The sequence below is a fragment of the Malikia sp. genome, from assembly GCF_028687635.1.
Classification (GTDB): domain Bacteria; phylum Pseudomonadota; class Gammaproteobacteria; order Burkholderiales; family Burkholderiaceae_C; genus Malikia.
On sequence record NZ_JAQTZS010000017.1, the window covers coordinates 1 to 53076 of the forward strand.

Sequence of the window (53076 nt, forward strand, 5' to 3'; positions counted from 1 at the left end):
ACCGCATCAGCGCCTTCGACGTCATCATGGGCGAGCCGATTCCCGGCAAGGGCGAGCTGCTGACCCGCCTGAGCCTGTTCTGGTTCGACCTGCTGGGCCCGAACGGCCAGAACATCTGCCCGATCCACCTGACCGGCCAGGACCCGACCAGCGTGGTCAGCGACGAGGAAAAGCCCCTGGTCGCCGGCCGCTCGATGCTGGTCAAGCGCCTGAAGCCGATCCCGGTCGAGGCGGTGGTGCGCGGCTACCTGGCCGGCAGCGGCTGGAAGGAATACCAGGAAAGCCGCTCGGTCTGCGGCGTGGCCCTGCCCGAAGGCCTGCGCAACGCGTCCAAGCTGCCCGAGCCGATCTACACCCCGGCCGCCAAGGCCGAGGTCGGCGAGCATGACGAGAACATCACCTTCGAGAAGACGGTCGAGATGATCGGCCCCGAGCTGGCCGGCAAGATCCGCGAGATCTCGATCCGGCTCTACCAGGCCGCGCGCGACTTCGCCGCCACCAAGGGCATCATCATCGCCGACACCAAGTTCGAGTTCGGCCTCGACACCGACGGCACCCTGGTGCTGATGGACGAGGTGCTGACCCCGGACAGCTCGCGCTACTGGCCAGCCGACAGCTATGTCGAAGGCAGCAACCCGCCGAGCTTCGACAAGCAGTTCCTGCGCGACTGGCTGGAGACCGCGACCGTCAACGGCCAGCCCTGGAACAAGACCGCCCCGGCGCCGCGCCTGCCACGGGAAGTCATCAGCCAGACCGCCGCCAAGTACCAGGAAGCGCTGGAGCGGGTGCTGGGCTGATCATCCTGGGCTGAGCGTTCAGCCCAGCAACTGGCCGATCCGCTCCAGGTAGGCCAGGGCCGGTACCTGCCCGATCGGCTCGCCGTGGTTGTAGCCGTAGGTCACCAGCGCGACCGGGCAGCCGGCCGCGTGCGCGGCCTCGGCGTCATTGCGCGAGTCGCCGACCATCAGCGTGCGCGCCGGCGGGGTGCCAAGCGCGCGGCAGGTCTCCAGCAGCGGCAGCGGATCGGGCTTCTTGCGCGCGAACGAATCACCGCCAAAGACGAACTCGAAATAGCCATCCAGCCCCTTGGCCGCCAACAGCGGCCGCGCGAAGGCCAGCGGCTTGTTGGTCAGACAGGCCAGCCGCAAACCGGCATCACGCAGCGCCTGCAGGCCCTCGGTCACACCCTCGTAAAGCTCGGATGCGCTGCCGTTGATGGCCAGGTAATGGCGCTGGTAGGCCTCCCAGGCCGCCTGGTACAGGGCGGGATCGCCGCCGACCTCGGCCAGCGTCTGGCGCAGCAGATGTTCGCTGCCCTTGCCCACGGTGCGCGCGACGAATTCGCGCTCCACGCGCCGCAGGCCCAGTCCGTCCAGCGTCAGGCCCAGCGCCACGACAAAGTCACCCTGGGTATCGACCAGGGTGCCATCGAGATCGATGATGGCGGCGTCGAGACGGGAATGGAGCAGCAGCATGAAATGGGGTCAGAAAAGAGGGAACAAGCTGCGCCATTGTCCCATTGCGACACCCGCCACGACGGCCATGACCAAACTTTGAAAGCAGGATGGCCCTACCCGTATGATGTGGACCTGCTGTGCATTGTTCAATTTATTTTCAGAAGAATAGGCCATTATGAGACTTTCTGATTTCAGGGTCGCGACGCGCCTCGGGACTGGCTTCGCGCTGGTGCTGGCGCTCCTGCTCACGATCGCGCTGACCGCGGGCATCCTGATCAAGCGCGTCAATGACAACGGGCGTTACTATTTCGAGAACATCCAGCCTTCGCTGGACGTCGTGTCGGCGGTCCGTGGCGATCTGGAAAACATCCGTCGCGCCGAAGCCAACCATATCCTGGCCAACTCGGAAGAGGAAATGACCGCCTTCGAGCAGCGCATCGCCAGCAAGCGCGAGCAACTCAACAGCGCCCTGGCGTCCTACGAGAAATTGGTGGCGGACAACGAGGACAGGCAGCGCTGGCTCCAGGCCCAGTCCAGGGTGGCGGCTTATCTGGTGATCTGGGACAAGCTCCAGCCGCTGTCGCGTCAGACGGCGACCGACCCGACCGCGATGGAGAAGGCCAGGAGCCTGTTCGCGACCGACGGGCTCAAGGCTTTCGATGCCGCCTTGCGCAGTCTGGAGGCGATGTGGGACCACAACGAAACGGTGGGCCAGGCCAAGGTCCAGGACGCGGACGCGGCCTACGACACCGCCAAGTTCACCCTGACAGGATTGGGGGCCTTGGCGCTGGCGCTGGGCGGCCTCTCGGCGCTGCTGATCGCCCGTTCGGTGACGCGGCCACTGACCCAGGCGCAGGTCGCCGTGGAGCGACTGGCCGAGGGTGACCTGACGATCACGCTGCACGCCGAGGGCAGCGACGAGATCGCGCAGCTGGTCCAGGCCGTGTCCCATATGAAGGACAACCTGGCGCGCACCGTCACTCACATGCGCCAGAACGCCGAAACCGTGGCCAGCGTCAGCGAGCAGATTGCCCACGGCAACCTCGACATGAGCCAGCGCACCGAGGAGCAGGCCAGCGCGCTGGAGGAAACCTCCGCCTCGATGGAGGAGCTGGGCAGCACCGCGCGCCAGAACGCCGACAACGTCAAGCAGGCCACTCAGCTGGCGCTGGGGGCATCGAGCGTGGCGACCCAGGGTGGCGTGGTGGTCGACCAGGTGGTCGACACGATGAAGAGCATCAACGAGGCCTCGAAACGGATCGCCGACATCATCAACGTGATCGACGGCATCGCGTTCCAGACCAACATCCTCGCGCTCAACGCGGCGGTCGAGGCCGCGCGCGCGGGCGAGCAGGGACGTGGCTTCGCCGTGGTCGCGAGCGAGGTGCGCAGCCTCGCGCAGCGCAGCGCCGATGCGGCCAAGGAAATCAAGACCCTGATCACGACCAGCGTCGAGCGTGTCGGGCGCGGCACGGTGCTGGTCGATCAGGCGGGCACCACGATGAGCGAGGTCGTCACCTCGATCAAGCGCGTGACCGACCTGATGAACGAGATCAATGTCGCCAGCAACGAGCAAAGCAGCAACGTCGCCCAGGTCAGCAACGCCGTGACCCAGATGGACCGCGTGACCCAGCAGAACGCCGCGCTGGTCGAGGAAAGCGCGGCCGCCGCCGAAAGCCTCAAGCAGCAGGCCCACGACCTGGTGCAAGCCGTCGCGGTGTTCAAGTTGGCGCCTGGCAGCTCGGGAGCCGGTGGCGCAGCGGTCATCCGCCCCTCGACGGTGTACCGACCACCCGTTTCGCGGCCGGCACCCCGGCCCGCGGCCAGCCCGCCGGCCCGAGTGACCGAGTCACCATCGGCTCCGGCGCTTGGGTCGGGAGCAGCCAAGGTGCCTGATGATGATGACGACTGGACCACGTTCTGATCCCGATGAAAACCTCACAGCCCAAGGATCCGATGGCCAGCCGACCCGCCGTGGACCCGCTGTTCCTGGCGACCGCTGGCATCACCACCTATGACGGCAGCCGGGCGCTGACCAACGCCAGCGGCTTCTTCTTCCAGCGCGAGGATCGGCTCTACCTGGTGACCAGCCGCCATGTCCTGGTCGACAAGGCCAGCCATCACTACCCGGACCGGATCGAGATCGTGCTGCACCTGGACGCCAGGGACCTCACCCGCTACACCAGCTGCTCGATCCCGCTCTATGAGAAGGGGACCGCCGTCTGGCACCAGGGGCAGGACAGTGGCGGCGACATCGATGTCGCGGTGCTGCAGGTCGATCGCCAGGCCCTGCCGGAAGGCGCCATCGTGATTGCCTTCACGCCCGAACATCTGCCGCCGTCCTTTGATGCGGTGCCGGCCGATGCGGCGCTGTGCATCGCGGGTTTTCCGCTGGGTTTCCGGGACACGGTGCACCAGCTGCCGGTGCTGCGCCATGCCGTCATCGCGTCGCCGTTCGGCATCCGTTTTCAGGGGCGCGGCTTCTTCCTGACCGACGCGCGCACCCATCGCGGCACCAGTGGCGCGCCAGTCGTGATGCGTAATCCCTCACCCGGACCGGCCAGCCGCGAGCTGCCCTGGCGCCTGCTGGGGGTGCATTCGTCCCGCATGGACATGGGCAACCGCGACCGGGAGCTGGACGAATCACTGGGCCTGAACTGCGCCTGGTACGCCGACATCCTGCTCACGCTGACCCAGAAAAAGCCGTAAAGCGGCAGACGAAAAAAGCCGCCCGCAGGCGGCTCGGCGCTCGGCGCGGTGAGGTTCAGATCACGCCCTGGGCCAGCATGGCATCGGCCACCTTGACGAAGCCGGCAATGTTGGCGCCGTCGATATAGCTCACGCTGCCATCGTCGCGCTGGCCGTATTTCAGGCAGGCGGCATGGATGTTCTTCATGATGTCGAGCAGGTGTCCATCCACCTCTTCACGGCTCCACGACATGCGCAGGGCGTTCTGGCTCATCTCCAGGCCCGAGGTGGCCACGCCACCGGCGTTCGAGGCCTTGCCCGGGGCGTACAGCACGCCAGCGGCCTCGAAGGCCTTGGCCGCGCCGATGGTGGAGGGCATGTTGGCGCCTTCGGCCACGCAGAACACGCCGTTGGCGATCAGCGTCCTGGCGTCGCTTTCGTCCAGTTCGTTCTGGGTGGCACAGGGCAGCGCCACGTCGACCGGCACATGCCAGGGGCGCAGGCCAGCCTCGAATTTGGCACCAACCAGGCGGGCGTAGTCGCTCACGCGGCCGTAGTCCTGGTTCTTGACCTTCATCAGGAGGGTCAGCTTCTCGGGGGTGAAGCCGTCTTCGTCCACCACGGTGCCGCTGGAGTCGGACACGGTGACGACCTTGGCATCCAGCGCCATGGCTTTCGCGACCGCGTACTGGGCCACGTTGCCCGAACCCGACACCGAAACGCGCAGTCCTTCAAAGGACTTGCCGCGGGTCTTGAGCATTTCATCGGCGAAATAGACGGTGCCGTAGCCGGTGGCTTCGGGGCGGATCAGCGAACCACCAAAGCTCAGGCCCTTGCCGGTGAACACGCTGGCCGCGTTGTTGGCCAGCTTCTTGTACATGCCGGCCATGAAGCCGACCTCGCGGCCACCGACGCCGATGTCGCCCGCCGGCACGTCGGTGTCGGGGCCGACATGGCGGAACAGCTCGGACGCGAAGGCCTGGCAGAAACGCATGATCTCGCCGCTGCTCTTGCCCTTGGGGTCGAAGTCGGAGCCGCCCTTGCCGCCGCCCATGGGCAGCGTGGTCAAGGCGTTCTTGAAGGTCTGCTCGAATGCCAGGAACTTGAGCACCGACAGGTTGACCGACGGGTGAAAGCGCAGACCGCCCTTGTAGGGGCCGATCGACATGCTGTGCTGGATGCGGTAGCCCTTGTTGACCTGCACCCGGCCCTGGTCATCGACCCAGGAGACACGGAACATCACCACGCGCTCGGGCTCGACCAGGCGCTCCAGCAGGGCCTGCTCGGCATACTGGGGATGCTTCTCGATGAAGGGCCAGAGGCTTTCCATGACCTCGGTGACCGCCTGCATGAATTCGGGCTGGCCGGGGTTGCGGTCGTTGACCGTGGCGAGAAACTGGGCGAGGCTGGCGGTCGTCATGAGTGATCCGTGGGGTGCGCTAGTTGAACCAGCTGGTGATTTTCCCACACCTGATTCGCCAGAACGGCTCAAAACAGGAGCTGATGCACATGATTGGTGCAAAAAAGCAGTCTTGCTTGATTTTGGTGCACAAGGCCGGCGTGATCAGCCTGGCTCGCTCATGCGCGGACACGGGCTTTGTAAACGCATGAATGAAATTTGTTAACCGAATTTGATTGTCGGATTGAGGCTACCCGGACAGAATGATCCATCATGAAAAATTCAAGCATCAAGTCGCTGCTGGTCGCCAACCGAGGCGAGATCGCCATCCGCGTGATGCGGGCCGCCACCGAGATGGGGCTGCGCACGGTGGCGGTCTACTCGCACGAGGACCGCTTCGCGCTGCACCGCACCAAGGCCGACGAGACCTATCTGGTGGGCGCCGGCCAGAAGCCGATCGCGGCCTATCTCGACATCGCCGAGATCATCCGCGTGGCCAGGGAAGCCAAGGTGGACGCGATCCACCCCGGCTACGGCTTCCTGTCCGAGAACCCCGACTTCGCCGACGCCTGCGCGGCCGCCGGCATCGCCTTCATCGGCCCCCAGGGCGACGTCATGCGCACCCTGGGCAACAAGGTGGCCGCGCGCAACCTGGCGCAGTCGGTCGGGGTGCCGGTGATGCCGGCGACGCCGCCGCTGTCCCACGATCCCGACGAGGCGCTGGCCGCCGCCGCCGAGGTCGGCTACCCCGTCATGCTCAAGGCCAGCTGGGGCGGCGGCGGACGCGGCATGCGCATCATCCAGAACGAGCAGGAGCTCCTCACCCAGATGCCGGTGGCGCGCCGGGAAGCGCAGACGGCCTTCGGCAACGACGAGATCTACCTCGAAAAGCTGGTGCAGCGCGCGCGCCATGTCGAGGTCCAGCTGCTGGGTGACCGCCACGGCCACCTGCTGCACCTGTTCGAGCGCGACTGCACGGTGCAGCGGCGCAACCAGAAGGTGGTCGAGCGGGCACCGGCGCCCTACCTGGACCCCGCCACCCGCCAGGCGCTGTGCGAGGCCGCGCTCAAGATCGGTCGCGCGGTCAACTACACCCACGCCGGCACGGTCGAGTTCCTGATGGACGCCGACAGCGGCGCCTTCTACTTCATCGAGGTCAACCCGCGCATCCAGGTCGAGCACACCGTGACCGAGGCGATCACCGGCATCGACCTGGTCAAGGCGCAGATCGCGATCAGCCAGGGCGCCGAGATCGGCGTGGCCGGCGCCGTCGTGCCGGCCCAGGACGAGATCCGCCTCAATGGCCACGCGCTGCAATGCCGCGTCACCACCGAGGACCCCGAGAAAGGCTTCGCGCCCGACCATGGGCAGCTGTCGACCTACCGCTCGCCCGGCGGCTTCGGCGTGCGCCTCGACGGCGGCACGGCCTATTCGGGCGCCGTCATCACGCCGCACTACGACAGCCTGCTGGTCAAGGTCACGACCTGGGGTTCGAGCGCCGACAACGCGACCGCGCGCATGGACCGCGCGCTGCGCGAATTCCGCATCCGTGGCGTGGCGACCAACCTGGCCTTCCTAGAGAACCTGATCGCGCATCCGCTGTTCAAGAGCGGGGCCTGCACGACACGCTTCATCGACCAGACGCCCGAGCTGCTCAAGGTAAAGCCGCGGCACGACCGCGCGACCAAGCTGCTCAAGTACCTGGGCGAGGTCAGCGTCAACGGCCACTCCGAGATGAAGGGCCGCAGCCTGCCGAGCCTGCCGCTGCCCGCGCCCATCAAGCCGGCCTGCGACCTGACGCGGCCGCCGCCGCAGGGCATGCGCGACCGGCTCAAGAGCCTGGGTCCGGTGGGCTTCGCCCAGTGGATCAAGGCCCAGCAGCGCGTGCTGCTGACCGACACCACCATGCGCGACGCGCACCAGTCCTTGCTGGCCACCCGCATGCGCACCCACGACATGCTGGAGATCGCGCCGCACTACGCGCGCCTGGCACCCGAGCTGTTCTCGCTCGAATGCTGGGGCGGCGCCACCTTCGACGTGGCGATGCGCTTCCTGGGCGAGGACCCCTGGCAGCGTCTGGCGCAGATCCGCGCCGCCGCGCCCAACATGCTGCTGCAGATGCTGCTGCGCGCCTCCAACGCGGTCGGCTACACCAACTACCCCGACAACGTGGTCAAGTTCTTCGTGCAGCAGGCGGCCCAGGGCGGCATCGATGTCTTCCGCGTCTTCGACTCGCTCAATTCGGTCGACAACATGCGGGTGGCGATGGACGCGGTCAACGAGACCGGCAGCCTGTGCGAGGCCGCGATCTGCTACACCGGCGACCTGTTCGACCAGAACCGCTCGAAGTACGACCTGGCCTACTACGTCCGGATGGCCAAGGCGCTGGAGAAGGCCGGCGCCCATGTGCTGGCGATCAAGGACATGGCCGGCGTCTGCCGCCCACGCGCGGCCTCCGCCCTGGTCAAGGCCCTGAAGGAAGAGACCGGCCTGCCGATCCACTTCCACACCCACGACACCAGCGGGCTGGCCGGCGCCAGCGTGCTGGCGGCGATCGAGGCCGGCTGTGACATCGTCGATGGCGCGCTCGACGCCATGAGCGGCCTGACCTCGCAGCCGAACCTGGGCAGCATCGTCGCGGCGCTGGAAGGCTCGGCGCGCGACACCCAGCTCGACCCCAGCGCGCTGCGCGGCCTGTCGCACTACTGGGAAGGGGTGCGGCGCTACTACGCGCCGTTCGAGAGCGAGATCCGCTGTGGCACCTCGGACGTGTATCGCCACGAGATGCCCGGCGGCCAGTACACCAACCTGCGCGAGCAGGCCCGCTCGATGGGGCTGGAGCCGCGCTGGCCGGATATCGCCGAGGCCTATGCCCAGGTCAACCTGCTGTTCGGCGACATCGTCAAGGTCACGCCGACTTCCAAGGTGGTGGGCGACCTGGCGCTGTTCATGGTCGCCAACGACCTGACGCCCGAGGACGTGCTCAACCCCGAGCGCGAGATCGCCTTCCCCGAGTCGGTGGTGCAGCTGATGCGCGGCGAGCTCGGCTTCCCCGCAGACGGCTTCCCCGAGGCGCTGCAGCGCAAGGTGCTCAGGGGCCACGCGCCGCTGACCGGCCGCCCCGGCGAGCACCTGCCCGCCGTGGACCTGGAGGCCGCGCGCGAGCAGGCGCAGAAACTCGTCGGCCACGCCGTCAACGACCAGGAGCTGGCCTCCTACCTGATGTACCCCAAGGTCTACCAGACCTACAGCCGCCAGCGCGGCCAGTATGGCGATGTCAGCTTGATCCCGACGCCGGCCTATTTCTACGGCCTGCAGGACCACGAGGAGATCGCGGTCACGATCGAGAAGGGCAAGACGCTGCACCTGCGCATCGAGGGCCGCACGCCGGCCGACGACGAGGGCAGGTGCCGGCTGTTCTTCGAGCTCAACGGCCAGCCGCGCATGGTGCGGGTGGCGCTGCTGGGCGCGGCGGTCAGCACCAAGTCGCTGCCCCAGGCCGAGGAGGACAACCCGGCCCATGTGCCGTCACCGATGCCGGGCACGGTCGCGCGGCTGGCAGTCAAGGAAGGCCAGCGCGTGCTCAAGGGCGATATGCTGGTCAGCATCGAGGCGATGAAGATGGAGAGCCTGGTGGTGGCCGAGCGCGAGGCGACGGTCAAGACCATCCATGTCAAGCCTGGCGATGCCGTGCCGGCCAAGGCGCTGCTGCTGGAACTGGAAGCTTGAAAACCAAAAGCCCGCAGTCGCGAATGCAACTGCGGGCTTTTTATCTGGTGGCCTGGGACGGAATCGAACCATCGACACGCGGATTTTCAATCCGCTGCTCTACCAACTGAGCTACCGGGCCAAGTCTTCGATTATGACACAAGCCGGAGCGGTTCAGCCGGCCTTGCCGCGCGCCTCGTACGGACAATGGTTCGGTCGCGGTCCCACCTGCGGGTGCAGGCGGCAGGTGCCGGGGCGCTTGTCGTAGACGGTGCAGCGGCGCGTCCTGGCGTCGAGGAACTGGCAATCCCCGCTGGCCCGGCGCGCCAGCGTGAAAATGCTGTTGCGGAAGTTGAAGTGGTCGATCAGCCCGGCCTTGCTCAGGCGCTTGGCGATCTGCTTGGGTTCCTCGTGCTCGGCCTCGAAGGGGTCGACCAGCTCCAGCCGTACCAGGTCGGGCAACCTGACCTCGACCGGCATGGTGCAGCAGTTGGCGACGCAGTTGTCGCACAGGCCGCCGCGGTAGCGGGTCCAGGTATCGAGCCGGTCGACGTCGACGTAACGCAGGGTTCTCACCGGATGGGTGCGATCAGTTCAGCGCCATGCTGAGCTTGCGGCGGTAGCGCGCCACCAGCTCGGCCTGCGGGTCCTGCTGCTGCACGACCGGAGCCGCGATCTCGATGCCGCCGGCGCCCTTGCCCGCCGCACCGGGATCGGCCTTCGGCTTCGGGGGCGTCAGCAGCTCCAGCAGCGCGACATAGGTCTTGCGCGGCGCCTCGTCGGCCCATTTCTTGTCGCGCATGATGATTTCGAGCAGCTCCTCCATCGCGGCCTGCCAGTCGTCCTGGGCGATCAGCAGCCGGCTCTTGGCGAAGCGGCTGTCGAAGTCGCGCTTGTTGGCCGCGATCGCCTCGTCGAACTGCTCCAGCCGCCACTGGCCGCGCGGGTCGTTGCTGACGAATTCGAGCGCGTTGAGCCATTGCTGCAGCGCCTCGAAGCGCAGCTGCAGCGGGATCTGGCCCATCGCGGGCGCCAGCGCGGCGGCGGCCTCGGCCAGCTGGCCGTGACTGATCAGCCGCTTGACGTAGTCGAAGCGCAGGTCGTCATTGCCGGGGTTCTGCGCCAGCGCGTCGGCCATCTGCTCCTGCACCGAGCGGCCATCGGCCGCCTGGGCCGGTTCCGCATCGAGCCGGACTTCGGCTTCTTCCTCGACCTCCGCCTGCTGCTCGGCGGCGGGCAGGTGCTTGGCCAGGAAGGTGCGCAACTGCTCCGGCGGCAAGGCACCCACGAAGCCATCGACCGGCTGGCCGTCCTTGAACAGCACGCAGAACGGGATGCTGCGCACGCCGAACATCTCCGACAGCTGACCGGCGATTTCGGGCGTCTTGTCGGCGTCGAGCTTGGCCAGCACGAAGCGGCCGCCTTGCTCGGTCTCCAGCTGTTCGAGCCGCGGACCCAGCTGCTTGCAGGGGCCACACCATTCGGCCCAGATGTCCAGCAGCACTGGCACCCGGAACGAGGCATTGATGACTTCGGCTTCGAAATTGACAAGGTTGACGTCGATCATGGAATGGCGCGTTGAGGTCGAAGGTAAAAGCCGGCGGCGGGTCAGCCAGGCCGATTGCAAGGATTTTGCCCCTTATCTGGGGGCCAAAAGTAAAATCGCAACTTTTGGAGTGGCTTGTGAGCGAAGCAATCAAGGTGGGCGTGGTGATGGGTTCCAACAGTGATTGGGACACCATGAAGCACGCGGTAGAGATTTTCCAACAGTTCGGCATCGCCTGCGAGGCCAAGGTCGTGTCGGCGCATCGCATGCCCGACGACATGTTCGCCTACGCCGAAGCCGCGGTCGGCCGTGGCCTCAAGGCCATCGTCGCCGGTGCCGGCGGTGCGGCCCATCTGCCGGGCATGCTGGCGGCCAAGACCGTGGTGCCGGTGCTCGGCGTGCCGGTGCAGTCCAAGGCGCTGTCGGGCGTGGATTCGCTGCACAGCATCGTGCAGATGCCCAAGGGTATTCCGGTCGCGACCTTCGCCATCGGTGCCGCCGGTGCCGCCAACGCGGCGCTGTTCGCGGTCGCCATGCTGGCCAACGAGGACGCAGCGCTGCGCGACAAGCTCGAAGCCTTCCGCGCCGCCCAGACCGAGGCCGCGCGCGCCATGACCCTGCCGCCGGTGGGCCAGGCATGAGCGCCGTCAAGACCCTGCTGCCCGGCTCGGTCAACGCCGAAGGCCGGATCGCGACCCTGGGCGTGATGGGCGGCGGCCAGCTCGGCCGCATGTTCGTGCAGGCCGCGCAGGAGATGGGCTACTACACCGCCGTGCTCGACGCCGACCCGGTCAGCCCGGCCGGACTGGTCAGCCATTTCCACATCCAGACCGGCTACGAAGACCCGGCCGGACTGGCCGAACTCGCCGAGCACTGCGACGCGATCACGACCGAGTTCGAGAACGTGCCCGCCCCCGCGCTGCAGACCCTGGCCGCGACACGCCCGGTCGCACCGGCCGCCAGCGCGGTGGCGGTGGCGCAGGACCGCATCGCCGAGAAGGCGCATTTCGTCGCCTGCGCGCAGTCCGGCGGCGTCGGCCCCGCGCCCCATGCCGCGATCGAGACCGAGGCCGACCTGGCCGCCGTCGGCGATGACCTGCTGCCCGGCATCCTCAAGACCGCCCGCCTGGGCTACGACGGCAAGGGCCAGGCCCGCGTGAAGGACCGCGCCGAGCTCGCCGCCGCCTGGGACGGCATGGGCCGCGTCGCCTGCGTGCTGGAAAAGATGCTGCCGCTGAAGGCCGAGCTGTCGGTCATCGTCGCGCGCGGTGCCGACGACCAGGTGGTCAACTTCCCGATCCAGCGCAACCTGCACCGCGACGGCATCCTGGCCGTGACCGAGGTGTTCGACGGCAACGTGCCGGCCGAGCTGGCCGAGCGCGCCATCGCCACCACCGCCACGGTCGCGCGCCAGCTCGGCTATGTCGGCGTGCTGTGCGTCGAATACTTCGTGATCGACGACGGCAGCGAGCATGGCGACCTGATCGTCAACGAGATGGCGCCGCGCCCGCACAACAGCGGCCACTACACCATCAACGCCTGCGACTGCTCGCAGTTCGAGCTGCAGGTGCGCGCGATGGCCGGCCTGCCGCTGGTGCAGCCGCGCCTGCACAGCCCGACCGTGATGCTGAACCTGCTGGGCGACCTCTGGTTCCAGCACGGCCAGCCGGTCGAGCCGCCCTGGGCGCAGATCCTGGCGCTGCCGGGCGCGCACCTGCACCTGTACGGCAAGCTCCAGGCCCGTGCGGGCCGCAAGATGGGCCACCTCAACCTGACCGGCGCCAGCGTCGAGCAGGTGCAGGCCACCGCGCTGCGCTGCGCCGAGCTGCTGGGCATGGCGCCATGGCGCTGACGCTGGACGCGCGCGCGCTGCTGCAACCGGCGCAGGCCGACGCAGCCGCGCTCGCTCAAGCACAGCAGGCGGTCGAGCAGGCCGCGCGGGCCTTGAAAGCTGGCGCCCTGGTCGGCCTGCCGACCGAGACCGTCTACGGCCTGGCGGCGGATGCCGACCAGGCCGGGGCGGTGGGACGCATCTTCGACGCCAAGGGCCGACCGAAGAACCACCCGCTGATCGTGCATCTGGCTGGCGCCAGTGCGGCGCAATGGCAGGCCGGCGTCGACCATTACGCGCGCGAGCTGCCCGACTTCGCGTCCAAGCTGATGCAGGCCTTCTGGCCCGGTCCGCTGACGCTGATACTGCCGCGCAAGCCTGGGGTGGGCGCGGCATCGGCCGGTGGCCAGGACTCGATCGGCCTGCGCTGTCCGGCGCATCCGGTCGCGCAGGCGCTGCTGCAGGCCTGCGCTGCCATCGGCATCCACGGCATCGCGGCACCGAGCGCCAACCGCTTCGGGCGTGTCAGCCCGACCTCGGCCGAGCATGTGCGCGACGAGTTCGACGCCCTGCTGTCGGATGACGAGCTGCTGATTCTCGATGGCGGCCCCTGCCCGGTCGGCATCGAGTCGACCATCGTCGACTGCAGCCGTGGCCGCCCGGTGCTGCTGCGCCCCGGCATGATCGGCATCGAGGCGCTGGAAGCCGCCATCGGCCAGCCGGTCGCGCTGCGCGACCAGGCCGCGCCCAAGGCATCCGGTACGCTGGAATCGCATTACGCGCCGACCGCGCGCGTGCGACTGATGCCGCTGGCCGAGATGCAGGCCGCGCTCGACCTGCTCGGCGCCGACGCCAGCGGAATCGCGATCTACACCCGGCAGCCAGTCGGCAGCGCGAGCCGCCATCTGCTGCTGCGCTACATGCCCACCCGCGCCGACGCCTGCGCGCAGGAACTGTTCGCGGTGCTGCGCGAGCTCGACCTGCCCGACACCCGGCTGATCTGGGTCGAGACCCCGCCCGCCGATGCCGCCTGGGATGGCGTGCGCGACCGGCTGCAGCGCGCGGCGGCCTGAACCGGCTCAGAGCCGCCAGGCGTCCAGCGTCTCGTCGATCAGGCGCAGCGCGTCGGCCCAGGCCACCAGGCCCAGGATCTGGCGCGCGCCGTTGGCCACCTCGGGCCGGGTCTGGCAGGCCTGCCAGACCAGGGTCAGGCGCTCGGCCGGTCCGCTAGCCTGTGCCAGCAGTGGCTGCAAAACGCCGCCCTGCAGCAGGATCTGCAGCATCTGCTGGATCAGGCGCGCGGCCTCGTCGCGCTTGGGCTCAAGCGCCGCCTGGGCCTCGTGCAACAGGCCCTGCGCCTGTCCCAGCAGCAGCGCGCAGGCGCCGGCGGTCTGCTTGCGCGCCTGCAGTCGGCGCGCCGCCGGATCGGCCCCCTCGTGCACACCGGCAACCGCTGCCAGCGCCCGGGCACGCAGCGCCGACAAGGGCGCGAGCTGACTGCGGCGGTGCTGCCTGAGCGTTGCCTCGGCCCGGCGCAGCCAGCCGATCAGCCGCTGCGGAAAGTCAGGGTGCTTGTCCTGGTAGAGATCAACCAGCCGGATCGATTCCTCGACCAGCGCCTGCGACTCGTCCAGAAAGGCTGTCACGACGATCTGCATGCCGGCTTACTCCGGTACCAGGCGGCTGAGCGCGGGCGGCTTGTCCTGGCCGGGCGTGGGGTCCTCGAACAGCATGTCCAGCCCCTCCTCGGTCACGTTGAGCCTGAGGTTGAGGCAGAAGCTGCCGCCCTGATTGGTCTCCTTGACCTGCTGGGTGCGCGCATCGACGCTGATGCCGATCGGCCGCTGCGGCAGCGCGTCCAGCGTGCGGTTGACCTGGGTGCGGATGATGGCGGCGATCTCCTTGAAGCGCTCGGCACTCTGGCTCGCCTGCACGGCCTCGTCATTGCCGGCCGCCGCCGCCTTGGCGACCTGGCGCTCGACCAGCCGGCGCGTGTGGTCGTGCAACTGCTCGGTCAGCAAGTTGGTCAACTGGTCGCTGACCAGGCCCTGGCTCAGATTGGCGTCGGCGCGCACGATCTTGCGGATCTCGGTCGCGCTGACATGGATGGACTGGGCCTTGAGCGCCTCCTTGAGGTTGGCGGACAAGGCCGACACCAGCATGTCGGGCGCCACCTTGGCGACATAGCCCTCCGGAATGTGCGAGACCACCACCGGCAGCGTCAGCTCAAGCTGGGGCATGCGCATGCGCGGAACCGGAAAATGGCGCAGCAAGCCCCCGTCGTCCTCGGCGTACTGCCTGGCGATCCGGACCGACTCGCGGTCGGCCGCCATGCGGGCACGGGTGATCTCGCACAGGAGATGTCCTAGGGTTTCGCTGAGCTCGCTCATTTTCCGGTCCTGGATTGAAGTGATGGATTCAACTCATCCATCCTACTTCACTTCGCCGACCGGAGTGGAGCGCATGGCGCCCTCGAGCACGCCGAGCAGCTTCTCCATGCCGGCCGGCATCTCGTCCTGCGAGGCCTTGACGAAGATGTGCATCGAGTAGGTGCGCTCGACGTTGCTGCCGCTGGCGGTCGTCTTCTTGTACGAACAGGACACGTTGAGCTTGGCCGAGCCACCGGGCCAGCGCTGCTTGACTTCCAGGTTGCCGCCAATGGCCAGGTCGCTGCTCTCGCTCTGGGTCTCGATCGAGTTGATCTTGGCGTTGAAGTCGATGGTCGCCTCTTCCACCCGGATGAAGGGGATCGGCAGCATGGTCAGCAGCGGCACCTCGATCTTCATGTCCTGGAACTTGGCGTCCACGGCGTCCTTGCGCGTGGCGAACCCCACGGTCGCCGTCGCCTGGGTGCCGCCAGTACTGGTCGGCGCGCTCAGCGTGACGGTCGGCGCCGAGCTGTAGCTGCCGCCGTCGGTCAGCTCGATGCGCACCACCTTGCCATCCTCGACCACGGCCCGGCCCTGGGCGGCGGTCTCGCCGCTGCCGGCCGAGAAGGTGACGGTCGGGGCGCTCTCGTAGCCCGTGCCCTGGCTGGTGACGGTGACCGAGGCGACATGGGCCTCGACCGCGGGCTGGTAGGGCGCGACTTCCTTGGGGTACTTGAACTCGACGTAGACCGGCTTGTTGTCCTGGTCGAAGCCCACCGTCTTGATGAAGTCGGCCGTGGCGCGCGCGGCCTGGGTCTGCGCCTCGATGACCGCGCACAGCGGCCCCCCGATCATGTTGCCGAAATTGAGACTCGACAGTTCGGTTCCTGGATTGGCTGCCATTTTCCTACCCCCTGAGTTTTGATGAAAACCGCAGCACAGCCAGCCGGCCATGCTGCGGCCTCATTCTAGTTTCGGGAAGTAAAATATGACAATCGCATTCTTGTCATGGGACAACTCAGCGCCGATCGCGTGGCTCGCCATCCTCCGGCCGCCTGCGGTCCATGCGCCGGCCTTCCTCGCCACCCCTGCGCTGAGGAGTGGCTTCGGCCGGCCTGGGCGGTGGCTCGGGGCGCACGACCGCCGGCGCCATGCGCTGGGCCTCGCTCAGGACACGGTGCGGCGGCACTTCAGCCCTGCGCCGCGGCTCGGGCGGCGACTCCGGGCGCCACTCCTGTCGATGCCAGGGTTCGGGTGGACGCTGGAGCGGCTGGGGCTGCGGCTGGAATTCGCGACGGGGCCAGACGGAGGGTGGCGGGGGACGGCGGTCTTCACGGTGCTGTTGCCAATGACCGCCGTGGGAATGCCAGCGCTCGCCGTCGCGCTGCCAGACGCGCGGCACCCAGACCTGGCCCGGTGGCGGGTTCTGCCAGCGGCCCGGCACCCAGGTGTAGCGGGCGCCACCCCAATTCCAGTAGCCATCGAGCCAGACATAGCCCCACGCGGGCGGCAGGCTGCGGTATTCGACCAGGGGAGCCGGGGGTGCCGCATGGACGGTGACGGCGGGCGCAGGATCGTAGCGCGGGCCGTAGTCATACGCCGGCACCACCGCGCACCCCCCCAGAGCGGCGGCAGCGAACCAAAGGGCCAGGCGGGCACGGGCTGATGTCATGCCGGCATTGTCGGCACCGGCCGCGCGCCGGGCAAGGGGCTGCAACAGCTGCTTACAGCTGTGACGCTTGGGAACAGCTTGCGTCGGGCTTCAGTGCCGGCGCAGTCGGGCCGAGCCGTTGCCGTCAGGCTCCCAGCGTCCGCCTTCCTGCAGCCAGCGGTCGCCGGCCAGGCGCCAGACATGGGGTTGCCAGACCTGGCCCGGCCGTGGCGCGGCCCAGTTGCCGGGCTGCCAGCGGTAGCGTCCATCGGCCAGATCCCAGCGACCGGCGATCCAGACATAGCCATTGGCGGGTGGCTGGCCAGGATGTTCAAGCAGCGGCTGGGGTGGATCGGCCTGCTCGCGCACGAGCGGCACGGCAGCGTTCTGGGCCGGGAGCAGCGCCGGGACGGGGTCCGGCGGAGGAACGGCACAAGCGGACAGCATGACCAGCAGCAGTGGGATCAGGCGTTTCAAGATTCGCATCTCCAGGCGGGAATAGAGAACGGTGCCAGGCAAGGCAGGCTCAGCGCGGATCGGGCAGCTCGATCTTGACTTCGAGCACCTCCAGGTTGTCCTCGCGGTCAAGCTGGACCTTGATGTCGTCCGGGTTGATCGGGATGTACTTGCTGATCACCGCGATCAGGTCGCGCTGCAGGGCGGGCAGATAGTCGGGCACGCCCGTATTGCGACCGCTGCGCTCGTGTGCCAGGATGATCTGCAGCCGCTCCTTGGCGACCGAGGCGGTTTTCTTCTTCTCGCCGAGCAGGAAGGAAAAGAAAGACATGGCGCTCACCTCCCACCGAACAGACGCTGGAGGAAACCCGGCTTGACCGGTTCGGTGAAGCGCAGCGGCCGCTCCTGGCCGAGGAAGCGATCGACCACGTCCTTGTAGGACTCGGACACGTCGCTGCCCTGCTTGTGGATCGCCGGCATGCCTTCGTTCGAAGCCTGCAGCACGACATCGCTCTCGGGAATCACGCCGATCAGGTCGATGCGCAGGATGTCGTGGATGTCCATCAGCGAGAGCATCTGGCCTTCCTCGACCCGGAGCGGGTTGTAGCGCGTGACCAGCAGATGCTCCTTGATCGGGTCCTTGCCCTGGATCGCGCGCTGGGTCTTGCTGCCCAGCATGCCAAGGATGCGGTCGGAGTCGCGCACCGAGGATACCTCGGGGTTGGTCACCACCAGCGCCTCGTCGGCGAAATGCATGGCCATCATGGCACCGGTCTCGATGCCAGCCGGCGAGTCGCAGACGATGTACTCGAAACCCATGGCGCCCAGGTCGGACAGCACCCGGCCCACGCCATCCTGCGTCAGCGCGTCCTTGTCGCGCGTCTGGCTGGCCGCCAGCACATAGAGGTTATCGCACAGCTTGTCCTTGATCAGCGCCTGGTTGAGGTTGGCCTCGCCATGGATGACGTTGATGAAGTCGTACACCACGCGGCGCTCGCAACCCATGATCAGGTCAAGGTTGCGCAGGCCGACGTCAAAGTCGATCACGACGGTCTTGAATCCCTTGATTGCGAGACCGGTGGCGAAGCTGGCGCTGGTGGTGGTCTTGCCGACGCCGCCCTTGCCTGAAGTCACTACGACGATTTTTGACATTTTTGCTGATTCTTTACAGTGAAATCGGATCAGATGATGGGTTCTAGCACCAGTCTCCCGCCGTCGGGTCCGTCCTGCAACCTGACCTGGGCCGGCTTGCCCTGCACATTGACAGGCAGTGGCTTGTCGCTGGTGCGGTAGACACCGGCGATCGAGACCAGTTCGGCCTCCAGGCTGGTCGCGAAGATGCGGGCGTCGGCATAGCCGCGCGCGCCGGCGATCGCCTTGCCGCGCAGCGGAGCGAACACGTGAATATGGCCGTCGGCGATCACTTCCGCACCGGGGTTGACGGCCGCCAGCACGACCAGGTCACGGCCGCGGGCATAGACCTGCTGACCCGAACGCAGCGGCTTGTCGACGATCAGCGCGGGCAAGAGGTGCGGCTCGGGTTCGGGCGCTGGCGCGACAGGGGTGGGCTGGCTCACCGCCTCGGGGCGTCCGAGGATCGCCTCGTCGGCCTGAGCGAGTCCGGCATGCAGCGCGGCTCGCATCTGCTTGGGATTGCCGCCCTTGACCGCCACCGGAACCAGGTGATAACGGCGCAGCAAGGGCAGCAGGTAGCTCCATTCGGGAACCTCTTCGCTTTCGCTCAGGTGGGACAAATCGATCAACAGGGGATCGCCCGCGAAAAAATCGGGGCTGTCGCCATAGCGTTGCTGGAGTTCCTTGGCGACATCGTTGAGATGCGTCGACTTCAGCAACAGCGCTACCAGCGGCAACTGGGCACTTTTGATCTCGAACAGGGGGGCAGTCGCGCCCGGTGCGGCAGAAGACATGCGTATGACGGTCTTAAAACATAAATCTTAACAGCCAGCGTAGAAATGCGAAAAAAGCCAGGACCTGAACCGACCCAAAATTTTCTTGCGTTTCAAAATATTGTCTCCCTGACTGATTGAAATTATTCAAACGCTAGTCTTGCTAGCAGCGTCTCGTGATTTTCTGTGGACAAGTCTGTCTTGAGAAATTTTATCAATGGCTTCAGGATGGGATAAGCCTGGGGGGAGAAATAGGACGATTTTCATCCACCCCAGGCAGCGGTCAAATGAAATTCCCATGCATTGCTGGTAATTCCTATCATTTGACTTCTCACACAGCGGCCTGGACCTGGTAGCCCTCCTCGGCGATGGCGCGGGCCAGGACCTCGCGCGACTGGCTCGACTCGACTTCGACCCGGTTCTGGCCGCGGTCGATCTTGACCTGGGCTTGCGGGTCGATGGATCGGATCGCCTGCGTCACGGCTTTTTCGCAATGGCCGCAAGTCATGCCGGTGACGGTGAAGATCTGTTGCATCGAATTTCCTTTCAGTGGGTGATCGGCAGCCGGAGTATGGCGTCAGACAGCCGATGCCGCACGCTGGCGGCGGAGTCAAGAACTGTAGCGACTTCCGGTCCATACTGGCGCCATGGAACAAGCCAGCACAGCGACAGAGGCGGCGCCTGCCGCCCGCGAGACGGATTTTGGCGTTGGTGGCATGACTTGCGCCTCCTGCGTGGGGCGGGTCGAGCGCGCGCTCAAGAAGATCCCCGGCGTCGAACAAGCCAGCGTCAACCTCGCGACCGAGAGCGTACGGGTGCGCTGGCAGTCCGGCGATGACGATGTGGTTGCCATGTCGGCACGCCTGCAGCGGGCGGTGCGCGATGCCGGCTACGAGCCCAGGCCGCTGGAAGCCGCCGAGGCCGAACCCGCCAGAGGCTGGCTCGGCCTGCCGCGCGATGCCTGGCCGGTGCTGCTGGCCGCCTTGCTGTCGGCGCCACTGGCATTGCCGATGTTCGGCTCGCTGTTGGGCCAGCACTGGATGCTGCCGGCCTGGCTGCAGTTCGCGCTGGCGACGCCGGTGCAGTTCTGGCTCGGCGCGCGCTTCTACCGCGCCGCCTGGCATGCGCTGAAGGCGCGCAGCGGCAACATGGAGCTGCTGGTGGCGATCGGCACCAGCGCGGGCTGGGGCCTGAGCAGCTGGCTCTGGTGGCGCGCCGAGGCCGGCGAGATGCCGCATCTCTACTACGAGGGCTCGGCGCTGGTGATCACGCTGGTGCTGCTGGGCAAATGGCTGGAATCGCGCGCCAAGCGCCAGGCGACCGAGGCGATCCGCGCCCTGCACGCCTTGCGGCCGGAGGTCGCGCATCTGCTGCCGGACGGCATCAAGCGCGAGGAGTTGGTCGACATCCCGGTCGCGGAGCTGCTGCCGGGCGACCGGGTGCAGGTGCGCCCGGGCGAGCGGGTACCGGCCGACGGCGAACTGCTGCAGGGCCGCACCCAGGTCGATGAATCGATGCTGACCGGCGAGCCGATGCCGGTGCCCAAGCAGCCGGGCGACCGGCTGACCGGCGGCAGCCTCAACGGCGACGGCGCGGTCGAGCTGCAGGTGGCGGCGGTCGGCGCGCAGAGCGTACTCAACCACATCATCGCGCTGGTGCAGGATGCGCAGGCGGCCAAGCCGCCGATCCAGCGCCTGGTGGATCAGGTCGCGGCGGTGTTCGTGCCGGCGGTGCTGGTGATCGCGCTGCTGACCTTTGGCGGCTGGTATTTCTGGCGGGGCGCAGCGCTGGAGGACGCGCTGCTGCCGGCGGTGGCGGTGCTCGTGATCGCCTGCCCCTGCGCGCTCGGACTGGCGACGCCGGCCGCGATCATGGCCGGCACCGGCGTGGCGGCGCGGCATGGCATCCTGGTGCAGGACGCCGAGGCGCTTGAGCAGGCCTGCAAGATCAACACGGTCGCCTTCGACAAGACTGGCACGCTGACGCTGGGCGAGCCCACCCTGAGCGCGCTGGTGACCGCGCCCGGCGTGGACGAGGCCGGCACCTTGCAGGCGGCCGCCGCGCTGCAGCGCCAGAGCGCGCATCCGCTGGCGCGGGCGGTCGTGGTGGCAGCCGAGGCCGTGCCCGACGCCCAGGCGCTCGCGGCCCAGGAGGTGCAGGCGGTGCCAGGACGCGGCAGCCACGGCCAGGTGCGGGACGCCCACCTGCACCTGGGCAGCCTGCGCTGGATGGAGGAGCTCGGCGCCGGGCTGGGCGAGCTAGGCGCCCGGGCCGACGCCTTGCAGAATGAGGGCTCGACCGTGTCGGCGCTCGCGCTGCGCCTGCCCGACGGCCGCTTCACCACGCTGGCCCTGTTCACCTTTGCCGACCTGCCCAAGCCCGGCGCGCAGGCTGCGATCGCCCAGCTGCGCGCGCGCGGCCTGCGGCTGTCGATGATCTCGGGTGACAACCGAGGCGCGGCCGAGGCGATGGCGCGCCGGCTCGGGCTGAATCCCGATGCCGGCGAGGTGCTGGCCGAGGTGCTGCCTGGCGACAAGGCCGCGCGCGTCGCCGAGCTGCGCCAGGGTGGCCATCGTGTCGCCATGGTCGGCGATGGCGTCAACGACGCGCCCGCGCTGGCCGCCGCCGATGTCGGGATCGCGATGGCCTCGGCGCGCGGCGGCTCCGACGTCGCGATGCACGCGGCCGGCATCACGCTGATGCGGGGCGAACCCAGGCTGGTCGCGGCGGCGCTCGACATCTCGCGTCGCACGGTCAGCAAGATCCGCCAGAACCTGTTCTGGGCCTTCGCGTACAACGTGGCCGGCATTCCGCTGGCGGCGCTGGGCTATCTGGATCCGGTGTTCGCGGGTGCCGCGATGGCCTTGAGCTCGGTCAGCGTGGTCAGCAACGCGCTGCTGCTCAAGCGCTGGCAGCCCGAGGTCTGAGGCCACCTCAGTCGCGCAGCTGGCGCAACTGCTCGTAAAGCGTGCGCTCGGCAGCGGACAGATGTTCGGGCACGCGCAGGCGCAAACCGAGCAGCAGGTCGCCGCGGCCGTCGTGGCCGAAATGCGGCAGGCCCTTGCCGCGCAGCCGCAGCACGGTGTCGGGCTGGGTGCCGGCGGGCACCTTCACGCTGGCTTCGCCGTCGAGCGTCGGCACGCTCAGTTGGGCTCCGAGCACGGCGTCGAGCAGCGGCAGCTCCTGCGCGCGCCAGAGGTCGGCGCCGGCGCGCTCGAAGCGCGGATCGGACCGGCTTTGCACCAGCACGTAGAGGTCGCCGGGCTCGCCGCCAGCGACCGGTGCCGGCTGGCCATGACCGGGCACGCGCAGCGCCATGCCGTCCTCGATGCCGGGCGGAATGCGCAGCGTGATCTTGTCGGCGCGCAACACCCGGCCCTCGCCGTGGCATTCGTCACAGGGATGCTCGATCACGACGCCGCTGCCACCACAGGCCGGGCAGGGCAGCAGCTGCTGGAGCAGCACATTGCCCTCGTGGCTCTTGCGCACCTCGCGCCCGCTGCCCTGGCAGGCGGTGCAGGCATGCGGCTGGGTGCCGGCCTTGGCGCGGCTGCCGTGGCAGGCCGGGCAGGTCACCTGGCGCTCGAAACGCAGCGTTTCCTCGCCGCCCGAGAGCACGCGCTCGAGCGGGATCTGCAGCGGCAGCTCCAGGTTGTCGCCGCGCACCGGCCCCTGGCGGCGCCGACCGCCACCGCCGAAGAAGCGTTCGAACAGGCCGCCGCCGAGGTCGAATCCGAGGCCGCCGAACAGGTTCTCGAAGTCGATGCCGCCGAACAGGTCCTCGGGCCGCAGGTCGCCCAGGCCGTCGAAACCACGCGCGTCGTAATCGGCGCGCTTCCTGGGGTCGGACAGCACGGCATAGGCTTCGGCGATTTTCTTGAAGCGCTCCTCGGCGCCGGGCGACTTGTCGCGATCGGGATGATGCTTGAGCGCGAGCTGGCGAAAGGCGTCGCGGATCGCCTTGGCGTCGGCGTCGCGCGCCAGACCCAGCACCTCGTAGTAGTCGCGCTTGCCGGCTTGCGCCATCCGGATCGTCCCGCGCTCAGTGGTAGTCGGCGTCGACCACGCGCGCGCCACCGGACGCTGCCGACGGCCCGGCGGGGCCTCCACCGGCTGTGCCACCCGATCCGCCCGGTGGCGCGCCATAGCGCACCTCCTGATAAGGCCCGGTACCTGGCGGCTGCGCCTGCACGTAGACCATGGTGCCGGCCTCCTTCAGAACCTTGCGCAAGGCCTCGGATTTCTCCTTGACCTGCGCGAGGTCCTTGCCGGCGATCGCCTCCTTGGCCTGGCGGCGCGCCTGTTCGAGCTTGTCCTTCATCTCGGGCGTGAGCTTGTCGGCGAAATCGGCCACCATCTTCTCGACCTGGTAGCACAGGCTCTCGCATTCGTTGAACGCCTCGGCGGACGCGCGCCGCTGCTGGTCGGCCTCGGCGTACTGTTCGGCCTCCCGCATCATGCGCTCCTTGACACCGCGATCGAGCCGGGTCGAGCCGCTGATGCGCACCGACTGGCTCCTGTCGCTCGCGACATCCTTGGCGCTGACGTTGAGGATGCCGCTGGCGTCGATGTCGAAGCTGACCTCGATCTTCGGAATCCCGCGCGGCGCCGGCGGCAGGCCGTCGAGGTTGAATTCACCCAGCGCCACGTTGTCGGCCGCCATCGCGCGCTCGCCCTGGAACACATGGACCGTGACCGAGGTCTGCAGGTCGGCGGCGGTGGTGAAGGTCTCGGTCTTCTGGACCGGCACCGGCGTGTTGCGCGCGATCAGCGGCGTGGCGACGCCGCCCAGCGTCTCGACCCCCAGGGTCAGCGGCGTGACGTCGACCAGCACGATGTCCTTGACCTCGCCGGCCAGGATGCCGGCCTGGATCGCGGCGCCGCAGGCCACGCATTCCATCGGATCGACGCCCTGTTCGGCCTGGCGGCCGAAGATCTGCTCGAAGAAGGCGCGCACCACCGGCATGCGCGTCGGCGCGCCGACGAAGACGATGCGGTCGACCTGCCGTGGCGTGATGCCCGCGTCGCGCAGCGCCTGCTCGACCGGATGGCGGCAGCGGTCGATCACGGGCTGGACCAGCCGTTCGAGCTCGGCACGGCCCAGGTCGAGTTCGAGGTGCCGGGGCTCGACGCCCGCGACACCGATATAGGGCAGGCTCAGGTGGGCCGTGACGCTGGTCGAGAGCTCGATCTTGGCCATCTCGGCGGCCTCCATCAGGCGCGCGGCGGCCTTGCGATCCTGCCGCACATCGATGCCGCTCTGCTGCAGGAAGCGCTGCGCCAGCGCGTCGAACAGCACCTGGTTCATGTCGGTGCCGCCGAGCTTGGTGTCGCCGCTGGTCGCCTTGACCTCGAACACGCCCTGGCCGAACTCCATGATGGTGACATCGAGCGTGCCACCGCCCAGGTCCACGACGGCGATGCGCAGGTCCTCGCTGGCGCGGTCGAGGCCGTAGGCCAGCGAGGCGGCGGTCGGCTCGTTGACCAGTCGCACGACTTCGAGCCCGGCCATGCCCGCGGCATCCTTGGTCGCGCTGCGCTGGTTGTCGTCGAAATAGGCCGGCACCGTGACCACGGCCTGCGTCACCGGCTCGCCGAGGAAGGCCTCGGCGTCGCGCTTGATCTTCTGCAGCAGGAAGGCCGATAGCTGCTCGGGCGAGAACTCGCGCTCGCGCAGTTTCACCTTGTCGCGGGTGCCCATGCGGCGCTTGAAGGCGGTGGTCGTGCCCTCGGGATTGGCGGTGGCCTGGCGCCGCGCCGGCTCGCCAAGCAGCATCTGGCCGTCGGCCATCAGCGCGACGTAGCTCGGGAAGGCCTTGCCGCCCAGGCTCACGCCCTCGGCGCTCGGGATGATGACGGGTCGGCCGCCGCGCAGCACGGCGGCAGCCGAATTCGAGGTGCCCAGATCTATTCCTATGATGGCCATCGCTGTTTTTCTCCCTGCATGCAGTGGCTGCGATGATGCCCCTGACGGGCAGGCCAGGCAAGCTTGATTTGACATCCATGCCACATTCCTTGGCATGGCCTGGCTTGCCCAAAGACTTGCATCACCGCAGAATCCGGAAACAACAGGGAGTGGAAATGCGATGAATGAAACACCGGATTTGCCCGGCGCGGTGCGGCTGCGGGCAGGTGATGCGTTGCTCGTGGTCGACTTGCAGCGCGATTTCCTGCCGGGCGGCGCGCTCGCGGTGCCGGATGGCGACCGGGTCGTGCCGGCGCTCAACCGCTACCTCGAACGCTTCGAGCGCGAGGGCCTGCTGGTCGTGCTCACGCGCGACTGGCATCCGACCGGCCATGTCTCGTTCAACACACGCGGCGGTCCCTGGCCGCCGCATTGCGTGGCTGGAACGCCCGGCGCCGAATTCGCACCGGGGCCGCGCCTGCCCGCTTCGGCGCAGATCTGCTCCAAGGCAACCCAGCCCGATGCGGAAGCCTATTCGGGCTTCGAGGGCACCGAGCTCGCGGCCAGTCTGCGTCAGCAGGGCATCAAACGACTCTTCGTCGGCGGTCTGGCGACCGATTACTGCGTCAGGACCACCGTGCTCGACGCGCTGCGCGAGGGCTTCGAGGTACTGCTGCTGGTCGATGCGATCCGCCCGGTCGAAGTGCAGCCGGGTGACGGCGCACGCGCCGAGCAGGCCATGCTGCAGGCTGGCGCGCGGCCCATCCGCTTCGAGCAGCTGGCGGGGCCAGGCACATGAACGGCGGCGACAGCGCGCTGCTGACCGACCTCTACCAGCTCACCATGCTGCAGGCCTATCACGACGAGGGCCTGGACGGCAGCGCGGTGTTCGAGCTGTTCGTGCGCGCGCTGCCGGCGCAGCGCAATTTCCTGCTGCTGGCCGGCATCGAGCAGGCACTGGACTTCCTGGAGCAGCTGCGCCTTGACCCCGCCGAGCTCGACTGGCTGCGCGCCACCGGCCGCTTCCGGACCGATTTCCTCGACTGGCTGCGCGAGCTGCGCTTCACCGGCGAGGTGCACGCGATGCGCGAAGGGACGGTGTTCTTCGCCAATGAGCCGGTGCTGCGGGTCGAAGCGCCAATCGCGCAGGCGCAACTGGTCGAGAGCCGCCTGCTCAATCTGGTCCATTACGCCACGCTGGTCGCGAGCAAGGCTGCGCGCTGCCGGCTCGCCGCGCCCGACAGCCTGCTGGTCGATTTCGGGCTGCGGCGCGCGCATGGGGCGGAGGCCGGCCTGCTGGCGGCGCGTTCGAGCTACCTGGCCGGCTTCGCGGGCAGCGCGACCGTGCTGGCCGGCCAGCGTTACGGCATTCCGGTGTTCGGCACCATGGCGCATTCCTACATCGAGGTGCATGAGCTCGAAGTGCAGGCTTTCCGGGCCTATGCGGATGCGCTGACCGGACTGAGCGGGCCGCTCACGCTGCTGATCGACACCTACGACACCGAGGCCGCCGCGCGCAAGATCGTCGCACTCGCGCCGCTGCTGGAGCGGCGTGGCGCGCGGGTCACTTCGGTGCGGCTCGACAGCGGCGACCTGGCCAGGCACGCGCGCCGGGTGCGGACCATACTCGACGAGGGTGGCCTGCAGGGGGTCGACATCTTCGCCAGCGGCAACCTCGACGAATGGCGCTTGCGCGGCCTGCTGCAGGCCGGAGCGCCGATCGACGGCTTTGGCGTCGGCACCGCGATGAGCACCTCGGCCGATGCGCCGGCGCTCGACGCGGTCTACAAGCTGCAGAGCTACGCGGGCCGAGCACGGCGCAAGCGCTCCGAGGGCAAGGCGACCTGGCCCGGCGCCAAGCAGGTCTGGCGCTGGAGCGGGCCGGACGGCCATATCGAACGCGACCTGGTGGCGCTGGCCGACGAGGCTGCGCCAGCCGGCGCTCAGGCGCTGTTGCAGCCCGTCATGCGCGCGGGTCGCCGCAGCGCACCGCCCGAGCCGCTGGAAGCGCTGCGCGAACATGCAGCGGCCCAGCTCGCCGCGCTGCCGGAGCCGCTGCGCGGACTCGAAGGGGTCGCAGCGGAACAGGCCTATCCGGTGGCGATTTCAGCCCCGCTGCAGCAGCTCGCCGCCAGCCTGGACCGGCAGCCGCACTGAACGCGCGCCAGCCGAACGGGAGGAACATCCCGCGCGGAGACGCGGTGTTGCAGCGCCATCCCGGCTGGCTGTGAGAGACTTGCCGCCGATGACCGACAGACCTACTCCGCCCGATTCCGCAGCAGACGGCCAAAGCCTGCGCGTCGCCTTCCTCGACCTCGACCACACCCTGCTCGCCGCCGACAGCAACCAGCTCTGGCTGGACTACCTGCTGCGGCGCGGCCATCTGCAGCCGCAACAGATTGCCGCGCACGATCGCTTCGTCGACGACTACGGACAAGGCCGACTCGATTTCATCGCGCTGCAGCGCTTCCGGCACGCGATCGATGCCGCGTTGCCCGTGACGCAACTGGCCGGGCTGCGGGCCGGCTTCGAGGCCGAAGCGCTGCTGCCAGCGATCGCGCGCGATGCCGCCGCGCTGGTCGACCGCCTGCACGCCGCTGGTCTGTTCACCGTGGTGGTCAGCGCGACGCGACAGGCCCTGGTGCAGCCGGTGGCCGACCAGCTGGGCATCGCGCATGTGATCGGCGCCGACAGCCAGCCCGAGCTGGAGGCGCATTGCTTCGGCGCCGGCAAGATCGCGCATGTCGGGCACTGGCTGCGCGGCCTGGGCAGCTCGCTCGACGCGCTGGCCGAGAGCCACTTCTACAGCGACTCGCACAACGACCTGCCGCTGCTGGAAGCCGTGCAGCATCCGGTCGCGGTCGATCCCGATCCGCAGCTGCTGCGCCGCGCACAGGAATGCGGCTGGCCGGTGATGAGTCTGCGCGGCTGAATATCGTAAGGATGATCCCGATGGACCAGGAATAAATCGAATACCAGATCAGCAGCATCCACGGTTGTCTGCTGGCGCATGAGATCGCGCTGCAGCTCGTGTCAGCCGCAGCCCCCAGGCGCTGGAGGCGCTGCAGGACATCGACCTGGAACGGCTGGAAGCCAAGCTCAGGCCGCAGCCCCAGCTGTCCGATGCGACGATCAGGACCGCGATCGAGCAGCTGCGGCGGTTCCAGGCGGCGGGCGGGTAAAACGGCTTGCTTGGATCAATGGCCCCAGCCTCACATAGCTGCCGAGAAGACTGGCATCAAATGACTGCATAAAATGATTGCACTTGAGTTCACGACCCGCTAACATGCAGTCATGAATAGCAAGCATCGAAAGACCTTGGAGGTCATTTTCGGCAAGCCGACACCGAGCACGCTGGAATGGACACGAATCGAAGCGCTGCTGATCGCGGTCGGCTGTGAAATGATCGAGGGACGTGGCTCTCGGGTGCGCTTCGTGCACGGCCAGCATGTGGGTACCTTCCATCGCCCACACCCAGCCAAGGAAGCTAAACCCTACCAGGTCACCGACGCCCGCGATTTCCTCACCCTGATTGGAGTCAAGCCATGAACACCATGACCTACAAGGGCCAGACAGCCCGTATCGATTTCGATGATGCCGACGGCATCTTCATGGGCCGGCTGGTGGGTATCAGCGACGTGGTGGGCTTTCACGCCGACAACGTGCGCGAGCTGCGCGCCGCGTTCGAGGAAGCCGTGGACGACTATCTCGAAACCTGCGCCAAGATCGGCAAGGTGCCTCAGAAGCCCGCCAGCGGCAAGCTCATGCTGCGGGTGCCGCCCGAGCTGCACCGCGCCGCCCTGATCGCTGCGGAGTCTGCCGGCACCAGCCTGAACCAGTGGGCCGCCAAGGTACTGGGCGAGGCCGCGCGAGGGGCGCAGGCCTGACTCAGCGCATGTGAACCGATCTCTCAACCAGGAAAAATGCAAGCTGTCCGCTGCGATGAAGCTAAGCTCGACGCGTTGGCCGGTGATGAGTCTGCGCGGCTGAATATCGTAAGGATGACCCCGATGGACCAGGAAGAAATCGAATCCCAGATCGCCAGCATCCACGGCTGCCTGCTGGCGCATGAGATCGCGCTGCAGCTCGTGCTCAGCCGCAGCCCCCAGGCGCTGGAGGCGCTGCAGGACATCGACCTGGAACGGCTGGAAGCCAAGCTCAGGCCGCAGCCCCAGCTGTCCGATGCGACGATCAGGACCGCGATCGAGCAGCTGCGGCGGTTCCAGGCGGCGGGCGGGTAAGCTCGTCTGCGGCAAGCTCATACTGCGTGTGCCGCCCGAGTTGCACCGCGCCACCCTGATCGCTGCGGAGTTCGCTGGCACCAGCCTGAACCAGTGGGCCGCCAAGGTGCTGGGCGAGGCCGCACGAGGGGTGCAGGCCTGATCCAGCGCATGTGAACCGATCTCTCAACTAGGAAGAAAATGCAAGTTGTCCGCTGCGACGAGGCTCAGCTCGACGTTATCGCGGAGCTTTTCAATGACTACAGGATTTTTTACGAGTTGCCCAGCGACGTGCCGGCATGCCGGGCCTTCATTCAGCAGAAACGCTCGGTGATCTTTCTGCTGCTGGACAACGATGGACAAGCGGTTGGCTTTTCTCAGCTCTATCCAGGCATCTGCTCGCTCGGCATGCGCCATTACCACTACCTGTCCGATCTGTATGTCGCCAAGTCCGAACGCCAGAACGGCTACGCCAGGCACCTGATGAACTACCTCACGGACCACTTCGCCCATGAAGGTTCACAACGGCTCACGCTGGAGACGGCGACGACCAACAGGATCGTACAGAAGCTGTATGAATCACTGGGATATGAGCGCGAGGAGACCTACATCACATACCACCAGCAGCTCAAGACGCCTGTCTGAAGGCTATTTTCCGTTCAGTCTGACGCCAAGTTGAGGTGTAACTCAGGTTGATGCCCTGACTCTGGGGGGCAACACTCGGCCACAAGTTGACGGTGAGAATGGTTTCGTCAACGGCCGGTTTAGACTGGGAGCGACCGTTCAGAGCAGGCTTGGCGACTGGCAGCAACCGACCCTGAGCCGTCATTCACCACCTAGCACTTGCAGTCCGACAGCAGTCGCCCACCGTGATGTCGCCACCTCATAACTGAGGAACGTATTGACGGAGCCCGGCTAGCACAGCTTCACGTTCATCAGAATTGAGCATCCTCAACACTAACTTTTCGTAGCCGTTTCGTCCTAGTTCAAAGATCGAGCAGACGTCCTGCACCAAACCCTTGTTGTTGTAATACCGGAGAATTTCGTCGAGAGAGCCGCCATCCGCAAGTTGGTGATATAGGGCGATGTTTCGGCCGTAAATCTCTTGAACGTTGATTGACGCGACAACAGCATCTAATGCTACTTTGATGGCCGCTCCACCGACTTGCCTGGAATCGATCTTTCGAAGGAGATGCTCTACCGCTCGCATCGTTCGAAGCGATGCCTGCCGTTCTATGTCCTGGGACAATTTCCCTCGTACCATTACGGTTGCGCGAAACAGCACCTCATCTGGATTCAGCTTTTGGTTTGCCGCAACAGTTCGAAGCGTATGTTCATTCAGAAGGATGTTTTCGACCTCTGCGACCTCAACACAGTGAACGCCACTATCTGTCAGCGCTGCGATTTCTTCCTCGGTCCGGTAATCGCGATCTATTAGACCCAGCGCGTCAACATGATGGAAAGTCTTATTGATTCTAAGAGCCTTGGTTGATTCGATAACGCGGTCGCAACCGTTGCGAGGTACAACGTTATAGTTCCTATAAATTGCCTGATAGATCGAATGATCCTTGCCGCCTTTTTCTCCCTCGACAAAAACCACCGTCCGCCGGTTTCCGAGTAGTTCCAAGAGCAGACTTTCAGGGAACTCTTCGACTTCTGACACAAATTCCCAGGTCCAGGTATTAGCGCCATCGAAATCCCTTACCCAGATATTGGTTGTACTTACGCGCGTCGAGGCAAAGTTCAAATCGTGAGTAATGAAGACGAAGAGGCAGTCATCCTTTTCCTCTTCAAGCTTGTCCCACATCGACTGCATTATCGAGCTGTGAAGATGTATCTCAGGTTCATCAATCACTAGGATTGAGCCGGCAGGCGCTAGCAGAACCTGTCCCATTAAATACAGAGCCACCCGCTCGCCGTCGCTCATCTCTTTACCGTGATACGAAGCGCCATTACTTTGATTTCGTACGACTATTTTCCCGTCCTCGAAAGCGACAATCCGGTGCGGGAGTATTTCGCGCCATAGACGAACTAGCTTGTCGATAGGTGAATCCGGGACAGGGATGTACTGCTGTTTAATCCGCGTCTCCTCAGAGTGTTTTCTGTCTCTCTCGGCGTTTGCTGCAAACAGGGCGGAAAGCACCTTTCCATAGTCCTGCTGCAAGAATGTTTCAGGACGATTTCCCCATCTGTGGCCCCACTTATATTGCGCGTTCGCATATTGGGGATTTTCATTTCCCCACAGCAAGTCATTGGTTGACTGTTCAAGAGACTTAAGTTGGGTGTACTCGGGAACGTCAAGCCCTCTTTGGGCCGAAATTCGATGTACGAACCCACCCGTATTCCGCTCAATCCAGGTGCCGAGTCGGCTCTTGCCTGATCCATTGGCACCGACAATAACCACGGATCCATTGTGAGGGATTTCTGTAACGCCTCCGCCCCCTCCTGAGGCAGGCAAGCGAAGTATAGGCAGAGCCATCGGATATCCTTTGAATCAAAATGCATAGTATGCCAGCCCGAATCTGCAACCTAGCTTTAGCCTGCGGGACCACGCTGTGCAAGTCTGCGGCGATGTAGCGAGGGAGAGTTCATCAAAAAAAGCAGACTATGGCGAATGGCAGCAATTGGCCGGTACCAGTCAGCCAGCTGACTCGGGACGACGACCGCATCCGCTGTGTAGTTGCCATTCGATCGGAAACCCTGGTTGGGGGTAGAGGTCGATAGCGCTCGCCGGCAACGCTTCAGAGTCGCGCCAGCCGCCCCAGCGCAACCCGTAGCGTCTCATCGCGCTTGGCAAAGCACAGCCGTACCACGCCCTGCTCGAAGCCGTCGCCGTAGAAGGCAGACAGCGGGATCGCCGCCACGCCGATCTCGCGCGTCAACCATTCGCAGAAAGCCGATTCGGACAGGTCGCGCTCGGGCAGGGCCAGATCCCGGTAATCGACGCACTGGAAATAGCTGCCTTCGCAGGGCAGCAGGCGCAGCCGGGTGCGGCTCAGGCCGGCGCGGAACAGCTCGCGCTTGCGCTGGTAGAAGGCCGGCAGCTCCAGATAGGGCCTGGGGTCGACCAGGTATTGCGCCAGGCCATGCTGCACCGGGGTGTTGACGCTGAAGACGTTGAACTGGTGCACCTTGCGGAACTCGGCCGACAGCGCGGCGGGCGCCGCGACATAGCCGACCTTCCAGCCCGTCACATGGTAAGTCTTGCCGAAGCTGCTGACGATCAGCGCCCGCGCGGCCAGCCCGGGAAAACGCGCCGCAGACGCATGCGGCATGCCGTCGAACACCATGTGCTCGTAGACCTCGTCGCTGATCAGCCAGACGCCGGTCGGCGCCAGCAGCTCCTGCAGCCTGAGCAGGTCGGCGTCGCGCCAGACAGTGCCACTCGGGTTGTGCGGCGTGTTGATGATCAGCGCGCGCGTGCGCAGCGACAGCGCGGCCGCGATGCGGTCGAAGTCGGGCCGGAAGCTGCCGGGCGTCAGCGGCACGCGCACCACGGTCCCGCCGGCCAGCTCGATGCCAGGGACGTAGCTGTCGTAGCAGGGATCGAGCACGATCACCTCGTCGCCCGGATGTACCAGCGCCAGCAGCGCGGTCAGGATGGCCTGGGTGGCGCCGGCCGTGACGGTGATCTCGCGCTCGGCGTCGTAGGCGCGGCCGTAGAGCGACTGCAGCTTGGCCGCGATCGCCTGCCGCAGCACCGGCACCCCGGTCATCGGCGCGTACTGGTTCAGGCCGGCGCGCATCGCGGCGGCCACGGCGTCGACCAGGCGCGGGTCGCAGTCGAAGTCAGGGAAGCCCTGTCCCAGATTGACGGCGCCGGTCTCGGCGGCGAGCGCCGACATCACGCTGAAGATGGTGGTGCCGACGCCGGGCAGGCGACTGGGCAAGGGCAGCATCGTTGCGGGCAGCGAACTGGTGGCGCGGTCAGAGCTTGCGACGCTGGCGGCTTGGTGGTGGCTAGGGTCCATGACGTCCCGGGATGATGGAGTAGTGGGAAAAAACCGGTTTTCAGCCACGCAGGAACAGGCCGATCGTCAGCGTGATGCCGATGCAGACGACCAGCACGCGCAGCAGCTTCTCGTTGATGCGATGCAGCGCCCAGGAGCCGGCCATGCCACCCAGCACGGCGCCCGCGCCCAGCACCAGCACCTCGCGCCAGTGGGCCTCGGGCGAGAACGCGAACAACGCGACCGCCGAGGCGTTCATGACGCCGGCCAGCAGGTTCTTGGTCGCGGCCGCGTTGCGCGCTGGCAGGCCGGCCATGGTGAGCGCGGCGAGCATCAGAAAGCCGATGCCGCCGCCGAAGTAGCCGCCGTAGATCGAGATCAGCAACTGGATCGCTGCGGCGGCGACCGGACCGATGTGCGCGCCCGGTGCCGCTGGCTTGCGCAGGAAGTTGCCCCAGGTGAAGACCGAAGTCGCGAACAGCACCAGCCAGGGCACCAGCCGCGCGAACACCGAGGACGGCGTGTTGAGCAGCAGCAGGCCGCCGAGCACGCCGCCGGCCAGGCTGATCCAGAACAGCGCCTTGAACGGCAGCCTGCCCGCGCCGGTGGCGAGCTTGCGACCGGCCAGCCCGGTGCTGACCTGGGCCGGAAACAGCGCCAGCGTCGAGGTGATGTTGGCCGCCAGCGGCGACATGCCGGTCAGCATCAGCGCCGGCAGGGTGACGAAGGAGCCGCCGCCGGCGAGGGTGTTCTGCAGCCCGGCCCACAGGCCGGCAAGGAAGACGATGGTGAGCAGCATGGTGCGCGCGAAATTTGGACAAACCGCGAGCATAGCGGCATCATCCAGGCGGCTCTGTGAGAGACTGCGCGTCCGCCAGACCTTCAATTCCCTGCCAGCACAGAAACAACGACCCGATGACCGATTGGAAAATCCAGCAAATGATCAAGGCCTCGGGCTGGCCGCTGGCCCCCGAGCTGCTCGCGCCTGGCGCCGACTTCAACGCCAGGCTGGCTGGCGGCCTGGTGCCGCTGCACTGGGCCTGCCAGCAGGGCAAGGCCGGCGTGGTCAAGTACATGATCGAGCAGGGCGCCGATGTGCTGGACCGGACCGGGAACGGGCGTGGCCTGCTGGAGCTCGCCACCGACTCCGAGAGCTTCCAGGTCGTCATGCTGGTGATCGACCAGCTCAAGCTGCTGGCGGCACCGGCGCCCGACGAGGCCATGCGCAAGCGGCTGACCCATGTCTTTCGCAACGGCCACCCGAATTCGAAGAACCGCCTGCAGCAGACGCTGAAGGACTGGGATCGCATCAGCGGAAAGCCGCGCTCGCCGCAGGCGGGTTGAGCATCGACGTCGCCTGCTCGCTCGTTCAGCGCAGCGGGAACGACAGGGTGAAGCGGGTCCAGCCGTCGGCGGACGCGACCGAGACGGTCCCGCCATGGGCCTGCACGATGGCGCGGGTGATCGCCAGGCCCAGGCCGGCGCCTTCCGTCTCGGGATGGGCGCGCGACTTGTCGGCGCGAAAGAAGCGGTCGAACAGCCGTGGCAGCAGGTCGGGGCTGATCTCGCTGCCGGTGTTGGCGAGCTGGAGCAAGACCGCCTGCGGCGTGCGCGCCAGACTGACCGTGACGCGGCCCCGGGGCGACGTGTGGCGCAGCGCATTGGACAGCAGGTTGCTGATCGCGCGGCGCAGCATCAGGCGGTCGCCGGTCACCTGGGCATCGCCAGACAGTTCGAGCCGGATCGATTTTTCCTCGGCCAGCGCCTCGTAGAAGTCGAACAGCGCCCGGACCTCGTCGGCCAGCGCGATGTCCTCCGCGCTCGGCAGCAGCAGCCCATGCTCGGCCTTGGCCAGCAACAGCATGTCCGACACCATGCGCGCCAGGCGCTGGAATTCCTCGGCGTTGGAGGCCAGGATGTCCTGGTAGGCGGCGGCGTCGCGCGGCTGGGCCAGCGCGACCTGGGTCTGGGTCAGCAGGTTGCTGATCGGCGTGCGCAGTTCGTGCGCCAGGTCGGACGAAAACTCCGACAGGCGCTGGAAATCGCGCTGCAGGCGCTCCAGCATCTCGTTGAGGGATTGCGCCAGGTCGGCCATCTCCACCGGCACGGCCTCGGCGGGCATGCGCTGGTCGAGCTTGTGGGCCGTGACGGCCTGCGCCCGGGCCTTCATGGCCCGCAACGGCGCCAGACCCATGCGGGCCGCCCACCAGCCCAGCATCCCGCTCAGGCAGGCGGCCAGGGCCGCGTAGAGCCAGAGCGCCATCCGCAGCGAATGGATGAAGTGGGCGTGGTGCAGGGTATCGACGGCGGCCCAGACCCGCAGCTCGCCGCCCAGGGCCGGCTGGCGCGGCGCGGTCGCGCTCAGCGCCCGGTATTCCCGGCTGTCATCCCGCCAGCTTGAGAAGGCTGGCGCGGTCGTCCCCGCAGCCGCGCTGACGATGGCCTCGGGAAAGCGGAAGCTGGCGGTGGAGTACAGCACGCGGTCGGCCGCGTTGTCGACCCGGACAAACAGATCCGGGTGATTCTGCAGCGCATCGTCGAGCCGGCCCCGCAGATCGGTCGGCGAGCTCGCCTTGGCGACGATGTCCTGCACCAGATGGATCTTGTCGCGCAGGGTGTCGTGGTCGAGCTGCTCGAAATGCCGATCCACCGCGACGACGGTGATGCCCGTCATCCCCAGCAGCAGGGCGGCCGAGACCCCGCTGTGGAGCGCCGTGAGACGGGTGGTCAGCGAGAAGCGCCGCATCACGACTGCGGCAGTTCCAGCACATAGCCCATGCCGCGCACGGTCTGGATCAGCTTGGGCTCGAAGCCGTCATCGATCTTGGCGCGCAGGCGCCGCACCGCGACCTCGATCACGTTGGTGTCGGAGTCGAAGTTCATGTCCCAGACCTGGGATGCGATCAGCGAGCGCGGCAGCACCTCGCCCTGGCGCAGCAGCAGCAGTTCGAGCAGGCCGAACTCCTTGGCGGTCAGGTCGATGCGCTTGCCGCCACGGCTGACGCGCCGGCGCAGCAGGTCGAGTTCGAGGTCGGCCACCCGCAGCACGGTGGTCTCCACGCCCGAGCGGCCACGGCGCACGATGGTGCGTACCCGGGCCAGCAGCTCGGCGAAGGAAAACGGCTTGACCAGGTAGTCGTCGGCGCCGAGCTCCAGCCCCTTGACGCGGTCCTCGACCTGATCGCGCGCGCTCAGGAACAGCACCGGCACCTTGCGGCCCTGCTCCCGCAGGCGCTGCAGCAGCTGCCAGCCATTCAGGCCCGGCAGCATCACGTCGAGGATCAGCAGGTCGTGATCGCCTTCGAGCGCGAGGTGCAGCCCGTCCGGTCCGGTGGTGGTCAGCTCGACGGCGAAGCCGGCTTCGCGCAGGCCTTGCTGCAGGTAGTCGCCCGTCTTGGGCTCGTCTTCAACGATCAATAGCTTCACGGTGCCACTCCTGGCTGGAATTCTCGCCGTTGCCAGGCCGGGCTGCGAAAAGATGACGGATTTGTAATCTGGCCGAAATCCCGATGACAGCTTCGGCGTTCCACAATCAGCCTCATCCGATCAATTGAGGAGTGCGTCCGTGCCTGCCCTTGCTTTTTTCCACGCGTCCAGGCGCTGTCTGGCGCTGGGGCTGGTCGCCGGCCCCGTGCTGGCCATGGCGCAAACCCCGCCCACTCCAGCCACCGCGCCCGCTTCGCCCGAGCCAGCCTGGCGCCAGGCCAATGAGAGCGTCGGCCAGTTCCAGCGCGGTCATGCCGACCTGCTGAAGTGGGAGCAAGGCCAGGCCCCGGTCGCGGCCCAGGTGCCGGCGGCGATGCCGGATTTCGCGCTGGCGACGGCCGAGCAGGCCGTACGCCAGGCTTGGCGCGCGCACCGCGAACTGGCCCGTCCGCTGGCGATTCTGGGTGCCGCCAAGGCGGACCTGCTGGCCGCCGGGCGCTGGCTCGAACTCGATCCCGGCCTGAACTGGCGCATCGACGATTTTGGCGAGCTGCTGGAGGTGGCCGTCCAGGCACGCAAGACCTGGATCGATGCCGTCGCCAGCCAGCAAGCCCTGGGGCCGCTGCGCAAGCAGCTGGCGGCGGCCGAGGCCGCCCAGGAACTCGGCCAGCGCATGGTCAACGTGGGCAACTGGAGCCCGTTGCAGCTGGCCCAGGTGCAGCTGCAACTGGCCAATGCCCGGATGAGCCTGCACCGGACCCAATACGCGGCCGCCCAGGCCCAGGCCCGACTGCTCAAGACGCTGGAGCTCAACGGCATCCAGGCGGCGGTCGGCCTGCCGGACCAGCTGCCCGAGCTGCCAGCCGATGTCATGACCGAGGCGGAATTTCAGCGCCGGCTGGCGGCCATCCAGTCCGAGCTGCCGCGCGGCAACCGCCTGCGCAACCAGGCCGACGCGCCACTCGCGTTCGAGGCCTACCAGGCCAGCCACGCGGTCGCTCGCGGCACCCGCGACGAGGTGCTGAAACGGCGCGAATTCATCGCCGAGGAAACGGTGCTGCACTACAACGGCATGCTCAAGAGCACCTGGGACCTGCTGGGCGAGGTGCAGAACCAGTCGCAGGCGCAGGCCGGCGCGCTGGCGGCCCGGCGCGACTTCGAGCTTGCCCGGATCGACCTGCACTGGCTGCTGCTCGGCGGCGAGCCCGCCAGCCTGCTCTCGCTGGGCGCAGGCAGCGGCGAGACGACCCAGTCGGCCGGCCATTGAAGGAATACCCCATGAACCCCATCCATTCCAGACGTCAATTCTTCGCCGGCTCGCTGGCGACCGTCGCCGGCCTGGCCGTGTCCCGCTCCGCGCTGGCTGGCCTGCCCGAAGCCGTGATCCAGAGTTCGGCCGATACCGCCGCGCCGCTGATTCCGAACACCGGCCGGCCCTACAACCCGGTCGTCACGCTCAACGGCTGGACCCTGCCCTGGCGCATGAAGGACGGCGTCAAGGAATTCCACCTGGTGGCCGAGCCGGTGCTGCGCGAGGTCGCGCCCGGCTTCAAGGTCAACATGTGGGGCTACAACGGCCAGAGCCCGGGCCCGACCATCGAGGTGGTCGAGGGCGACCGGGTGCGCATCTTCGTCACCAACAAGCTGCCCGAACACACCACCATCCACTGGCATGGTCAGCGCCTGCCCAACGGCATGGACGGCGTCGGCGGCCTGACCCAGCCGCAGATCCCGGTCGGCAAGACCTTCGTCTACGAGTTCGAGGCGCGCCGCCCCGGCACCTTCATGTACCACCCGCACGCCGACGAGATGGTACAGATGGCGATGGGCATGATGGGTTTCTGGGTCACGCACCCGAAGGTGAAGCACCCGCAGATCAGCGAGGTGGAGCGCGACTTCTGCTTCCTGCTCAACGCCTTCGATGTCGAGCCCGGCAGCCGGACGCCCAAGGTCAACACCATGACCGACTTCAACATCTGGTGCTGGAACAGCCGCGCCTTCCCGGCCATCGACAGCCTGAACGTCAGGCTGGGCGACCGGGTGCGGATCCGGGTCGGCAACCTGACCATGACCAATCACCCGATCCACCTGCACGGGCATGAGTTCACCGTCACCGGCACCGACGGCGGCCCGACCCCGCCGGCCAGCCGCTGGCCCGAGGTCACGACCGATGTCGCGGTCGGCCAGATGCGCCAGGTCGAGTTCATCGCCGACGAGCTGGGCGACTGGGCCTTCCATTGCCACAAGAGCCACCACACCATGGGCGCCATGGGCCATGCGGTGCCAACGATGGTCGGCGTCGATCACCGCGGCCTGGTCGGCAAGATCCAGCAACTGGTGCCCGACTACATGGTGATGGGCGAGCGCGGCATGGCCGACATGGGCGAGATGGAGATGCCGATCCCCGACAACACCGCGCCGATGATGACCGGCAGCGGGCCATACGGCCCGCTGGAGATGGGCGGCATGTTCAGCGTGCTCAAGGTGCGCGCTGACCAGAAGCCCGGCGACTACCAGGACCCGGGCTGGTTCAAGCATCCGGCCGGCACCGTGCCGCGCGAATACACCGGCCCCGTGGCCGAAGCGACCCGGCCGCCATCCAACCCGCTGCCGCAGCAGGCTGGCAACGCCACCGTCCTGAAAGCGCGCAAGCCGAATGCGCACGCCGGGCATTGATCCCATGCATCAGGCCCGTTCAACCCACCACGATTTTTGACTGCCATGAAATTCAGCAACATCCAATCCCTGGGCCTCGGCGCCCTGCTGGCCTTGATGGTCAGCAGCGGCAGCTGGGCGGCTGGCGCCCACTCAGGTGGTCACGGCCATGCCAGCGACGAGACGCCTTACGGCAAGCCCGGCCTGGCCGCCAAGGCCAGGCGCACCATCGAGGTGGAGATGAGCGACAACATGCGCTTCACCCCGTCCGAGATCCGGGCCAGCAAGGGCGAGACGATCCGCTTCGTCATCAGGAACTCCGGCCAGCTCAGGCATGAATTCAGCCTCGGCACCCAGCAGGAGCTGGAGGAGCATTACGAGCAGATGAAGAAGTTCCCGGACATGGTGCACGACGAGCCGAACAAGGTCTCGCTGGAGCCGGGCCAGCAGGGCGAGGTCATCTGGCAGTTCACCCAGGGCGGCAAGGTGGACTTCGCCTGCCTGCATGTCGGCCATTACGAGGCTGGCATGAAGGGGCTGGTGCGGGTGGGCAGGTAAGCAGTCATCAAGGAGCAAGCTCATGGAAACTCTCAACCATCAGCGTCGTCTGCTCTTGACGGGCGCGGCTGCCCTCGGGCTGGCGTCCACCGGCCTGGTCCAGGCGCAGGCAGCACAGGGGATGGAGATCTGGAAGGACCCCAACTGCGGCTGCTGCCATGACTGGATCACCCATGTCGAGCAGAACGGCTTCAAGGCCAAGATCAATGAAAGCGGCAACAACGCGGTCCGCGCTCGACTGGGCATGCCGCAAAAGCTCGGCTCCTGCCACACGGCTGTGGTGCAGGGCTATGTGATCGAAGGCCATGTGCCCGCGCGCGAGATCCAGCGCCTGCTCAAGGAAAAGCCGCAGGCACTGGGCCTGGCGGTGCCGGGCATGCCGGTCGGCTCGCCCGGCATGGATGGTCCGGCCTACGGCGGCCGACGCGACCGCTACGACGTGCTGCTGGTGCGCAAGGACGGCAGCACCGTGGTCTTCCAAAGTTACTCTTGAGAACCGCCATGAACCGCATCCATAGATTGCTGGCCATTTCCACCCTCGCGCTGGGGGTGACCTGGCATGGGTCAGGCTTTGCGCAAGCGGAGGCCGAGCCGGCAACAACCATCGAGGTGCAGCCGGCCGCCTCCCTGAGCGAGGGCGAAATCCGCCGCCTGGACCCGGAAACCGGCAAGCTCACGATCCGCCACGGCGAGATCAGGAACCTGGACATGCCGCCCATGACCATGGTGTTCACGGTCAGGGACAAGGCGCTGCTGTCCGGGCTGAAGGTGGGCGACCGGATCAGGTTCGCCGCCAGCAACGAAGGTGGCAAATACCTGGTCACCCACATCCAGTTGGCGAAGTGATCGGAGCTTGCGTGCGGTTGCAGGGCGCGCGCAAGATTCTCACTCTTGCTCATACCCGCTCACACACTTCATCGCGGCACGAGAAAACTGCTCTTTTCAATCACCTGGTGGCCCGCCCGATCGCCACCGAGTTGCTCGACCGCGAAATGGATAGTCAGGGCCTGGCCCGCCAGCGGCGCGGCCTGCTGCCCGGCCAGGCGCGCCGTCACGGTGACGGTGCGCTCCGCCATCGGTTCCAGCTCGATGCTGGGCGAGGCGGCCAGCGTCAAGCCGTTCTGGCCGGTGACGCCAATCCGATAGCGTTGCACGCTTTCCTGGCTGTTCATGATCTGCAGACGATAGACGTTCTCGATCGCGCCTTGCTCGACCATCCGTGCCAGCACACCACGGTCGCGCATCACATCGACGCGGAAGGGACTGCGCTGGGCCAGGCCGATGACGAAGGCCGCGCTGATGGCCAGCAGCAGGGCGCCGTAGACCAGCACCCGCGGCCGCAGCGCCCGCCGCAGGACCCGATCCCGGCCCCAACCCTGCTCCAGGCCGGTCTGTGACGAGTAGCGGATCAAGCCACGCGGGCGCTTGATCTTGTCCATGACCTCGTCGCAGGCGTCGATGCAGGCGGCGCAGCCGATGCAGTCGATCTGCAAGCCGTCCCGGATGTCGATGCCGGTCGGACAGACCTGGACGCACATCGTGCAGCTGATGCAATCCCCGAGGCCGAGCGCCTTGGCGTCGGCGGCGCGCGGGCGGGAGCCACGGGGCTCGCCCCGGGCGGCGTCATAGCCGATGATCAGGGTGTCGCGGTCGAACATCACGCTCTGGAAACGACCGTAGGGGCACATGTGCTTGCAGACCTGCTCGCGCAGGTAGCCGGCATTGAGGTAAGTGGCCAGACCGTAGCAGCCAATCCAGAACGTTTCCCAGGGGCCGGTGTCCAGGCTGGTCACGAGGCCGCCCAGGGTCTGGATCGGCGTGAAGTAGCCGACGAAGGTGAACCCGGTCCACAGGCCAATGGCGATCCAGGCCACCTGCTTGCCGGTCTTGCGTGCCAGCTTGGTCAGCGTCCAGGGCGCGGCATCGAGCCGCATGCGGGCGCTGCGACCGCCCTCGAACAGCCGCTCGACCCAGAGGTAGATCGCGGTGTAGACCGTTTGCGGGCAGGAGAATCCGCACCAGATCCGCCCGGCCACCGCCGTCACGAAAAACAGCCCGAGGGCGCAAATCACCAGCAGGAGCGCCAGGTAGATGAAATCCTGCGGATAAAGCGCCAGCTTGAACAGGTAGAAGCGGCGCGCGTCGAGGTCGAACAGCACGGCCTGGCGCGAGTTCCAGCTCAGCCAGGGCAGGCCGTAGAACAGCAGCTGGGTCAGCCAGACCATGGCCCAACGCCATTGGCTGAAGCGCCCGCTGGCGGCCCGGACATGGATCTTGGCGGCGGGCGGTGGATTCGGAAACTGGGACATGGTGCGAACGGCAGGGAAAACGGCTGGGGAAAAACGCTACTGTGCCGGCCTGGCATCTGATCGGTAAGATCCAGTTTCCTGAAAAATCACCGTATCAGTCAAAGCATGAAGCTGTACGAGCGCTACGCCGAGGAAATCGCCGACCTGATCCGGACCCAGGTCCTGCGCCCGGGCGACCGCCTGCCCTCGGTGCGCCAGGCGCGGCGCAGCCGTCAGATCAGTCCCTCGACGGTGTTCGAGGCCTATTACCTGCTGGAGGCGCGCGGACTGATCCAGGCGCGGGCGCGCTCCGGCTACTACGTCAATGCCTCCCAGCCAACGACCGAGCCGGGCACCGCGCTGCCCACCGCGCAGTCCGCCGTGGTCGAGATCAGCGACCTGGTGTTCGAGGTCCTGGGTTCGACCCGCAACCCCGAACTCGCGCCGCTCGGCTCCGCCTTTCCATCGCCGCTGCTGTTCCCGCTGGAAAAGCTCGCGCGCGGCCTGACGCCCGCGATGCGGCGCCTGCCACCCGAGCGGCTGACCGAATACCTGACGATCGGCGACGAGCAACTGCGGCGCCAGATCACGCTGCGCTATGGCATCGAGGGCCTGGGCATCGACGCGCAGGAACTGGTGATCACGAACGGCGCCATGGAGGCGCTGAACCTGTGCCTGCAGGCGGTCACGGGTCCGGGCGACGTGGTCGCGGTCGAGTCGCCCACCTTCTACGCGGCCCTGCAGGCGCTGGAGCGCCTGAACCTGCGGGCGGTCGAAGTGGCGACCCATCCCCGTCACGGGGTTGATCTGGACTCGCTGGCCGAGGTGTTGCGGCGTCATCCGGTCAAGGCCTGCTGGTTCATGCCCAACTTCCAGAACCCTCTGGGCAGCCTGATGCCGCAGCAGAACCGGCGGGCGCTGGTGGAACTGCTGGCACAGCATCGGGTGCCGCTGATCGAGGACGATGTCTATGGCGAGCTCTACTTCGGTCTGCAGCGCCCCTTGCCGGCCAAGGCCTACGACCGGCAGGGCTGGGTCATGCACTGCAGTTCGTTTTCCAAGAGCCTGGCGCCCGGCTACCGCGTGGGCTGGGTAGCGGCTGGCCGCTTCGCGCCTCAGGTGCAGCGGCTGAAGTTGATGAGCACCCTCTCGACCGCCATTCCCTCGCAGCTGGCGCTGGCGCACTTCCTGCAGAGCGGTGGCTTCGACCGCCATCTGCGCCAGATGCGGCAGACGCTGGCCGCGCGGCAGGCCCTGGCCCTGCGACTGATTGCCGAGCATTTCCCGCCCGGGACCCGGGTGACGCGGCCCGAGGGGGGCTACTTTCTCTGGGCCGAGCTGCCGCCCGCGGTCGATGCCTTGCGCCTGCAGCAACTGGCCCTGGCGGCGGGGATCAGCGTGGCACCCGGCCACCTGTTCTCGGCCGACCAACGGTTCAGCCACCATCTGCGGCTGAACTACGGCCATCCGGACCTGGCCCAACTGGCGGCGGCCTTGCCCGTGATCGGCCAGCTGGCGGCTGGCCTGGCCGCTGGCACTGACCCTGACCCTGGCCGCAGTTGACCGCCGTGTACTGACGTGTACCGCCGTTGACCCACGCCGGGCCTTGCTTCATGATCCCCCATGCGATGAAGCCAGACACCGACCTTCTGCTGGAGCTGATCGCCGCGCTCTGCCGCGAGCTGCGGCCGGGCCAGCCGGCGCCCGCGCTGACGCTCGACAGCGAGCTCGAACGCGATGCCGAGCTCGACAGCCTGGCGCGCGCCGAGCTGCTGGTCCGGATCGAGACGGCTTTTGGCGCCCGGCTACCGCAGCGGCTGATCGGCGAGGCCCAGACGCCGCGCGACTTCCTGCGCGCGCTGGCGGCGGCGGATAGCCAGGCCCTGCCAGCACCAGCACCAGCACCAGCGCCCGCGCCCGCGCCCGCGCCTGCGGTGGCAACGAGCGTAGCGGTTACGGGCGAACCGGCACCCGATCAGCTGGCGACCCTGACCGAAGTGCTGGTCTGGCACGCGCAGCGCCAACCGCAGCGCACCCACCTGATCCTGCTCGACGAGAACGGTATCGAGCAGCGCCTGTCCTACGGCTTGCTGCAGCAGCAGGCAAGCGCCGTCGCGGCCGGATTGCAAGCGCGCGAGATTGTCCCCGGCGACACGGTCGCGCTGATGCTGCCGACCTGCCCGCCATTCTTCCCCTGCTTCCTCGGCATCTTGCTGGCCGGCGCGGTGCCGGTACCGATCTACCCGCCGGCGCGACCATCCCAGCTTGAGGACCACCTGCGCCGCCACGCGGCCATCCTCGACAACGCCGGCGCCAGACTGCTGATCGCCAACGGCGAGGTTGCGCTGCCGGCGGGCCTGCTGCGCGGCCTGGTGGCTGGCTTGCGCGGGGTCGTGCTGGCAGACGAGCTACTGGCCTGCAGCGCCAGCCCGGCACCAGCACCGGCAGCCGGCACCGACCTCGCGCTGCTGCAGTACACCTCGGGCAGCACCGGCAACCCCAAGGGCGTGACGCTGACCCATGCCCAGCTGCTGGCCAACATCCGCGCCATGGCGCGCGCCGCCCAGGTCGGACGCAACGATGTGTTCGTGAGCTGGCTGCCGCTCTATCACGACATGGGGCTGATCTGCGCCTGGCTGTCCAGCCTGGTCTACGCGATTCCCCTCGTCGTGATGTCACCGCTGCGCTTCCTGGCGGCACCGCAGCGCTGGCTGCAGGCGATAAACGACTACCGTGGCACGCTGTCGGGCGCCCCCAACTTCGCCTACGAGCTTTGCCTGCACCGCGTGCCGGACGAACTGCTCGGCAAGCTGGATCTGTCATGCTGGCGCATCGCCTTCAACGGCGCCGAGCCGGTCAACCCGGGGACGATGGAGCGCTTCGCGGCCCGCTTTGCCGCCTGCGGACTCGACCCGAAGGCACTGGCGCCGGTCTACGGCCTGGCGGAATGCGCGGTCGGGCTCGCCTTCACGCCGCAGCGCGGGTTGCAGGTCGACCGCATCGACCGGACGGTATTCTCGACCCGTGGCGAGGCGCTGCCGGCGCAAGCCGGCGACCCGAACCCACTGGGCTTCGTCGCCTGCGGCCGGCCGCTGCCGGGCTACGAACTGCGGGTCGTCGATGCCGGGCTGGCCGAGCTGCCCGAACGGCGCGAGGGCCGGCTGCAGTTCCGTGGACCGTCGGCCACCGCCGGCTACTGGCGCAACCCGGAGGCCAACGCCCGGCTGTTCTGCGACGGCTGGCTCGACACTGGCGACTACGCGTACCTGGCGGGCGGCGAGCTCTACCTGACCGGACGCGCCAAGGACATCGTGATCAAGGCCGGCCGCAACATCTACCCGCAGGAGGTGGAGGAAGCGGTGGGTCGCATCACCGGCGTGCGCCCCGGCTGCGTCGCGGTCTTCGGCAGCCCCGACCCGGCCAGCGGCACCGAGCGCCTGGTCATCGCGGCCGAGACCCGGCTCGGCGACCCCGCCCAGCTGACCGCGCTGCGGCAGGCGATCCAGGATTGCACGCTGACGCTGCTCGGGCTGCCGGCCGACGCGATCTGGCTGTCCTCGCAGCGCATCGTGCTCAAGACCTCCAGCGGCAAGGTGCGCCGCGCCGCCAGCCGCGCGCTGTTCGAGCAGGGCCTGCCCGAAGGCAAGCCGCGCGCGGCCTGGCTGCAGCTCGCGCGCGTCCTCGTCGCCAGCGCGCTACCGAGGCTCAGGCGACAGGCCACCAGGGTCGCCGAGCGGCTGGCGGGCGCCTGGGCCGTCACCGCCTTCGCACTGCTGGCGCCGCCGGTCTGGCTGGGCGTTGCGCTGACGCGCCGGCCCGCTTCGGCCTGGCGGCTGGTGCACCAGACGGCCAGGCTCTGGCTGGCTCTGGCCGGCATCAAGCTCGAAGTCATCGACCCGTCCGGGCCGGCCACGGCCGATGCAAGGCTGCTGGTCGCCAACCACGCCAGCTACCTCGACGGCCTGGTGCTGATCGCCGCGCTGCCCGCGCCGGGCTGGCGCTTCGTCGCCAAGCGCGAACTGGCCGGCGGCTTCTGGTCGCGCGTCTTCCTGGAACGACTAGGCTGCGTGTTCGTCGAGCGCTTCGACCCGCGGCAGGGCGTGGCCGACGCCGACAGGATCGCCGAGGCGGCACGGCACGGTGATCGATTGGCGGTTTTTCCCGAAGGGACCTTCACGCGCGCGCCCGGGTTGCGGCCCTTCCACATGGGGGCCTTCGTCGCGGGGGCGCGCGCCGGGATCTTCCTCCTGCCGGTGGCGCTGGCCGGCACGCGCGACCGGCTGCGCGATGGCAATTGGCTGCCAAGACGCGGAACGGTGCACATCACGATCTGCCCGACGATCGATCCAGGGCAACTGCCAGGCGACGAATGGGAACGAGCGCTCGCGCTGCGCGACGCCGCGCGCGCCGCGCTGCTGGCCGGCTGCGGCGAGCCCGACCTGCAGCGCTGACCGGCCTGCGGGTCAGCCCTCCAGCGCCGCGCGCCGGCCGCGCTCGGCATCGACGCCCGCCAGCAGCACCAGTCCGATCACGAAATAGCTGCCGGTCGCCAGGATCGCCAGCCGGTGGTCGCCGCCGCTGAGCCAGGTCACCGCGCCATAGGTCAGCGGCCCGAGGATGGACGACAGCTTGACCGCAAGTCCCCAGAGGCCGAAGAACTCGCCATGCCGGCTCTCGGGCGCGAGCCAGCCGACCAGCGCGCGCGCGGCCGACTGGCTCGCGCCCAGACACAGGCCGGCGATATTGGCCGCGATCCAGAACGGCGTCGGCCCCTGCGCCGACCAGGCCAGCAGCACCATCACGATCCAGCCGACCAGCGTCAACGCGATCGCGCGCACATGGCCGATGCGGTCCTGCCAGCGCCCGAAGGCCAGCGCGCCGAGCGCCGCCGTGATGTTGACCAGGAAGATCAGCTGGATGGTGTCGGCGGTGGAGAAGCCCATTGCCTGCTCGGCATAGATCGCCGCCAGTGCGATCACGGCCTGGATGCCGGCCTGGTAGAACACGATGCAGAGCATGAAGCGGCGCATGTCGCGGTAGCGCTTGGCATGGCGCAAGGTATCCAGCACCCGACTCCAGGCCGACCCGGCAGCGACTGGCTGTGGCGTCACGCGCTCGCGCAGCAGCGCGAAGGTCGGCAGCGAGGCCAATGCGAACAGCCCGGCGGTGATCAACATGCAGACCGGGACGAAATGCGCCGCGCTTTCCCCCTGCGCCTTGGCCCAGGTGATGTAGCCCAGGCAGGCGCCCAGGCTCAACAGCCCGCCGACATAGCCCAGGCCCCAGCCCCAGCCCGAGACCTTGGCCAGGCTGTCGGGTTCGGCGAGCTCGGGCAGGAAGGCGGCGATCAGGTTCTCGCCGGTGCCAAAGCAGAAGTTGGACAGCACGACGAAGGCCAGCGCGAGCGCCACCGCGCCCGGACCGGCCAGCGCCAACCCGGCGGTGCCGAGCACGCAGCCCAGCGTGGTCCAGGCCAGCAAGCGCTTCTTGCCCGCGTGCGTGTCGGCCCAGGCGCCCAGCAGCGGCGCGCTCAACAGGATCAGCGCATAGGAGACCGACAGCGCCGCCGTCCAGGCAAAGGTCGCCCAGGGCGCGCCGCCCGCGATGCCCGAGACGAACCAGGCGTTGAACACCGCCGTGATCACCACCGTGGTGTAGCCCGAGTTGGCGAAGTCGTACATGGCCCAGGCCCAGGCTTCGCGCTTGCGCACGCCGGGGCGCAGCGGACCGGTGCGCGTGGCCTGCTGGCCGGCGTTGGGGAATGGCGGGATGTCGGGGCGGTGGAGGTCGGACATGGGCGCGATGTTAGCCTTGCGGTGCAGCCTTCGCACCGGCACCAGCGGCTACTTCCGCGACCCCTACGAAGCCTTGGCCAGGTTTCTGTAATTCCGAAATTTTCTTGCCCTGAGGTCGGTTTTATGCGATAGTTTCGGTATATCAGAAATACATGCATCCACTATTCTTAGGATGCAAGCGCTTACTGAAAGTTTGAAATGAACCAGCACCCGTTCCCCGTCGCAGTCTTGAACTCAGCAGACACACTGGGGCCGGTCGTGCGCGCCCGTCGCAAATCCCAGTCATTGCGCATCGATGATGCGGCGGCACTGCTCGGCGTATCCGTGGACCTCATGTCACGACTGGAGAATGGACAAGGCTCGGTCCGGCTGGACAAGGTCATGGCGGTGCTGGACGGCCTGGGCATGGCGCTGATGGTCCTGCCCAAGGAGCACCCCTGGATGCGCGAGGCGGCAACACAGCCCGCACCGATCGACGCTGGACCGCAACCATGAGCCACGAACTCCATTTGTGGACAGGTGGCAGGAAGGTCGCCGTCATCTCCCACGAGGCCAAGGACGACCAATGGTCCATGGCATACGACGAGGCCTGGGCTGCCGACCCGCGGTCGTTCCCGCTCTCACCGGCCCTGCCCATCGTTTCTCTGGAGGCGGGCTATTCGTCGAATACCCTGAAACGCTTCATCGAGCATCTGCTGCCGGAAGGCCGGGCGCTGGATGTCGCGGTGGCTTACAACGGTCTCGCCAAATCCAATGTGTTCGGTCTGATTCGCGCGCTCGGTGCCGAAACGGCAGGCGCCCTGCGATTCACTGCCGATGCGGCCGACATCGCGCCCGATGATGACCCCGCTCCACGCGAGATCACGCTGCAGGAACTGGATCAGCGCATTGCCCGGCACGAACAACTGCCGCTGACCGTCTGGGACGGCAAGGTCCGCATGTCGGTGGCCGGCCTGCAGGACAAGTTGCTCGTCTACCTCGACCGTCCGGTGGCAGAGGACGGGCGGCTGTTCCTGGTCGATGGCAAGCGCCTGGCATCGACCCACATCCTCAAGCCCGACACCGCCCAGGCCAGAACCCCCCATCTGGCCGTCAACGAGCATTTCTGCATGTCCTTGGCCCGCCAAATGGGCCTGCCGGCTGCGGAAGTCAGCCTGCTGCGAACGCCTCGCCCCGTGCTCGTGGTGCGCCGGTTCGACCGCGAGGTGCAGGGCTCCGGCAACCAGACCCGGGTCCAGCGGCTACACATCATCGATACCTGCCAGGCCTGTGACCTTCCAGTCAGCTACAAGTACGAGCGCAACCTCGGCAGCGCGCCGGCGATCCGCCATATCCGCGATGGCGTGAGTTTCGAGCGGCTGTTCCATTGTGCCAATCTGACCAGCAACAAGGCCGCCGCCCGGCTCACGATGTTGCGCTGGGCACTGTTCCAGTTCCTGATCGGCAACAGCGACGCGCACGGCAAGAACTTCTCCTTACTCGTGCGGCCAGGCGGACTGCTCGAACCCGCCGAATGGTACGACCTGGTCAGCGTGCTGCAGTACGACGGCTTCGACACGGAGCTGGCCATGGCCTATGGCGACGTGTTCGCGCATGACGAGGTTTCCGCCTTCGCGCTGGCCGATTTCGCCACACGCTGCGGCATCGACCGCAAGCTCATGCGGCGCGAAGGGCAGCGACTGGCCAAGCTCGCGATCCAGGCTGCCGCCCCGCAGGCTGAATCAGACCTCTATCTGGCCGATGAGCGGCCGTTCATCCAAGGCATCGCCACCTTTGTGACGCAGCAGGCGCTGCGACTGTCGAAGCTTGTCAGCGATGCCGCGGCCATCAAGGCCGACTATCTTTGATAGCTTATCCATGATCCACGGCCAAACCCTAGCAGCCTGGTACGCCAGCCACCCGCTGATCCGCGACCTGATCGCTCTGCGCGAAACCAGCTGGTTCAACCCGGCCATCGCACCCGCCGCCACCGCGCTGGCCGATGTCGGGCTCGGGGCGGGGGATGTCGCGCAGGCCAGCGCGCGGCTGCAGCGCTTCGCGCCCTATATCGCCAAGGTCTTTCCGCAAACCGCTGCGGCGGGCGGGCTGATCGAGTCGGGCATCAGGCCCTTGCCACGCCTGCAGCGCCTGCTGCTGGACGATGCCGGTTTGCCCGCCAGCGGCTCGCTGTGGCTCAAGCAGGACAACGAGCTGCCGATCTCCGGCTCGATCAAGGCGCGCGGCGGCATCCACGAGGTGCTCAAGCATGCCGAGGACCTCGCGCTGCAGGCTGGGCTGATCCGCCCCGGCGACAACTACGAGGCGCTGGCGAGCGACGCCGCGCGCCAGTTCTTCGGCCAATACAAGATCGCCGTCGGCTCCACCGGCAACCTCGGGCTGTCGATCGGCATCATGAGCGCCCAGCTCGGCTTCCAGGCAACCGTCCACATGTCGTCGGACGCGCGGCAATGGAAGAAGGACAGGCTGCGCGCCAGCGGCGTGAGCGTGGTCGAGTACGCCTCGGACTACAGCGTCGCGGTGGAGCAGGGGCGCCGGCAGGCCGAGTCCGACCCCAGCTGCTATTTCGTCGACGACGAGAACTCGCCCCACCTGTTCCTGGGCTACGCGGTGGCGGCGGAACGGCTCAAGCAGCAGTTCGACCAGGCCGGCGTGCGGGTCGACGCGGATCATCCGCTGTTCGTCTACCTGCCCTGCGGCGTGGGCGGCGGGCCGGGCGGGGTCGCCTTCGGGCTCAAGCTGGCCTTCGGCAACGCGGTGCACTGCCTCTTCGCCGAGCCGACCCACTCGCCCTGCATGCTGCTGGGCGTCCATACCGGGCTGCACGACGCGGTCAGCGTGCAGGAGTTCGGCATCGACAACGTGACGGCAGCCGACGGACTGGCGGTGGGCCGGCCATCGGGCTTCGTCGGCCGGGCCATGCAGCGCCTGATCGACGGCTATTACACCGTCGCGGACGAGGAACTGTTCCGGCTGCTGGCACTGGCGCACCGGGAGGAGGGCATCAGGCTGGAACCCTCGGCGCTGGCGGGAATGCCGGGCATGGTGCGGGTGCTGCGCGACCGGGACTATCTGGAGCGCATCGGCGTCACCCCGGTGCGGCTGGCGAATGCAACGCATCTGGTCTGGGGGACGGGCGGGAGCATGGTGCCGGAGGGGGAGTTTGCGGCGTATGTCGAGAGGGGGATGAACGTAGAGCGGGAGCGGTCAGGAAGAGGGATTTTCTGACGCAGTGGTGGAATTCCGTGCTTGTTCGAGTAATCCAGCTTCCAGCAAGGTTTGCATCATGAAAGACCGCTTTCGATCGCATGCGATCTTCTGCTCAGTTCAGGTGAGCGCCTAGTTCGCAGCGGCTTCGGCCATTCACGCCATGGGACTCAATAGGGCACACATGGCCATATGTGATCAGTCAAACTACTTCGTTTAACTGACCTTCAATAACCAAAAGATACAGATTTAGGCTTCAATGAGTCGTCGTGCGTGCGTTGCTAAGTCTTGACAATAGGCTCGATTCGCCCGTATCCAGAGCGCAAGAAATGCACCTCGAACTATGGCTTCTGAAACAAAACCTATCTTTATTCCCACTTGGTTGAAGATAAGGTGCGGATCGCGATTCGTTCGCGAGACCTCGTCGATGATACGTCGCACTAACTCCTGCGCCTCCGGTGCGCGCTGACAGGAAACAGTGAGAATCGCTAGGTCCTCGTTGAGGCGTTCACGAACGTCATCAAAGACGGCAAGCTCGGGCTGAGTTCCTGGAAGCCGAATTACTCCGGCAGTGCGATCCTCAAATTGGGTAGAGTCACCGTCGATCACGCACAGGGACTTGAACGTGATAGCTGGATTCGCGGTATGGCTTCGGTGTGTCGCGACGGCATTTCCGTCGCCGTGTACCGCATGGACTTCGACTTGATCATAGTCAGCTGCGAGTATTTCCCGAAGAATCGCATCAACCCAGGCCTTAGCAAACTCATCTTCTACAAAGATAGCGAGTTTTTTGTCAACTCGGCCAGAAACAGCTCGAAGCGCCTCCACGGACAGTTTCCCTTGCCGAAGACGGCCGTCGATAGATGCCCAGATTGCCTCATTTGGCAAAGGCGAAAGCGCGTAATCACTGTGCGTTGTGAAGATAGTTTGGATCGACTTACGCTCAGCTACGTCAATCAGGTACTCAACCATACGCTGCGTCGCGACGGGATGGAGTCCGTTTTCAATCTCCTCGATCAAGATCAGACTGTTCTGGGGGGCCTGTTCGATTCGCGTAACCATACGGATGATCGAGGATTCACCTGCTCCAAAGTGAAATTCAGAATAGTTATTTATACCAGAACGGCCAACGAGAAACGAGTCGTCAAATCCATACTTCGTCACCCGATAGTCTGCAACAGACTTGCCGAGGATGTGCTCGACTTGAGTAGCAACAGCTGAATCTAAAGGTGACAACGGAGGCCTGTGAACGTAGGTTGATCGCATGAGTGCCTTGTAACGGGTCTTCTCACCAGCGGGAACAGTACGCTCAATTCCAAAGAACAATACTTCACGATCTGCGACATCACTCCGTACCCACTTCGCCTGTCGAAAATTTGATGTACGCTTAATCAGTTGTCGCGGGTTTGCTTGCTTATCAATTAGTTCATACTCGACGCGCCACCCTGCCATCGACTCATCCCCCACGGTGCTTTTTGGGAAAAAAGTCCCCGGCTTAATTGGTTTGTAAGCACAGCCAGCAGCTCCCAATACTGCAGACTTTCCACTTCCATTGGGACCAATCAGTGCGGTGACTGGAAAGTCAAATGTGATGTCCTCGCCTTCAAAGCCACGAATACGCACGATGCTAGCCTTGAAAAGATACCGCCCATAGTCTTGGCGGCGGACTTTTTCCAACAGTTGAGTCTTCGTGGAATCTCGAATTTCGCTGAAAGGCATTTACGTTCTTGATGTGGTTGATCGTGCGAAGAAGTGTACCGATTCTAAATCAGTCGGCTGTAGCAGGACCTACGCTTTCTCCCATGTGGACTGATCATTGACCACAGCGAGTGAGGTCTTAACCGGTAAGTTAGCCAGCATAAGTTAATCGAGTCAGAACTCCATTTTGAATTGACTGCCAAAGTGCTCGAACACGTGTTCAACGGCCCGCTCCAGCTCCTCCTTGGTCCGGCGCTTGACCTCCATCCAGCGGTGCTTCATCAGCCGCCACATCGTCTCGATGCGGTTGAGCTCCGGGCTGTAGGGCGAGAGGAACTCGAACGTGACGCCTTGCTTTTCCAGCA

52 protein-coding genes and 1 tRNA gene are annotated in these 53076 nt (G+C 66.7%); 28 read left to right on the forward strand and 25 right to left on the reverse strand.

The features are described 5' to 3' along the window. Positions 1 to 797 (forward strand): phosphoribosylaminoimidazolesuccinocarboxamide synthase (locus tag PHR85_RS10605; protein ID WP_300054061.1); only part of this gene is annotated, 797 nt, incomplete at its 5' end. 18 nt (positions 798 to 815) lie between these two features. On the opposite strand, the gene gph is transcribed toward PHR85_RS10605, so the two are convergent. After that, on the reverse strand, positions 816 to 1475 hold the full coding sequence (gene gph, locus PHR85_RS10610; protein WP_300054064.1) for a phosphoglycolate phosphatase: 660 nt from the start codon (positions 1473 to 1475) through the stop codon (positions 816 to 818). Positions 1476 to 1632: 157 nt separating this feature from the next. Between gph and PHR85_RS10615 the strand changes: the two genes are divergently transcribed. Beyond that, positions 1633 to 3381, forward strand: a complete 1749-nt coding sequence (locus PHR85_RS10615; protein WP_300054067.1) for a methyl-accepting chemotaxis protein — start codon at positions 1633 to 1635, stop codon at positions 3379 to 3381. A 5-nt stretch (positions 3382 to 3386) separates the two neighbouring features. After that, positions 3387 to 4166: a serine protease gene (locus tag PHR85_RS10620; RefSeq protein WP_300054070.1), complete on the forward strand. Its 780-nt coding sequence runs from the start codon at positions 3387 to 3389 to the stop codon at positions 4164 to 4166. A gap of 55 nt (positions 4167 to 4221) precedes the next feature. Here the strand turns inward: PHR85_RS10620 and gdhA are convergent, their stop codons facing one another. Further along, complete coding sequence (gdhA, locus tag PHR85_RS10625; protein ID WP_300054072.1) at positions 4222 to 5565, reverse strand: NADP-specific glutamate dehydrogenase; 1344 nt, start codon at positions 5563 to 5565, stop codon at positions 4222 to 4224. Positions 5566 to 5588: 23 nt separating this feature from the next. Between gdhA and PHR85_RS10630 the strand changes: the two genes are divergently transcribed. After that, complete coding sequence (locus tag PHR85_RS10630) at positions 5589 to 5756, forward strand: hypothetical protein (protein ID WP_300054075.1); 168 nt, start codon at positions 5589 to 5591, stop codon at positions 5754 to 5756. A 61-nt stretch (positions 5757 to 5817) separates the two neighbouring features. Then, positions 5818 to 9273: a pyruvate carboxylase gene (locus PHR85_RS10635; protein ID WP_300054077.1), complete on the forward strand. Its 3456-nt coding sequence runs from the start codon at positions 5818 to 5820 to the stop codon at positions 9271 to 9273. A 45-nt stretch (positions 9274 to 9318) separates the two neighbouring features. Here PHR85_RS10635 and PHR85_RS10640 read toward each other — a convergent pair. The 3 genes from PHR85_RS10640 to PHR85_RS10650 all read right to left on the reverse strand — a co-directional run bounded on the left by PHR85_RS10640 (position 9319) and on the right by PHR85_RS10650 (position 10819). Continuing rightward, positions 9319 to 9394: transfer RNA gene (locus tag PHR85_RS10640), tRNA-Phe, on the reverse strand. 32 nt (positions 9395 to 9426) lie between these two features. Next, positions 9427 to 9828, reverse strand: a complete 402-nt coding sequence (locus PHR85_RS10645) for a YkgJ family cysteine cluster protein (protein ID WP_300054080.1) — start codon at positions 9826 to 9828, stop codon at positions 9427 to 9429. A 13-nt stretch (positions 9829 to 9841) separates the two neighbouring features. Further along, a complete protein-coding gene (locus tag PHR85_RS10650) occupies positions 9842 to 10819 on the reverse strand; it encodes a tetratricopeptide repeat protein (RefSeq protein ID WP_300054083.1) in 978 nt (325 codons plus the stop codon). Positions 10820 to 10935: 116 nt separating this feature from the next. Here PHR85_RS10650 and purE point away from each other — a divergent pair, with 116 nt between their 5' ends. From purE to PHR85_RS10665, 3 genes are read left to right on the forward strand one after another with little or no spacing between them, the layout of a single operon-like run. Further along, positions 10936 to 11439 carry a 5-(carboxyamino)imidazole ribonucleotide mutase gene (purE, locus tag PHR85_RS10655; protein WP_300054085.1) on the forward strand — a complete coding sequence of 168 codons (504 nt, stop codon included), beginning with the start codon at positions 10936 to 10938 and terminating at the stop codon, positions 11437 to 11439. After that, on the forward strand, positions 11436 to 12650 hold the full coding sequence (locus PHR85_RS10660) for a 5-(carboxyamino)imidazole ribonucleotide synthase (RefSeq protein WP_300054087.1): 1215 nt from the start codon (positions 11436 to 11438) through the stop codon (positions 12648 to 12650). The genes purE and PHR85_RS10660 overlap by 4 nt, the downstream gene beginning before the upstream one ends. Beyond that, the gene (locus PHR85_RS10665; RefSeq protein WP_300054089.1) at positions 12641 to 13702 is read left to right on the forward strand and encodes an L-threonylcarbamoyladenylate synthase; all 1062 of its coding nucleotides are present in this window, start codon (positions 12641 to 12643) and stop codon (positions 13700 to 13702) included. Before PHR85_RS10660 ends, PHR85_RS10665 begins: the two co-directional genes overlap by 10 nt. A gap of 6 nt (positions 13703 to 13708) precedes the next feature. On the opposite strand, the gene PHR85_RS10670 is transcribed toward PHR85_RS10665, so the two are convergent. The 9 genes from PHR85_RS10670 to PHR85_RS10710 form a co-directional block, all read right to left on the reverse strand. Beyond that, positions 13709 to 14287 carry a hypothetical protein gene (locus tag PHR85_RS10670; protein ID WP_300054092.1) on the reverse strand — a complete coding sequence of 193 codons (579 nt, stop codon included), beginning with the start codon at positions 14285 to 14287 and terminating at the stop codon, positions 13709 to 13711. A gap of 6 nt (positions 14288 to 14293) precedes the next feature. After that, the gene (locus tag PHR85_RS10675) at positions 14294 to 15019 is read right to left on the reverse strand and encodes a hypothetical protein (protein ID WP_300054094.1); all 726 of its coding nucleotides are present in this window, start codon (positions 15017 to 15019) and stop codon (positions 14294 to 14296) included. Positions 15020 to 15061: 42 nt separating this feature from the next. After that, positions 15062 to 15901, reverse strand: a complete 840-nt coding sequence (locus PHR85_RS10680) for a DUF2589 domain-containing protein (protein WP_300054097.1) — start codon at positions 15899 to 15901, stop codon at positions 15062 to 15064. A 115-nt stretch (positions 15902 to 16016) separates the two neighbouring features. Continuing rightward, a complete protein-coding gene (locus PHR85_RS10685) occupies positions 16017 to 16670 on the reverse strand; it encodes a hypothetical protein (protein WP_300054099.1) in 654 nt (217 codons plus the stop codon). A gap of 90 nt (positions 16671 to 16760) precedes the next feature. Then, on the reverse strand, positions 16761 to 17126 hold the full coding sequence (locus PHR85_RS10690) for a YXWGXW repeat-containing protein (protein WP_300054102.1): 366 nt from the start codon (positions 17124 to 17126) through the stop codon (positions 16761 to 16763). A gap of 49 nt (positions 17127 to 17175) precedes the next feature. After that, positions 17176 to 17436 (reverse strand): cell division topological specificity factor MinE, encoded by a 261-nt coding sequence (gene minE, locus PHR85_RS10695; RefSeq protein WP_300054104.1) that lies wholly within the window; start codon positions 17434 to 17436, stop codon positions 17176 to 17178. A gap of 5 nt (positions 17437 to 17441) precedes the next feature. After that, positions 17442 to 18257, reverse strand: a complete 816-nt coding sequence (gene minD, locus PHR85_RS10700; RefSeq protein WP_300054107.1) for a septum site-determining protein MinD — start codon at positions 18255 to 18257, stop codon at positions 17442 to 17444. A gap of 29 nt (positions 18258 to 18286) precedes the next feature. Then, entirely contained in the window at positions 18287 to 19033 is a 747-nt protein-coding gene (gene minC, locus PHR85_RS10705; protein WP_300054110.1) for a septum site-determining protein MinC, read from the reverse strand. Positions 19034 to 19343: 310 nt separating this feature from the next. After that, positions 19344 to 19547: a heavy-metal-associated domain-containing protein gene (locus PHR85_RS10710; RefSeq protein WP_300054113.1), complete on the reverse strand. Its 204-nt coding sequence runs from the start codon at positions 19545 to 19547 to the stop codon at positions 19344 to 19346. Positions 19548 to 19659: 112 nt separating this feature from the next. Here PHR85_RS10710 and PHR85_RS10715 point away from each other — a divergent pair, with 112 nt between their 5' ends. Further along, positions 19660 to 21939, forward strand: a complete 2280-nt coding sequence (locus PHR85_RS10715; RefSeq protein ID WP_300054116.1) for a cation-translocating P-type ATPase — start codon at positions 19660 to 19662, stop codon at positions 21937 to 21939. A gap of 7 nt (positions 21940 to 21946) precedes the next feature. Here PHR85_RS10715 and PHR85_RS10720 read toward each other — a convergent pair whose 3' ends face one another. Continuing rightward, entirely contained in the window at positions 21947 to 23158 is a 1212-nt protein-coding gene (locus PHR85_RS10720) for a J domain-containing protein (protein ID WP_300054119.1), read from the reverse strand. Then, positions 23055 to 24938, reverse strand: a complete 1884-nt coding sequence (gene dnaK / locus PHR85_RS10725) for a molecular chaperone DnaK (protein WP_300054121.1) — start codon at positions 24936 to 24938, stop codon at positions 23055 to 23057. Before dnaK ends, PHR85_RS10720 begins: the two co-directional genes overlap by 104 nt. A gap of 160 nt (positions 24939 to 25098) precedes the next feature. Between dnaK and PHR85_RS10730 the strand changes: the two genes are divergently transcribed. From PHR85_RS10730 to PHR85_RS10765, 8 genes are all read left to right on the forward strand, one after another. Beyond that, positions 25099 to 25716 (forward strand): nicotinamidase, encoded by a 618-nt coding sequence (locus PHR85_RS10730; protein WP_300054123.1) that lies wholly within the window; start codon positions 25099 to 25101, stop codon positions 25714 to 25716. Beyond that, positions 25713 to 27074, forward strand: coding sequence for a nicotinate phosphoribosyltransferase (locus PHR85_RS10735; protein WP_300054125.1), 1362 nt, complete (start codon positions 25713 to 25715; stop codon positions 27072 to 27074). Before PHR85_RS10730 ends, PHR85_RS10735 begins: the two co-directional genes overlap by 4 nt. A gap of 88 nt (positions 27075 to 27162) precedes the next feature. After that, positions 27163 to 27849 carry a haloacid dehalogenase-like hydrolase gene (locus PHR85_RS10740; RefSeq protein WP_300054127.1) on the forward strand — a complete coding sequence of 229 codons (687 nt, stop codon included), beginning with the start codon at positions 27163 to 27165 and terminating at the stop codon, positions 27847 to 27849. 362 nt (positions 27850 to 28211) lie between these two features. Then, positions 28212 to 28466 carry a type II toxin-antitoxin system HicA family toxin gene (locus tag PHR85_RS10745; protein WP_300054130.1) on the forward strand — a complete coding sequence of 85 codons (255 nt, stop codon included), beginning with the start codon at positions 28212 to 28214 and terminating at the stop codon, positions 28464 to 28466. Continuing rightward, on the forward strand, positions 28463 to 28804 hold the full coding sequence (locus PHR85_RS10750; RefSeq protein WP_300054133.1) for a type II toxin-antitoxin system HicB family antitoxin: 342 nt from the start codon (positions 28463 to 28465) through the stop codon (positions 28802 to 28804). The genes PHR85_RS10745 and PHR85_RS10750 overlap by 4 nt, the downstream gene beginning before the upstream one ends. Positions 28805 to 28927: 123 nt before the next feature. Further along, a complete protein-coding gene (locus tag PHR85_RS10755; RefSeq protein ID WP_300054136.1) occupies positions 28928 to 29158 on the forward strand; it encodes a hypothetical protein in 231 nt (76 codons plus the stop codon). Continuing rightward, positions 29100 to 29300, forward strand: a complete 201-nt coding sequence (locus PHR85_RS10760) for a toxin-antitoxin system HicB family antitoxin (RefSeq protein ID WP_300054139.1) — start codon at positions 29100 to 29102, stop codon at positions 29298 to 29300. Before PHR85_RS10755 ends, PHR85_RS10760 begins: the two co-directional genes overlap by 59 nt. A gap of 38 nt (positions 29301 to 29338) precedes the next feature. Continuing rightward, on the forward strand, positions 29339 to 29782 hold the full coding sequence (locus tag PHR85_RS10765; protein WP_300054141.1) for a GNAT family N-acetyltransferase: 444 nt from the start codon (positions 29339 to 29341) through the stop codon (positions 29780 to 29782). Positions 29783 to 30020: 238 nt separating this feature from the next. On the opposite strand, the gene PHR85_RS10770 is transcribed toward PHR85_RS10765, so the two are convergent. The 3 genes from PHR85_RS10770 to PHR85_RS10780 all read right to left on the reverse strand — a co-directional run bounded on the left by PHR85_RS10770 (position 30021) and on the right by PHR85_RS10780 (position 33883). Then, a complete protein-coding gene (locus tag PHR85_RS10770) occupies positions 30021 to 31616 on the reverse strand; it encodes a DUF4435 domain-containing protein (RefSeq protein ID WP_300054144.1) in 1596 nt (531 codons plus the stop codon). A gap of 262 nt (positions 31617 to 31878) precedes the next feature. Next, positions 31879 to 33036 (reverse strand): pyridoxal phosphate-dependent aminotransferase, encoded by a 1158-nt coding sequence (locus PHR85_RS10775; protein WP_300054191.1) that lies wholly within the window; start codon positions 33034 to 33036, stop codon positions 31879 to 31881. A gap of 112 nt (positions 33037 to 33148) precedes the next feature. Continuing rightward, the gene (locus tag PHR85_RS10780) at positions 33149 to 33883 is read right to left on the reverse strand and encodes a sulfite exporter TauE/SafE family protein (RefSeq protein ID WP_300054194.1); all 735 of its coding nucleotides are present in this window, start codon (positions 33881 to 33883) and stop codon (positions 33149 to 33151) included. Between the two features lie 119 nt (positions 33884 to 34002). Here PHR85_RS10780 and PHR85_RS10785 point away from each other — a divergent pair, with 119 nt between their 5' ends. Further along, complete coding sequence (locus tag PHR85_RS10785; protein WP_300054146.1) at positions 34003 to 34431, forward strand: ankyrin repeat domain-containing protein; 429 nt, start codon at positions 34003 to 34005, stop codon at positions 34429 to 34431. Positions 34432 to 34456: 25 nt separating this feature from the next. Here the strand turns inward: PHR85_RS10785 and PHR85_RS10790 are convergent, their stop codons facing one another. Then, positions 34457 to 35836, reverse strand: a complete 1380-nt coding sequence (locus PHR85_RS10790) for a heavy metal sensor histidine kinase (RefSeq protein ID WP_300054149.1) — start codon at positions 35834 to 35836, stop codon at positions 34457 to 34459. Then, positions 35833 to 36513 carry a heavy metal response regulator transcription factor gene (locus PHR85_RS10795; protein ID WP_300054152.1) on the reverse strand — a complete coding sequence of 227 codons (681 nt, stop codon included), beginning with the start codon at positions 36511 to 36513 and terminating at the stop codon, positions 35833 to 35835. The genes PHR85_RS10790 and PHR85_RS10795 overlap by 4 nt, the downstream gene beginning before the upstream one ends. Before the next feature lie 139 nt (positions 36514 to 36652). Here PHR85_RS10795 and PHR85_RS10800 point away from each other — a divergent pair, with 139 nt between their 5' ends. From PHR85_RS10800 to PHR85_RS10820, 5 genes are read left to right on the forward strand one after another with little or no spacing between them, the layout of a single operon-like run. Continuing rightward, on the forward strand, positions 36653 to 37780 hold the full coding sequence (locus PHR85_RS10800) for a TolC family protein (RefSeq protein WP_300054155.1): 1128 nt from the start codon (positions 36653 to 36655) through the stop codon (positions 37778 to 37780). An 11-nt stretch (positions 37781 to 37791) separates the two neighbouring features. After that, complete coding sequence (locus PHR85_RS10805; RefSeq protein WP_300054157.1) at positions 37792 to 39189, forward strand: copper oxidase; 1398 nt, start codon at positions 37792 to 37794, stop codon at positions 39187 to 39189. A gap of 45 nt (positions 39190 to 39234) precedes the next feature. Continuing rightward, complete coding sequence (locus PHR85_RS10810; RefSeq protein WP_300054160.1) at positions 39235 to 39726, forward strand: cupredoxin family protein; 492 nt, start codon at positions 39235 to 39237, stop codon at positions 39724 to 39726. Positions 39727 to 39748: 22 nt separating this feature from the next. Further along, a complete protein-coding gene (locus PHR85_RS10815) occupies positions 39749 to 40219 on the forward strand; it encodes a DUF411 domain-containing protein (protein ID WP_300054163.1) in 471 nt (156 codons plus the stop codon). 8 nt (positions 40220 to 40227) lie between these two features. After that, positions 40228 to 40572: a copper-binding protein gene (locus PHR85_RS10820; protein WP_300054165.1), complete on the forward strand. Its 345-nt coding sequence runs from the start codon at positions 40228 to 40230 to the stop codon at positions 40570 to 40572. A 68-nt stretch (positions 40573 to 40640) separates the two neighbouring features. On the opposite strand, the gene ccoG is transcribed toward PHR85_RS10820, so the two are convergent. After that, a complete protein-coding gene (ccoG, locus tag PHR85_RS10825; protein ID WP_300054167.1) occupies positions 40641 to 42035 on the reverse strand; it encodes a cytochrome c oxidase accessory protein CcoG in 1395 nt (464 codons plus the stop codon). 105 nt (positions 42036 to 42140) lie between these two features. Between ccoG and PHR85_RS10830 the strand changes: the two genes are divergently transcribed. Together PHR85_RS10830 and PHR85_RS10835 are read left to right on the forward strand one after the other, a co-directional pair. Next, positions 42141 to 43577 carry a PLP-dependent aminotransferase family protein gene (locus tag PHR85_RS10830; protein ID WP_300054170.1) on the forward strand — a complete coding sequence of 479 codons (1437 nt, stop codon included), beginning with the start codon at positions 42141 to 42143 and terminating at the stop codon, positions 43575 to 43577. A gap of 65 nt (positions 43578 to 43642) precedes the next feature. Beyond that, a complete protein-coding gene (locus PHR85_RS10835; protein ID WP_300054173.1) occupies positions 43643 to 46465 on the forward strand; it encodes an AMP-binding protein in 2823 nt (940 codons plus the stop codon). Between the two features lie 12 nt (positions 46466 to 46477). Here the strand turns inward: PHR85_RS10835 and PHR85_RS10840 are convergent, their stop codons facing one another. Then, on the reverse strand, positions 46478 to 47809 hold the full coding sequence (locus tag PHR85_RS10840) for an MFS transporter (protein WP_300054175.1): 1332 nt from the start codon (positions 47807 to 47809) through the stop codon (positions 46478 to 46480). Between the two features lie 198 nt (positions 47810 to 48007). Here PHR85_RS10840 and PHR85_RS10845 point away from each other — a divergent pair, with 198 nt between their 5' ends. Genes PHR85_RS10845 through PHR85_RS10855 form a run of 3 tightly spaced genes read left to right on the forward strand, consistent with a single transcriptional unit; the run spans position 48008 to position 51034 of the window. Continuing rightward, entirely contained in the window at positions 48008 to 48304 is a 297-nt protein-coding gene (locus PHR85_RS10845; protein WP_300054178.1) for a helix-turn-helix domain-containing protein, read from the forward strand. Beyond that, entirely contained in the window at positions 48301 to 49656 is a 1356-nt protein-coding gene (locus tag PHR85_RS10850) for a HipA domain-containing protein (protein WP_300054180.1), read from the forward strand. The genes PHR85_RS10845 and PHR85_RS10850 overlap by 4 nt, the downstream gene beginning before the upstream one ends. Before the next feature lie 10 nt (positions 49657 to 49666). Continuing rightward, positions 49667 to 51034, forward strand: a complete 1368-nt coding sequence (locus PHR85_RS10855; protein ID WP_300054182.1) for a D-serine ammonia-lyase — start codon at positions 49667 to 49669, stop codon at positions 51032 to 51034. A gap of 228 nt (positions 51035 to 51262) precedes the next feature. On the opposite strand, the gene PHR85_RS10860 is transcribed toward PHR85_RS10855, so the two are convergent. Both PHR85_RS10860 and PHR85_RS10865 read right to left on the reverse strand, forming a co-directional pair. Beyond that, positions 51263 to 52732, reverse strand: coding sequence for an ATP-dependent endonuclease (locus PHR85_RS10860; RefSeq protein WP_300054185.1), 1470 nt, complete (start codon positions 52730 to 52732; stop codon positions 51263 to 51265). Between the two features lie 153 nt (positions 52733 to 52885). Continuing rightward, the coding region (locus PHR85_RS10865) for a transposase (protein WP_300054188.1) at positions 52886 to 53076 on the reverse strand (191 nt) is incomplete at its 5' end.

What these genes read in the sequence shown, in the direction of transcription:
- gph (WP_300054064.1), bottom strand. Translation starts at nt 1,475, where the DNA reads ATGCTGCTGCTCCATTCCCGTCTCGACGCCGCCATCATCGATCTCGAT.
- PHR85_RS10615 (WP_300054067.1), top strand. Translation starts at nt 1,633, where the DNA reads ATGAGACTTTCTGATTTCAGGGTCGCGACGCGCCTCGGGACTGGCTTC.
- PHR85_RS10620 (WP_300054070.1), top strand. Translation starts at nt 3,387, where the DNA reads ATGAAAACCTCACAGCCCAAGGATCCGATGGCCAGCCGACCCGCCGTG.
- gdhA (WP_300054072.1), bottom strand. Translation starts at nt 5,565, where the DNA reads ATGACGACCGCCAGCCTCGCCCAGTTTCTCGCCACGGTCAACGACCGC.
- PHR85_RS10635 (WP_300054077.1), top strand. Translation starts at nt 5,818, where the DNA reads ATGAAAAATTCAAGCATCAAGTCGCTGCTGGTCGCCAACCGAGGCGAG.
- PHR85_RS10650 (WP_300054083.1), bottom strand. Translation starts at nt 10,819, where the DNA reads ATGATCGACGTCAACCTTGTCAATTTCGAAGCCGAAGTCATCAATGCC.
- PHR85_RS10660 (WP_300054087.1), top strand. Translation starts at nt 11,436, where the DNA reads ATGAGCGCCGTCAAGACCCTGCTGCCCGGCTCGGTCAACGCCGAAGGC.
- PHR85_RS10665 (WP_300054089.1), top strand. Translation starts at nt 12,641, where the DNA reads ATGGCGCTGACGCTGGACGCGCGCGCGCTGCTGCAACCGGCGCAGGCC.
- PHR85_RS10670 (WP_300054092.1), bottom strand. Translation starts at nt 14,287, where the DNA reads ATGCAGATCGTCGTGACAGCCTTTCTGGACGAGTCGCAGGCGCTGGTC.
- PHR85_RS10675 (WP_300054094.1), bottom strand. Translation starts at nt 15,019, where the DNA reads ATGAGCGAGCTCAGCGAAACCCTAGGACATCTCCTGTGCGAGATCACC.
- PHR85_RS10680 (WP_300054097.1), bottom strand. Translation starts at nt 15,901, where the DNA reads ATGGCAGCCAATCCAGGAACCGAACTGTCGAGTCTCAATTTCGGCAAC.
- PHR85_RS10685 (WP_300054099.1), bottom strand. Translation starts at nt 16,670, where the DNA reads ATGACATCAGCCCGTGCCCGCCTGGCCCTTTGGTTCGCTGCCGCCGCT.
- minE (WP_300054104.1), bottom strand. Translation starts at nt 17,436, where the DNA reads ATGTCTTTCTTTTCCTTCCTGCTCGGCGAGAAGAAGAAAACCGCCTCG.
- minD (WP_300054107.1), bottom strand. Translation starts at nt 18,257, where the DNA reads ATGTCAAAAATCGTCGTAGTGACTTCAGGCAAGGGCGGCGTCGGCAAG.
- minC (WP_300054110.1), bottom strand. Translation starts at nt 19,033, where the DNA reads ATGTCTTCTGCCGCACCGGGCGCGACTGCCCCCCTGTTCGAGATCAAA.
- PHR85_RS10710 (WP_300054113.1), bottom strand. Translation starts at nt 19,547, where the DNA reads ATGCAACAGATCTTCACCGTCACCGGCATGACTTGCGGCCATTGCGAA.
- PHR85_RS10715 (WP_300054116.1), top strand. Translation starts at nt 19,660, where the DNA reads ATGGAACAAGCCAGCACAGCGACAGAGGCGGCGCCTGCCGCCCGCGAG.
- PHR85_RS10720 (WP_300054119.1), bottom strand. Translation starts at nt 23,158, where the DNA reads ATGGCGCGCCACCGGGCGGATCGGGTGGCACAGCCGGTGGAGGCCCCG.
- dnaK (WP_300054121.1), bottom strand. Translation starts at nt 24,938, where the DNA reads ATGGCCATCATAGGAATAGATCTGGGCACCTCGAATTCGGCTGCCGCC.
- PHR85_RS10730 (WP_300054123.1), top strand. Translation starts at nt 25,099, where the DNA reads ATGAATGAAACACCGGATTTGCCCGGCGCGGTGCGGCTGCGGGCAGGT.
- PHR85_RS10735 (WP_300054125.1), top strand. Translation starts at nt 25,713, where the DNA reads ATGAACGGCGGCGACAGCGCGCTGCTGACCGACCTCTACCAGCTCACC.
- PHR85_RS10740 (WP_300054127.1), top strand. Translation starts at nt 27,163, where the DNA reads ATGACCGACAGACCTACTCCGCCCGATTCCGCAGCAGACGGCCAAAGC.
- PHR85_RS10745 (WP_300054130.1), top strand. Translation starts at nt 28,212, where the DNA reads ATGAATAGCAAGCATCGAAAGACCTTGGAGGTCATTTTCGGCAAGCCG.
- PHR85_RS10750 (WP_300054133.1), top strand. Translation starts at nt 28,463, where the DNA reads ATGAACACCATGACCTACAAGGGCCAGACAGCCCGTATCGATTTCGAT.
- PHR85_RS10755 (WP_300054136.1), top strand. Translation starts at nt 28,928, where the DNA reads ATGGACCAGGAAGAAATCGAATCCCAGATCGCCAGCATCCACGGCTGC.
- PHR85_RS10760 (WP_300054139.1), top strand. Translation starts at nt 29,100, where the DNA reads ATGCGACGATCAGGACCGCGATCGAGCAGCTGCGGCGGTTCCAGGCGG.
- PHR85_RS10765 (WP_300054141.1), top strand. Translation starts at nt 29,339, where the DNA reads ATGCAAGTTGTCCGCTGCGACGAGGCTCAGCTCGACGTTATCGCGGAG.
- PHR85_RS10770 (WP_300054144.1), bottom strand. Translation starts at nt 31,616, where the DNA reads ATGGCTCTGCCTATACTTCGCTTGCCTGCCTCAGGAGGGGGCGGAGGC.
- PHR85_RS10775 (WP_300054191.1), bottom strand. Translation starts at nt 33,036, where the DNA reads ATGCTGCCCTTGCCCAGTCGCCTGCCCGGCGTCGGCACCACCATCTTC.
- PHR85_RS10785 (WP_300054146.1), top strand. Translation starts at nt 34,003, where the DNA reads ATGACCGATTGGAAAATCCAGCAAATGATCAAGGCCTCGGGCTGGCCG.
- PHR85_RS10805 (WP_300054157.1), top strand. Translation starts at nt 37,792, where the DNA reads ATGAACCCCATCCATTCCAGACGTCAATTCTTCGCCGGCTCGCTGGCG.
- PHR85_RS10810 (WP_300054160.1), top strand. Translation starts at nt 39,235, where the DNA reads ATGAAATTCAGCAACATCCAATCCCTGGGCCTCGGCGCCCTGCTGGCC.
- PHR85_RS10815 (WP_300054163.1), top strand. Translation starts at nt 39,749, where the DNA reads ATGGAAACTCTCAACCATCAGCGTCGTCTGCTCTTGACGGGCGCGGCT.
- PHR85_RS10820 (WP_300054165.1), top strand. Translation starts at nt 40,228, where the DNA reads ATGAACCGCATCCATAGATTGCTGGCCATTTCCACCCTCGCGCTGGGG.
- ccoG (WP_300054167.1), bottom strand. Translation starts at nt 42,035, where the DNA reads ATGTCCCAGTTTCCGAATCCACCGCCCGCCGCCAAGATCCATGTCCGG.
- PHR85_RS10830 (WP_300054170.1), top strand. Translation starts at nt 42,141, where the DNA reads ATGAAGCTGTACGAGCGCTACGCCGAGGAAATCGCCGACCTGATCCGG.
- PHR85_RS10835 (WP_300054173.1), top strand. Translation starts at nt 43,643, where the DNA reads ATGAAGCCAGACACCGACCTTCTGCTGGAGCTGATCGCCGCGCTCTGC.
- PHR85_RS10840 (WP_300054175.1), bottom strand. Translation starts at nt 47,809, where the DNA reads ATGTCCGACCTCCACCGCCCCGACATCCCGCCATTCCCCAACGCCGGC.
- PHR85_RS10845 (WP_300054178.1), top strand. Translation starts at nt 48,008, where the DNA reads ATGAACCAGCACCCGTTCCCCGTCGCAGTCTTGAACTCAGCAGACACA.
- PHR85_RS10850 (WP_300054180.1), top strand. Translation starts at nt 48,301, where the DNA reads ATGAGCCACGAACTCCATTTGTGGACAGGTGGCAGGAAGGTCGCCGTC.
- PHR85_RS10855 (WP_300054182.1), top strand. Translation starts at nt 49,667, where the DNA reads ATGATCCACGGCCAAACCCTAGCAGCCTGGTACGCCAGCCACCCGCTG.
- PHR85_RS10860 (WP_300054185.1), bottom strand. Translation starts at nt 52,732, where the DNA reads ATGCCTTTCAGCGAAATTCGAGATTCCACGAAGACTCAACTGTTGGAA.